Below are 43,781 nucleotides of genomic sequence, written 5' to 3' on the forward strand. Positions count from 1 at the left end.
GTTTCGGAGTTGCCACCTCTTCATAATCAATCATTATGGACTGGATTAAAAACGGTTGTGATGGTCGTAAGTGAAAGACGTTTATGGAATAAAACTACCACAGAAGTTCGGTTTTATTTAAGTAGTTTAGGCAGTAATGCCGAGAAGATTTCTCAAGCAATTCGCAGTCATTGGGGTATTGAAAATAGCTTACATTGGACATTGGATGTTACTTTTTCGCTCAGACAAGAGTCGCATTCGTAAAGAGCATTCTCCTGAAAATTTTGCTCTTCTACGTCGTTTAGCTGTCAATTTACTGAAACAGGAAAAAGGATTTAAAGGAAGTTTAAAAATGAAGCGGTATCTGGCGGGAATGGATAATAATTATTTAGTTCAAATTTTAGACTCTGCCAGCTAACGCTCGAAACTCAAACGGATTCCCGATCTAAATTGATTCAGCTTTGAGACTTCAGAAGTTCTTAAAGCTCGATTTTAACTGGGTTAATTGCATCAGATTTAAGAGTTTTAAGAATGGTTTTTTTAAAAAAAAATTATGCACAAAAATGATTTTCTGTCAACTTAATTTAGATGCGTTTACCCTGGTCATTGAACAACTTGACAAAGGGGAGTTGCCAGGCATCGAATACCGGATACCTGATTAAGTGTCAATGTGGTTTTGCAATGCAATATCCAGAAGAAATAGAGTTATTACTAGCTTCAAGATATAGTGGAATTATACATAGGATGAATAATTTTTAGTTAACAAAAATTGCCTAACAAAATCTTTCTGTTCGATCGCCCCCAATGGCGAGGGTGAAGCATTTGGGCATAAGACAGATTCAGGATGAAGAGAACCCAGGTAAAATAAATAAGATGCCTGACTATATGCACTTAAGAAGCCCCAGACCCTTTGTGTGTCTCTCCTTAACTAACAAAACCCGGATGGTAAGCTGTACTGTATGAATCTGCTGGCGCTTGAGCTAGTCGGGATCGTAAAGTATAATCTGTGTATCAGTGAACTGAGTAAATGGGACAGTTAATGTGACACTCGGAGCAGACACCGGAAAACTACCGTCTTACGATCGGCCACCCGTTATAGAAGTGGCTTGTAGTGTGATGTTTGCATCTCTAGAGGGACTGCTTTCTCCTCATATCGGGTTGTTATGGCAAAGATTTCAGCCTGAATATCCATTTTGTGATGATGTTGTTCCGATCCCACAAAGAGTCGAGATATTTGACGATCGCAATGTTGAGCCACAATTGGAACTCACCAACATTGTGCCGTTACCTAGAGTTTGGTTTATCAGCGAAGATGAGACAAGAATTATTCAGATTCAGCGAGATCGATTTATTCATAATTGGAGAAAGGTTAGCGTAGAAAGCGAATATCCGAGGTATGACAATCTGATTAGTAATTTTCAAGCTCATCTGGCTAGCTTTGATGACTTCTTAGCGGAGGCTGAACTAGGAAACATTCAACCACTCCAATACGAGCTAACTTATGTTAACCAAATTCCACAAGGACAGGCTTGGTTGACAGTTGAAGATATTGGTAATATTTTTCCAGATATTAGCTGGAAAGCAAATTCTCCAAGGTTTCTCGCTCATCCTCAAAGTATTAGCTGGTCTACAGTTTTCGATTTACCTGATGAACTTGGTAGATTGCACACATCAGTCAAGCCAATCATTCTTAATGAAAAGCCAACTCTTTTGTTCGAGCTTACTGTACGAGGCATTGGAAATTACACTTCGCGGGAGAGATTACAAAATTGGTTTGACATAGCACATGAGTGGATCGTATGTGCATTTGCTGATTTGACAGATCGGGAGACTCAAACAAAAATTTGGCAGCGGAAGGGATAAAATTATGGCTACAATTTTGTCACAAGCTGAAACAATTTACCAGGAACAAGAAGAGTTTGCAATTGTTGCAACACCTTTCAAAAAACGACAGGGACAAAAATTTCCCTCTCGTCCTATTGCTCCGGTTTGTTCGGTACATTCGTTACGACCAGCCTCACCTAAAGATATCGATAGTGGTGCTAAGAGCTATTATCTTTCTCCACATCTTACAGGTTGTGTTACCGTATTTTTGAGACCTCAACCATACGAACTTAGAACCATTGATGAGCAATCTGAAGAACTGAGATCTGATGATATAGCTGTACATGACTTGGCTCGAGCTATTGTTGGACAGAATGTTGATTTTGTTAAGAAATTAGCAAGCGCGAGGCGTGGAAAATTTTTAACCCCTTCCACAAATCCCGTGTCAAAAGCAGTTCTACCCTCGCCACCTAAACTTCAAAAGCTTGAAGCAGATGCTGATTTGGAAGCAGATGAAGAAGAACCATTTTGGAGAGGCGTATTTGTTGTACCTCATCAGCATCAAGTTTTATTTCGCAAAGAAATTGAAGTCAAAACAAATAAGCTTTCCACTTGGAAACCTAATATTATAATCGATAGCTACCGACTCGAAGATGATGACGAACAAGCTGTGGTATGAGGCGGTAGAAGCAAGTGTTGAATTAACACAGGGAGACATTATTCTCAATTGTCCTGTGGTTCGTTGGGCTTCTAAACATATTGAGCCAGCAATTAACCCAGAAGTTGAAATACTCAAGTCATTAGTTGAGGCAGATGAGATTGATGCTGTGGTAATGACCCAAGGATGTGATTTAGAAAATAGGAAAGTAGAAAATGTAATCATCTGTCCCCATTTCTCACTAAGTCAGTATAAGGAGGACTGGGAGCAGGCGATGAGAGATGCGAGTCAAAATCCGAATTCCAAAGCCTGGGGAAGATATTGCGAGGATATCAAGAATGGATACATCTGGAATCTGGCAATGCTTAATGAGGGAGAAATTGGGGAACTGAGATTAACTCACCGTATAGTTGATTTTCATGATGTATACACTTTACCGCGTACTTTTATTGAATCTCTATTGCAAAGCAGAGATCAATCTAGGCTTCGTTTACTTCCTCCCTACCGCGAGCATTTATCTCAAGCTTTTGCTAGATTCTTCATGCGAGTCGGCCTGCCTACGGGAATAAAAAAGATTTGGTAATATCTCAATCTCAAATCACTGGATATCTTAAACAGTTCCTACTAAGAAATACGTGGTAACAGAATACCGCGATTCCCTACTTTTTTAAGAAGTCGGGGATCTAGAGCGCCTGATTAGCCGTTTCCCGCCGGTATGCGTACAGTGAAAATAGACCCTTTTCCCTCTTGACTTTCTACCAAAATCTCGCCGCCCATCATGTGACAGTAGTAGCGGCTGAGTGTCAGCCCCAATCCCGCGCCGTCGTAAGGTCGGGTTGACGAACAGTCAGCTTGCACAAAAGCTTCAAACAATTTGTGCTGTTGTTCTTCCGACATTCCAATTCCGGTATCCTGAACAGATAAACAAATCCAATCCGACTCTTCAACATTCAGCAGGGGACAAGCGATCGCCGCAGAAGGATTTTCATCGGCAGGCATTGAATCGTCAATCGCCGATCGCCCTGCATTCAATTTGCCCCTTCCTTCAATGCGCCTGACACTCAATTTCACCCTGCCGTTTTTGGTGAACTTAGCAGCATTACTCAGCAGGTGCATCAAAACCTGGCGCACTTTTTTGAAATCTGCGTGCATGATACCAGCAGTTCGATCGCACTCTATTTCTAAAACATTTCCATTCTTTTCTATGAAAGGTTTCGCAGCGCCCGCAACATTGTCAACCAGGGATTCGATGTCAAACTCATCGATTTGGAGTTTCATCCCCCCGGCTTCAATTTTTGACAAATCGAGGATATCGTTAATCAAAGATAGCAGGTGCGTACCCGCCTTCTGAATCTTGTGCAAGTCGGGTACAAACTCATGAAATCCCGCATCTTGGGCATCTTCTGAAAGTAGTTGACTGTAGCCGATAATCGCATTTAAAGGCGTCCGCAATTCGTGGCTCATGTTTGCTAAAAACTGGCTTTTAGCAGTGTTAGCGGTGACGGCTGCTTCCTTAGCTTGTTTCAATTCTTTTGTATGTTCCGAAACTCGCTCAATCAAGTGATTGAGAGAGACAGCCAGACAGCCTATTTCGCCTTGTGCCGTGACGGGGGCTCGCAAGTCAAAATTAGACTCGGCGGCTACTTGTTGGGCCACCTGAGTGACGCTGATAACAGGTTTGGCGATCGCCCGACTGGTGCGACAAGCCACAATTCCCGCCACCACTACCGACAGCAGCATACTAATAATAATTATGGCTTTTTCCATTCCTTGGGCGTCTTCCATCACTTCACCCCCTTGCCCCTCTTGCTGCTGGGCAATATCGAGGATTTTGCTCAATTCCTCAAGGCTTTTGTTGAGCTGTTTGACACCTTCTCCGCTTTCTCTAGCCAACAATTTTCGGGCAGACTCTATCTCCAGAGGCGACAGTTGGGATTGCTGGATTTGCTGCAAAGTTGACTTGAGAGTATCGGCGTAGGATTCTAAATCTTCCGTGCACTCTTGCAGTAAATTTTTGAGAACTTCCGGCTTGGCTGCCAGCCAAGCGGGTTGGCTGTCAGCAAACTTTTCTATGCGCAAGCGCAGGTTTTTTGCCTTAGTAACGCTTGCGACTAACTGCTCTTTTTGCAGTTGTAGTTGGGCTGAGTTGTCTACAAAAGCATCTAGCTGTGTTCCTTGCAATTGCGCCGCCATCGCTGCATCTTTAAAATTGCTCAACAATTGGGCTTGCAGGTGAGCATCATTGAGTTGGTTTACTCCTTGTCCTTGGTAGTAATCGGCGATTACCAGTCCACTCAGGGAGCCAATAAAACCGATTCCTATTGCCAGCAAATACCCGCCACCAATTTTTTGATGGATAGGCCAACTACCAATTGTAAATGGCCAACTTTTGCTTATTTTTAAGGATAATTTTTGGACAAAATCTCGGCTGAATGTTTTTGGGATTGCGGCTTCTACAGAACTCACTTGTCCCGAAATAAAGAGCGGCATCAGTTTACCTACATTGCTATTTTTTGGGTTAACCTTTGGCGTTCCTACAGGTTTTTCCTGCTGATTAAATGGTGCTAAGTCGGAATTTACTTCGGCTTTGCCTTCGCAAACGGCAACCGATAGACTTGCTGCGTCCCCTGTTTTGTTGAGCAAGTTAATTTTTGACATATGCAATCGCTGTATTCTGTTAAAATTTACCACGCTCTTAAATTCTCCAAACGGAAAAGCTTGTCTATTTTCTAGTAGACATCGGCGAAAAAGTATCTAAAACTCTTGTCGAGTCCGAGGATAAACTTAAATTCGGTTGATGTCTAATAGATAATTAGGCTGTTGATGGCTGTTGCCAAATTACTTTTTCGACTCGTAAAAGTCTGCAGCAGGCAAAATAGATAAAAATTTATCCAGGCAGTGAATTATCCCCGCATGGAACGTTACAGCCAGAAAATTCTGTCTGATGGGTTTTGCCTGTGAGATCCCCCAAGCTGATATTGTCTGTTGACAATGCACCCGATTCCTCAGCTTTGGAGTTTTGCTGCCAGCAATGCGACGATTGCTTGACGGTTTTTGTTGAGCATCCGACGACTTTGTAGCACAGAATGTCACAAATGCAGCAGCAGATCGAAATTTTGCACCCTGGCGATCGACTGTTGGCATCGTTGCCCCGCAAAGACAAGTCTGAGGTCAAGTGTCGTTTATTGAGTATAACTGTAGGGTTTACCAAAATAAACTGGGTTTCTGCCAGTCAACTGTTGGCAATTGCGAGTTCTGGAGTGGCGGCGGTCAATTCGATCGCCAGTGCTAGCTTACCGTCTCTACCCAAAGCTTCATCCGCCAAGTGTACCATCCAGCGATTCGGCTTGGCTTGGGGTCTGGCGGCGAGCACAACTGCCCAAGCTTCCGGTTCTTTGCCGCGACCCAACAGCGCAGCACAAACAATCAAAGCTGTGGCAGTTGAACGGCCGATCCCACTTTGGCAGCAGATTAGCAAACTGCCTCCCTGCGATGACATTTTGAGGGCGAAGTCAATAATTTTCAGCACATCCTCAAGGGTAGGCAAGATTTGATCGGGGTCGTCAACGGGGGTTTCGAGGTCGTTAAACTCCAGGCACATTCGGTTCGGGATTTGATGAAAATTTTTGGGTTTGGGAACACCCGGACTGCCGATCGAGATCAGGTATTCGATCTGGCGCCGCACAGCGCGATCGACAATGTATTCGCTGGCTTCTGCTTCCGAAGCAATCAGGATTTTCGGCAATTTTCGATCCGATAAATCTGCGGCAACTGATGATTGAAAATCAACTGTTTCTGCCTCAGTGCTGACATCCGCCAAGTATTGGGCAGCCAGCGCGCGAACGTCAGCAAATTCGCGGTTTAAAGCTGTTTTCAGAGCCAAAACAGCCGCCGCTGAGCCAATTTGACCGAGGGATTTAATAGCCTTTTGGCGCACTCCAGAGGTTTCGTCCCCCAGCATCTGCACCAAACTTGCTACAGCTTCCTCTGTCGGAATTTGCCCCAAAGCATCAGCAACTCTCCATCGGACATAAGATTCGCTGTCGCCAATCGCGATCGCCAGTCCCGCGACCACCATTTTTTGCAATTTAGCATCTCCCTCGGTATTGATGTTCCCGAGGGCAACCGCAGCCCTGCCGCGCACGAAAATGTCCCGATCCGAGAGCGATCGCATTACCGCCGCCGCCGCCACCTCGCTGCTGATTTCCCCCAAGGCAGAAACTGCACTGCCGCGCACGTCTGAGTCTTCATGGTTGAGGGCTTGTACCAGACCTGCCACAGCCGTTTCCGTGCCGATTTGTCCCAAGGCCTCGGCGGCCCTCAAAGAAACTGCATAGGAGTCTGGATCGTCGTGAAGCAATTCTACTAAGCCGGGTACTGCCTCACAATGGCCGATTTTTCCCAAAGCCGCCGCAGCCCTAGCGCGGACGATGTGATTCGAGTCTCTGAGGGCATTCAGCAGCCCGGGAACTACCTCAGAGACGCCGATTTTCCCGCAGTTGACCGCCGCCCGCCAGCGCACCTCGGAGTCTTGGTGTTTGAGGGCTTTCAGCAGCGCGGGGACTGCTGTTTTCGGTTTAATTTTGCCCAAGGCCCAAACAGCCCGGGCGCGCACCCGGGAGTTTTGGTGTTTGAGGGCTTTCAGCAGTGCTGCGGCGGCTGGTTTCGAGTTAATTTCTCCTAAAGCCCAAGCGGCCCAAGCTTGCATTTGGGAATCTTCGGATTCGAGCGATCGGGCTAATTGAATTACTGCCGCCTCGGAGCCGATTTTCCCGATCGCCCGAATGCCATGAAGGCGGACTGCGCTGTCTTTGTGGTTCAATGCGGCCGCCAAGATCGGAATTGCCCGATCGGAACTTGTTAGGGCCAGCAGTTGAATTTTGAGCAGCGGCGAAGTTGGGATTTTTTCGATTAATTTTATGGTGGCTGTTTGAAATTCTGGCTTTACCGTTCCTGCTAGCTTCGACCCGAGTTTTAAATTTACTTTTAGAGCTAGTTTTACTGCCCGCAAAGCCAGACTTTGCTGTTCTACTTGCGGCAATATAGTCGCCAAGGTTCGCATCCCTTGTTTTTGTTTCAAATATTTTTGATGGAATTGAGCATCGCTGAGCTCGGGTAGCTGTTGGATGAGTGTTGCTGCTGAGTTCACTGATTTATCCTAATATTTTGGCGAGCGCTGGAAATTGCTCTTTTAAACTGTCTTAAAAAAATATGGCGCCTGCAAAACGCTATTTCTCAAAAAAGCTTGCACCACTTCTAAAATATGTCTCATTCCACTATTTTTGCAACTCCCCAATTATTAATTATCGGGTTTCTTTGGGCGATCGGCTTGACAATTAGTAGCGCTTGCTGATTGGCATCGCTGGGTTTTTAGATAGCCTAACTCTGCTATATCATTTTATACTCACATCTTGCACCATTGTCAGCAACAGGCAAGAAGCCGGTGAAGCGAGAAAATTCACTCTTCGCTTCACAGGTATCTTGCGTGTTAATCAAAGCTTGTTGAGAATTGTGCAACATCTTATTTTATACCAACTTGGTTTGAAATAGCGATCGGCTCGGTTGACAATCAAGCATCCAGGATACAAGCCCCCGAATTTATCTCGCGCAAGTCAATGCTTCAATTGTTGAATCTAAAATCTAAAATCTAAAACCTAAAATCGATTGACTGCAGGCAACCGGAAACAGTTTGATTTCGGGATAATTTCTCAACGAGCATAGGGCCCTTTTTTCAAAACCTCAGCCAAAGCGTTACCGTTATCTCGCAAACCTTCGTAAAAAAACATCACTTCTCCCTGAATCCCGCGAGATCGGTTGTAAGCAATTACTTGCAACAACAGTTCGGGAGTTATGCTATATTTGCTGCCTCGATTCGTCAACAAAATCCCGGGCGACACGCACTTTACTTGCTGCCCGCTAAGCTGTCTCTCAATCATTTTATCTACCAATTGTTTGTAAGCGTTAAAATCGCGGCGATAAAACTGCGGGTGAAGCATATCGACCAAATTTTTGTCAACCCAAGCTTTAGAATCTTGCAAATATTCCACCAGTCCCCAGTCATAAGGACTCGGCGACATCGATAGCAACAAATCGGGATTAATAGCTTTCACTTCTCGGTGCAAACGAGCCACAAACTCAGTAATAATATCTGCACGCCACTGCAACCAATGTTGCTCTTTGCAATCCGACGGTGCTTCTCTACCGCACTGTTCTCGATAGCATTTAACGGTTTTTTCGTCGTAACCGCCTTCTACCGGAAACGCAATGCGATCGTCTCCTTGAACGCCGTTTACCGGATAATTCTTAGCAACTTCCAGCATCAATCCCAGCACAAAGTCTTGCACTTCAGGGTCAAGAGAATTCATCCAGTCAAAGTTATTTTTTTTAAGTAAATTGCCGCTGGAATCACGGGCGGCCCACTCAGGTTTTTTCGCCAGCAAATGACCGCCCTTGCTATTGTAAGAACTCACAAATCCGTATTCAAAACAAGGAATCACTTTTAAACCAACTCTTTTTGCCTCAACGCATATTTCTGCTAAGGGGTCGCGACCTTGATAGCGCGAGTCAATTTCCACCCCAAATTTTTCTCGCATAATTTGAGAAGGATAAGCCGTAAAACCCTGGTTCCAAACTATAGGAAAAACGGTATTAAATCCCGTATCGGCTAGAAAGTCCATGGCTTCAGCAATTAGCTCTTTTGATGTGAGAACTTTGCAGTCAGTATTGGGTATCCAAACGCCCCGAATTCCAGCAGCCTTGTCAGCCGGAAACGAACTTGGCAGCGCTGCTGAATTTGGTGCAGAAAATCCAGCCACCAACCGCTGTTGGATCGAAGAGGCAAAACTGCGAATTGCTGATTGAAAAGGTGTGAAAAATCGCATTTATTCTTTTTTTGTTGTAAGGTGGGCGCTGCGCCCGCTACGTTATTAATTGGTAGCACCCGATATTATTTATGGATAAGATGCGCCGAAGAACACCCGATATTATTTATGGATAAGGTGCGCAATGCGCACCCTACCTTGATTCGTAGCACCCGATATTATTTATGGATAAGGTGCGCAGCGCGCACCCCAAAATTGTACTATCCACCGACAGCAGACAACTGCTGGCTCAAAGCTTCTTTCAAGAGTTCGGCCTTATCTGTTTGTTCCCAAGGCAAGTCTAAATCAGTGCGCCCGAAGTGACCGTAAGCCGCCACATCTTGGTAGAAACGGCCGCCTCTTTCAGCAGGCAAATTCTGCAAGTTAAATGCCTGAATGATGCCTGCAGGACGCAGTTCAAAATGCTGCTTCACAACTTCCAAAAGGCGATCGTCATCAACTTTCCCAGTGCCAAAAGTTTCGATCATCATGCTAACAGGCCGGGCAACGCCGATCGCATAACTCAACTGCACTTCGCACTTTTGGGCCAAACCAGCCGCCACGATATTTTTAGCAACGTAGCGACAAGCATAAGCCGCGCTGCGGTCTACCTTGGTGGGGTCTTTCCCAGAAAAAGCGCCGCCGCCGTGACGCGAATAGCCGCCGTAGGTATCTACAATAATTTTGCGGCCCGTCAAACCCGAATCTCCTTGAGGTCCGCCGACCACAAATTTGCCGGTGGGGTTGACAAGAAAGCGAGTTTCTGCATCCGGCTTCACGTTAATATCGGCAAACACGGGTTGGACGACGGCAGTCCAAAGGTCTTCTTTGATCTTGGCTTGAACTGCGGCCGTTTCTGTGATGTCGCCGATCGTTTCGGTGTGCTGCGTAGAAATTAAAATCGTATCTATGCCAACGGGTTTGCCGTCCTCATAGACTACTGTAACTTGGCTTTTGCCGTCGGGACGCAGGTAAGATAACTGACCGGTTTTGCGGACTGCTGCCAGTTGACGGCAAATCCGGTGCGCTAAACTGATCGGCAGAGGCATCAATTCCGGCGTTTCGTTGCAAGCAAAGCCGAACATCAAGCCTTGGTCGCCTGCTCCAATGGCGTCTAATTCCTCTTCACTCGATTGTTCCCGGCTTTCGTGGGCTGCATTCACCCCTTGAGCAATATCGGGAGACTGAGAATCAAGAGCCACCAACACCGAGCAGCTATTGGCAGAAAAGCCGTTGTCAGCGTGGATGTAGCCAATATCGGCTATTTTTTTCCGCGCTAATTCTATGTAATTTACCTGAGCTTTAGTGGTAATTTCGCCCGTCAGCAGCATCAAGCCCGTGTTGACGACAACTTCGGCTGCGACGCGGCTTTTGGGGTCTTCAGTCAGTAAGGCGTCTAAAATCGTATCTGAAATTTGATCGCAGATTTTATCGGGATGGCCTTCAGTGACCGATTCAGAGGTAAACAGGTAGCGGCGTGACAATGATTATTTCTCCTTTGATGGGGGCTTTTCCTGCGCGACATCGACTACCGACGAGTTATTTTTCCGGTAAACGCCAAGAACGATCGGGTCTGGGCTACCGTCGAATTTTTGTCGGTCTGCAGAGCCGTGTTGAAGCAGGTTGTGACATTGGGTAAAGTGACACTACTATAGCAAAGTCAGTTCCGGGAAGTCCCTAAAAACTTAGATTTTGTAGGATTGTCGATCGATTTCGGACACCGCTCGTCTACCTCCTAACCTGACAAAGGTAAGATACAGTCAGGGTATCGCCTTGCGGAACGACTATGGCAGGAGTCCAAAAATCACCAAACTTAATCCAAACAGTTGCCGACCTAGAATTTCCCGGCGGTCCAATACCGCTTGACTCTCCATTTTATATCGATCGCTCGGGGGCCGAAGCCCAGGCCTGTGCAGAAATTAGCAAACCCGGAGGCCTCGTTCGCATTAAAGCTCCCAAAAAAATGGGTAAAAGTTCTCTGATGCTGCGGATAATTCACGGGGCGACAGTGCGGGGATACCCCACTGTCACGGTAGATTTTCAGCAGGCCGATGAAGCAATTTTTGCTGGCTTAGATAAATTTTTGCGCTGGCTTTGTGTCAATGCTGCGAGGCAACTCAAACTAGAACCACATCTCGATGATTTTTGGGATGAAGATATGGGCAGCAAGGTAAGCTGCACTATTTATTTTGAAAACTATTTGCTCGCAAAAATTGATAGTCCTATTCTCTTGGTACTAAATGAAGTAAATCTAGTATTTGAACGCCCCCATATTGCTCAAGAATTCCTGCCGCTCCTGCGTTCTTGGTACGAACAATCTCGACAATTTGAAATTTGGAAAAAACTCCGTATAGCAGTAATTCACTCGACAAGAATCAATATTTCTTTGAGTATCAACCAATCTCCATTCAATGTAGGGCTGCCAATTAAACTGTCAGAGTTTACTCCCGAACAAGTGCAAGAGTTGGCGAGGCGACACGGACTGGAATGGAGCGACAGCTATCCCGTCGGGCAATTAATGAACATGGTAGGGGGACATCCTTATTTAGTTCATTTAGCGCTCTATTACCTGGCAATTTCGCTACAACAAAATTCCCTGCGTGAGAAGGTAAATAATCGAGGTAAGGATTGGGTTCAAGTAGAGTTAAATCAACTGTTAAAAGCGGCTCCTACTCAAACCGGAATTTATAGCGACCACCTAAGAAATCACTCGTTCTTCCTCCAACAGCACCCAAAACTGGCCTCCGCGCTCCAAAAGGTTGTTGCTGCTAAAAATAGCATTCGTCTAGAACCTTTAATCGCATATCAGTTAGACAGTATGGGACTGGTAAAATTAGAGGGAGATAACTGTCGCGTGTCTTGTAAATTATATCGCTTGTATTTTAAATGGCAAAAGTTGTGCGAGGACAATTTATCGGTGGTTGGTTTTGAGGAGTTGCAGCAAGAAAATGAAAGGCTACAAGCTTTGGTGAATGTGGATGAACTTACTCAAATTGGCAATAGACGGTACTTCGACAGTTGTCTGCGAGCTGAATGGAAGCACATGGCTCGCAGGGGTTCTCCTATATCTTTAATTTTGTGCGATATTGATTATTTCAAAATTTACAATGATACCTACGGACATCAACGGGGAGATGATTGTTTGCGATTGGTAGCTCAGGCAATTAGCCGATCGCTCGAGCATCCTGCTGAGATAGCTGCTCGCTACGGGGGCGAGGAGTTTGCTGTGATTTTACCTGAAACTGATGGGTCGGCGGCTCTGGTTGTTGCTGAAAAAATTAGAGCGCAAGTTAAAGCTTTGAATATTGTTTTTAAACCTTCGATAGTTGACTGTTTGCCTAATTCTATGCTGACGATTAGTTTGGGAATTGCTAGTGTCATTCCGGGGCCGGAAAATGATGTGGCAACGCTGGTACTGGCGGCTGATGAGGCTCTTTACTACTCGAAAAAGCAGGGGCGCGATCGGTCTACTCTCAGTACGCTTTTGAATTTTAGATTTGCCCCTGTTAATTACATCGAGGGCGACTTTAAGTCGCTCAGCAACGCGAGCACGCATACAAAATCGGCAGAGGCAGACCGTAGAATACAGGATAGTTGAAAACTGGATTTGGTGTTAATAACGTGGGATAGTTCGATCGACCGCGAGTGAGTAAGCATCGATGCCGCCAACGATATTTTTAACGTTGGTAAATCCTCGCTCGGCTAACCAGTGGCACATTTGAGCCGATCGCACTCCGTGATGGCACAAAACTAGGGTTTCCGTGTCGCGATCGAGTAGGTCGTCAATTTCACCGGACCATTGGGCAAACTCGCTCAGCGGAAAAGCTACAAATCCCGGCAGCGCCGCGAGTTCTATTTCGTATGGTTCCCGCACGTCTACAAGCTGCAATTTCTCAGCATTGGTTTCTGCTAATTGGCGACCTAATTCTTCGACTGTAATTTGAGCAAAAAATTCTGACATTTGATTATAAAAAAGTAGTCATCAGTCAATCGATTTGAGATTTGAGATTTGAGATTTGAGATTTGAGATTGTTAACAGTCAACAGTCAACAGTCAACAGTTAACAGTTAACAGTTAACAGTCAACAGTCAACTGTTAACAGTGATTAATTGAGGGGCGAAGGCGGTGGAATTAGCTCCACAGGAGGGGTAGGTGCAGGACGCCCGTCCAACTGGCTCACGCTGTCTCTCGGGTCAAGACAAGTGGCGATTAACCTGTCAGTGGGAAAGTCGAGCCTGCCGCTCAAACCGACTACGCATTCAGAAAACTGTTGTGGCAATAAACTGCGGCGGCATCCATCGAGCACTACCAGCGGAGCCGCAGGTTGAGTTCGACTTTTGCCGTTAATATTCACTACGCAAGTAGCCAATTCGTTGGGACGCCTCACCCGCCGACAGCTAGAGAGCGCTTCGACACCAGAAATATTGGTTTTGCGGTTGATTTGGAGAGCGCATTTAGATATGTCGCGGGGGCGGAGCGCGTCCGCACAAGCAGCGGCGGCTGTCTCTGCCCCCACTCCCGCTTCGATTAGTTCCAAGGCGCAGACGCGATAGGGATTCCTATTGCGAGGAATTCTAATAGTGATGGCTGAGGCTGGCGAGATTGGCAGTGCTGTGGCTAACAAACCGAGTGCTGCTAGCTGCGTGCCGAAAGCCAAAATCCAGCGCCCGATAGGGCTTGAGCCTGTTGATGCTGGCTTTGGGGAACAAGTGCTCGAAAAATTGCGGTTGTGCATGGCAGATCGAGTAGTGAGTTTTTTTGGGCTGAGTGGGGCGACCGATCGGCTTTTCCTTCAGAATTTACCGCACATTATGGATCGCGCTGCGGTCGATCGTTTTTTTATCGATCTTTGTTGGAATTTTGACCGTTACAAACATATAATATAGAGTCTGCATAAAATTGCATACAGATATTAGAGAGGAAAATAAATGTCTCGATATCGAGGCCCCCGATTGAGAATCGTCCGTCGTCTGAAAGAGTTGCCGGGTCTAACCCGCAAAACTCCCAGACGAGATTATCCGCCCGGACAGCACGGTCAAAACCGCAAAAAGCTCTCTGAGTACGCTGTTCGCTTGCAAGAAAAGCAAAAACTCCGTTTCAATTACGGTGTGACGGAACGCCAACTGCTCCGTTACGTCCGCAAAGCCCGCCGTGTCACGGGCTCCACAGGTCAAGTGTTACTGCAATTTTTGGAAATGCGCTTGGACAATACTGTGTTTCGGATGGGAATGGCTCCAACCATTCCGTCCGCCAGACAATTGGTAAATCACGGTCACATAACTGTCAATGACCGTGAAGTCAATATTGCCAGCTATCAGTGCAAGCCTGGCGATGTGATTGCGGTGAAAAATAGAGAGCGATCGCGCACAATGGTTGAAACGAATCTCAAAGACCCAGGCTTGGCTCACTTGCCCAATCACTTGGAATTTGACAAGCAAAAACTGGTTGGCAAAGTTAATGGCGTTATCGAACGCGAGTGGATTGCTCTACAGATTAACGAACTGCTAGTGGTGGAATACTACTCGCGGCAAGCCTAAGTTATTAATCATCAGTCGTTGGTTATTACTCATCAGTTGGTTGAAGGTGGAGTTATTACAGCGTATTCCAGGTTTATCAAGTAGGGACAAAGGCTTTCGCCGCGTCCCTACGGGGGTTAATCAATTTCTACTGGCACAAAACTGAGGACTGAGGACTGAGGACTCAAAATTAATAATTTTCAAAAATCCCACCCTCTAAAAAGGGATGGGATTTTTTGAAGGTTTCGCTTGTTAACTTCCTTCAGTTGCCATTTGCTCGGACGACACCTGCCTGATGGCATTAAATGATGTCCCAGCCTCAAATTTTTCCCTTAAAATGTTTCTTCTCCGGTTGGTTCGTGGTGGACGAGACCTCGCTTTTGAAGGCGATAATTCGCTACAACGGGGTAAACAACACCGCGTATCCGATTGATCGCACCTACAGGACGATGAACTGCTAAGCCGTTCCAGGGAGAATATCTCAGGTTTTCGTTGAAATCAGATTGTTTTTCACAATCAACAATCTGATGCTTGACGGTGAGACGACCTACTCTCAAGAAGGGCGAATCCTTTTCCTTCCAGACATTGATGCCATCGTCGATCGGCATTTTTAGGCTAGTTTGGAACTGGATGCCAAAAGCCCACCAGTATTGGGCATCAGGTTTCGCCAAGGCTTGAATTAGATCGTCCCGGTAATAATTGTCTGGTTGATTGGGATCTAAACGCAAGGCTTTAGCGCGATCGACAAAGGGAATTTTAGGAATTCCCGGTCGAGATTGTTCTGGAATCATCTCGTGCGGCGGTTTGCTTGAAACCGGAGTAAACCCATACTTAATTACAGCAGGATATTCGACAGGAACTAAACCAGGCCCAGAGGGATCGAAATCGGGATAGAGACCCAAAGCAGAGGGTGAACCGCTCCAATATTTGGCTGTTAGCAAACTCTTCGGAGTCCGGCTACCCGTAAGCGTCGAGACCGCTATAAAGTGTCTGGGATGTCGAATTAGCCACTTTTTCAATGTCTCTGGTGATTCAACCAGAGCAGAAAAAAAGCCGTAGTAGTCTTTGATTGTTTGGCTCACAAATATCTCTGAATTGTGAACAATGATGTCCTGGGTTTTTGACTCGTGGCTTTGCGCCAGCCGTTCCCCTTCCACCCCCATCACTTTCACTGACATTGAGCGGGAATCTTTTTGGTAATCGGGGTATACTTTGGTAGCCCCGTTAGCAAATCGCAACCAAACAGGATATTCTTTGGGTTTTGCTAGCAAACCTTGCTTAAGGGAAATCGCATTGAGTTGCGAAGAAGTTAACGAAGCGCGTTTGCCCAATTCCCGTTTAATCGCTTCCTCATCAAAGTCAAAAATTTCCAGAGTTCCTTTAACGCACGCATGAGTTTTGGCGTGAGTATCTCGCAGCGCCCGATCGGTATTCCCGTAAAGATTATCCATCCGAAGCTTGGCCTGCTCAACCAAAAGATCGTAATATTTGCGTTCGTCCTGTTCGGGATATTCGGTAAATAACTTCTTGTTCATAAATAACCTTTGAAAAGCTGATTAGGGCGATCGGTGTCGAACCATCAGGACACGGCGAGAGCCTAAGTCCCTACAATTAATCGGGGTAGGGACTTAGGCTCTCGCCGTGTCCGAACTATCATGTCGATCGTGCAATCGGAATTGATATCAAGCTTGGTTTGTTGATTGTTGATGGTTCATGGTTAATTGCCTAATTTTTACAATACCATGAACCGTGCAAGGCTCTAAACTGGTTTCCAACCCTCATTATAAAAAGAAACTTTGTACTCTTTACCGCCAGGAACATTACGGTTCAGCACCTGCGAGAGGGTCTTGGTATTCCTAATCTCTTCCCAGCCTACAGGTGAAAAAGTTTCTGGATTGAAGACATTTTCGGCTAATAGAGGATTGGTGAAAGCTTGAGAAAAGGCATCAATTCCTATCAGTCGTCCGACTAAAGGAGGTAAGGCTGAATTTGGCCGCAAATCTTCTGCGTAGAGTCCCACATACAACTCAATGTTGTCTACGTGACCGTACAATCGTTTCAATTCTTTTTGGACATCTTCATCGGCAGTAATTTGATTGAAATCTGTAACCCGCGGATACTTGCACAGTTCGCGGTAATCGTTGTAGGTTCTTAATTTGGCTGCACGACCTGCACGAATACTGGCTGTCTCGGTTGGAATTAGGAACTCAGGCGTATTGAATAAACCCAGTTGCGCTGCTGGTTGGGAACAAGTTTCTTCAAACATAGCTCCCAAACCCTTGTTTATAATCATATCATTGTTCCACATCGACTCGGGCATAGGCATTTCTTTCCCGTTATAAATTAGCCGATCTGGCAGCATACTATGCCAGCGATAAACTAAAGTAAATTCTACCGACATCCAATTGGTGCGATACCATTTTTCATCAATAAATGCTGGGGGATCGACGAAGAATTGGAAGTGATAGGGAGTAATGTGATTGATATAATCCTCAAGCACAATTTTCAGAAACTCCGCCATCACGATATTTCTGGCGGTTTGGAAAAGGCGTTCGTCATCCCAAGTTGGATAATTCTTTGCTAAGAGGTCGCACACGCGATTGTGTTCTCTTAAGCCAAGAACGTTGAGCATTACATAGCCAACTTGCACATTGACACGCTCTAACTCTATCCCCATTACAAATAATTTTTGTCTTTTTTCAGGGGGGATTTTATCGGATTTTTTCTCGTCGTATTCACCGACTATTTGATGGGGAATTCCTTTGAATTCTTCCTTAGGCTGTCCGTTATCATCATAGTAAAAAGGAGGATATTCTTCGCCATTGAGAATTTGGCTTTTTAGCTTGCCTCCTTGATAAGACCTCAGCAGGCGAGTAATATTTGCGTTCAACCCATAGACGTTACACAGATCGATTTGGTGGTTGGAACTATTTCGGCGCTGATCCAGTCGATCGGTTCGCAGGAAACTGTCGGTAAACCATTGCACGAAATAGGGGAACATAAGAGAGGATTTGGGCGAATATTTCGTCTTCCCTTCTTTTTTGCGGTACAAGACTTCCAAATCCTTAATAGGCGGGAGATTCTTTTCAAAATTATCTGTGGGGCTTAAATTAACCCCTATGTAGTTTTTCCCCGGTACTAATGGCTTCCAATCAGTAGGCGGTAGATGAAGTCCCGAATAAGAGCGATCGTTTAATGACTCCCAAGATGTGTAGGGAGACATGGTACTAAACGGATAGGGGCGAGTGGGAATTTTTAATATGGCATTGTTAATCACAGTTTTGTTGACTTTTTTGCTCAGCCCCTCGTTCTTTTGAATCAAGTTCCAAAACGGCTTGAATTTAGTTAAAAGCAAAGTCTCGATTTTGTTTTTCTGCCCGTCTCTTGATGTGTCTCTTTTTGAAGGCATAATTGTTTCTCGTTTGGGTTCTTGTAGATTTGATTGATGGCCGCGGCTCAATTCCGGGCTCTCGATCGAGTGTTCTTTATCCTCTGCAATTGGTTTTAAGGGTTTATGAGATAATAAAAGCGGTTCTAGATTCTTGGGGCGGTACTGAATGTCTAGGCTTTGAAAACGCTCGATCGCGCTTTCATGAAGATCCTCAATGGTCTCCCCCACCTCGCGCAACTTGATTCCTGCCAATTTGAAGAACCCAGGATTGTTTTGAAATGGAACCTTATAATTAGGCTGGATATCTTTAATGGCCTCTGGGTCGAATTCAAGCTTCAATTCCAAGTCACTGATTTGATCCAACATCCACTTCAAGACAGTATCTGATAACCCGCGGTATTCTGGCGTACCGCCGCCGATGCAGCCATGCTCGCCTGGAAACCAAACTTGACGAAGCTTCTGCTTGGGGGCATCAGGATTTTTCTTCATCAGGGTAACATCAAACACTTCGCGAATTTCGTCGATCGCCACGGCGTGCAACGCATTCTCAATATCCTTATTTAAAGTGGTGTCGTGGAATTTGTACCTTTTTTTGAGCGGTTCCTCATACTTCTTCAAGCCGGGTACAAGAGGAATACCAAGGGCTCCAACAGTGTCGAAACAACCAAGCAAGGTAATCGGGACGCGATCGCCCCGATCTTTGCCGTTTTCTTTGCGGAACCTCTTTGCTTCCTCATCATTTGGTTTAATGCCTCGGTTACGGTAAAGCTCGTAAGCTTCTGATGCCTTGGTAACATAACGGCGGGATAGGAGACCGGAGCAATAGATCATCCCCGCTAGACTCCTGACTGTGTAAGCACCGCGACTGAACCCGAATAGATAGATTTCGTCACCGCGATCGTAGTTGAAAGAAAGAAAACGATAGGCATCTTGTATATTTTTATCGATTCCCAGCCCAGTGACTCCGCCCACAATCTTGTTACTGTCTACTCCAATTCCCTCGTCATAAAACACGATCTGCGGAACCCCGTCGCTGGCCGTCCGTTTCACGGCCTGGGCAAGCCTAACCACATTAGTTGGGCACTGAGTATCTAGTTTGTTCCAAGTTCCATCACAGCAAACGATCAGACGTTTCCCTGGTTGCGTCATTTTTATATTCTCTTTTTGAATTTGAGATTTGATGGCGAGCTGTAATTGCTAATCGGTTACTTGAGATTGCTCGTTCCCCTTTTTGGGTCGCCTCTGGCAAGCCCTCCTAATTTCTTGCTCGACGAAATTACGATTTTGTTGGGCAATCTTGAGTTATTTCGATTCTCCGGATATTAGTCTCAAAACAGCATCTAGTCTAGTTGGCTGTATTAAAATGTGAAATTTATTTATATTTCTTAATTGAAAATTTTACAGAGTGAAATAGTAGGTTAGGTTCTGAAAAAATGCTCGATTCTCCTAAAACGTAAAAAATTCAGAGCGTGAAATAGTAGGTTTGGTTCTGGGAAAATGCTTGATTCTCCTAACATGAGTAACGATCGGATGGCATAGCTAACAAACATTTAAACAGATTGACACTCTGTCTGGTCAGTTTTTACAACAGCTATATCTTATCGATTTGTCAGTTAGCTGCAAGATAATGGTGAGGTATTCGCCGAACAGATAGCAGATTTGGACTGTGTTTTGGACTAAAATTTGTTGCAGCCACTCTCAGATTTTCTGCGATGTGCTTGAAGTTTTTAACAATCTGTGGGCTTTTCTGGTTTCTCGATCGGTAAATTTGTGGAAAAATTTTCTAGCTCCGGTTAAATTTGAAGCGTCCAAAAGTAGGGACGATCGACCGCAGCGACTGGCTGCGGGGTTCTCGCACCAAAACCAAAGGCACAAGGCCAATCAGGCGCACAGCAGCCGAGAGGGCAAACAGTGCTCCCAAACTCATGCCGGGAAGTTCGGCAACAAACCCGCCTGCAGTAGTTCCCAAAGCCCCAGCTACTCCCGAAACTGCTGCGGCGATCGCAAAATAAGTCGAAGGTTGCTCGATCGACGCTATCTCCATTTGAATATTGTTAGTACACAAGCCGATCGCCCCTAAAGTCGTTCCCCCCAGCATATGCAGCAGCGGCAGCCACACCCAAACCGCAAACGGGTAATTGCCCGCACCCAACCACAGCAAAGGCGTTATCGCCACCACCAGCCCCACCGCAATTAGCAGGGGGCGATTTCCCAAGCGATCGGCCAACTTGCCCCAAAACATCAGCAGCAGTAGATTTGCCCCGGAACTCAAGCTGCCGTAAATCGTTACCAAACTCACATCCAAGCTTAATTCTTTCAGCAGGTAGATATTAAAAAAAGGCGCGCAGAGATTAACTGCAAATGTCCAGATGCTGAAGTAAAGAATAAACATTAAAAAATTATAATTTTTGAGTACAGAAGGGACAAAATCTGTTACTGGCTTTTCTTTTTTCTCTGTAAGTCGATCGCTCTGTGCATCTTTTTTGTATACCTGCGGATTCACATCAACCATGAACGATTGACACCCCAAACTAATCATTCCCGCCAAAACACCCACCAATAAAACAACACCGTAGCCCAAAATTGGATTTGCGCCCCAAGTTGACACAGACATTCCCATAAGCGGCACTCCCAGCAAACTAATCAAACTCGTAGCACTGTTGCGAAAGCCAAAATAGCGTCCCCGCAAACGGTGAGGAACCACGGCGGCAAGCCAACTAAACCAGTTAGCACTGGCAAAAGCTCCCAACACGCTAGCTGCTAGGACGGTTGCCAGCGTCCACAGCAGCAGTTGGTGGGAGTCTGCGTGCTGGGAACCCCAAACAATTGCCACCGCCAGCACCAGCCACAGCAGCCGAGACACGCCGAATATCCCTAGGTTGTAGCAGTAGCGACTGGTTGTGCGGTCTGCAAAGTAGGCTCCTAATGGTTGCAGGAGATTTACCACCATCGGAATAGCAGAGAATATACCTATTTCCACGCTGCTGGCACCGAGTTGCAGCAAGAAGTTGCTCAGCAGCACGCCGGCGGTCGCCGACTCGAAGACACTGGCAAAAACGCCGTCTAGAGTTGAGGCTTTCAGGGTCGATCGAACGTCTTTTTTGGAAAATTTGAGAGCTATTTTTGGAGAGAGAACGAGCTGAAATATTTTCGGGTCTACTATTTCTGCAGTCTGAAGAGATAGAGGTTGATTTAACTCTGCAACTGGTTCAACCATAGTCATAAAATTTTAGATTTTAGATTGCGAAAGACTGAATTTACTTAGGAATTACCTAGACTTCGATTGGAAACTTAGTTGCTCCGTCTAAGTAGGTAGACACAAATAAATTTGACCGTGTAACAGCCTCTCAAGCTCTCATAACAAGAGCGATTGCTTAGTTTTCTTCGCAATGACATATTTATGTATTTTTTCCGTCTATCTACTTATTTATGGTTGCTCAACTCAGTATTTTTCCTAGAAATCTGGTTTCTAACCTTCATGGAAAAGACTTACTTTACTGATATAGCAACTGCGCCAGACGCTTAGGAATTTCTTAATGTCCCAAACCCATGCGGTCGATTGCTTATATCAACTCCGGTAGCATCGGAATTAATATTACCCACAGCTTTCGAGACGGCACGGCGCCGCCCTCGGTATCATTCCAGTGCCACCGAAAACGATATGATTCCTTCTCTCCTCGATAGCTAAAGCCTTCTTCTTTCTACTAGAAATCAGGAGACTTTAAATCCAGGCAACAAGTCTGTTTGTCTCCACGATGATTCAAATCAGGAGCTTGTATTCCGAGATAGGTTTTGACCGAGAAAAGTTAATCTTTATCAGGGGAATTGCTGAGTTAGCATGGTAAGATAAAGCCAGCCGCGCCTTCAAGATGTTAGGTTGAAAGCTAGACTGGCACTTCCGGGTAATTGTTATCAATATAGACGCCAAGCGATCGCCAGGACATCAACCGCTTGGGAGATATAAATTGACTAATTGTAAAAAAGTATGTTTGAGAGCTTAACAAGGAAGCGATCGCAGCATTTCGCCTGCCAAAAATTGCTCAAATTCCCCATCTAACAAGTCGCCCCAAGGGCCAAAACAAATTTCGCACGAGCGCCTCCACTCGGCTCTCAAACCTTTACGGCTAGCTAAATCTATAGAATGAAGGACGATCGACTTGCCGAGTATAGCTGCTAACTCCAGGCCTCGGGCGAGCGCGGCAATTCCCTCTGGGGCGACAGCATCTACTTGCTGCATATCCACGACAACTCCAAGGGCCGCCCTTTCCAAAGCTTGCTCCAAATTAATTTGGAAATCTACCACAGCGATGCCGCCGAGACAGCCCTTGGGTTGCAAAACAACGGTGTGGGATTCGGTGGTTTCGGGATCGATTTGAGCGGTTGAACCCGAAACAACTGACTGGATGAAGGTAGTGGGGGTCTTCATATTTCTTCCTCCAGGGAGATCCTCACCCTAGCTGTACTCAGTACGGGGTAGATGGGAGGAAAAAGGGTGCAACGTCTGTGGAAGATAGCTATAACCATCTTTTTTTTGAACCTGTTTATAGTATTTGTCTTTAATTCCAGGAATAAGTTCGTCAGTCCAGGACGCACTCCGGATCGAGATTCCGGGTTGTTTGTGGAAATCCCCCGCACGTGCCGTGCCCGTAAGGCTTCGGAGTAGGTTGTTGGCGATTGCACCTTACAAAAAGTGTGGCTGCGATCGGGAACTGCTAGGACAAAATTATTACTTGACAAAAATTACGCTAACTGCTGATAATAGCAAACCCTAAAATTAAGCTTAAATGTTTGAGGGGTATCACTGTTACGGCGTGATGTCGATCGCCGGCAAATTTACGGATCTCTGCATTAGATTGTGACAAAAACTCAACCTTTATCTGGGTATACACTGCCAGTATTTGCCTGTGCGGCAGCACTTGCAGCCTTGAGGTGCTTGCGTGATGGTATTAAATCTCTCGATAGCGTATCAGTAAATTTACTGGAACCGCCAATAACGGCAGAAATTCCGATCGAGCAGGCCTCTGTACTCAAAACTGGTACTGCTTTGGGCGTGACTCGCTCCGATCCGGGGGACAATCTCGATCTGACTCGAAATACCCCCGTTTGGGCAATGGTGGAATTGGGGAGAGGGGAAGAGGGGGAACAAATACAGATTGTTGGCGGCGAGGGAATTGGACATCACAAAGCAGGTGGAGGAGCGGCAATCTATGATTATGCGATGCGACTGCTGCGATCGAATCTGAGCCGAGAACTCGCACCGTCCGAAAAAATTACTGTCACCCTGATTCTGCCGTCAGGGCGCCAACTAGCCACTCGCACTTCTAACGAAGCTTTCGGCGTGGTAGAAGGACTTTCGCTGCTGGGTACAACTGGCATTTCTCAACCGCTGAGCGCCCCGGGACAGTTGGAAGTTTACCGCGAACAACTGCAACAAAAAGCTGAACTGTTTGACACTTTGGTATTCTGCATCGGCGAAAACGGCTTGGATTTGGCGCGACAACTGGGGATTAATCCCGATCGGCTCGTCAAAACCGCTAACTGGCTGGGCCCGCTGCTGGTAGAAGCAGGATGTCAGGGCGTGCGATCGATTTTGCTGTTTGGCTATCACGGAAAACTGATGAAATTGGCGGCGGGAATTTTTCACACTCACCACCACCTCGCTGACGGGCGCAGGGAAATTCTCACAGCTTACTGTGCTAAGGCTGGAATGCCTGCGGATGCGTGTTCCGCAATTTTTGCCGCAGCGACGGCGGAAGATGCTCTCGGGCAACTGCGGGCTTTGGACGCCCAAACTGGCAGCAATTGGGTCGATCGAATTTACGGCGACATCGCGCGACAAATAGACTTGCGGTCATCGGATTGCATTTTTACTCACACTAATCTGCGCATCCCCGTGGGATCGGTGATGTTCGGGCGCGATCGCAAAATTATTGTTAAAAGTGACATAGGAGATACATTTTTGACCCAAATTTGTTAAGGTAGTGTGAATATCCCTGAATTCTGTTTAAAACATCGATCGGGGATAGTATTTAACAAGTAATAATTCTCTGTCCCTAGACCTTAATTATACTAGGTTGCTTCGGGACGCAATTTCTGACGCAAGAGTTCAATTAATTAGGGTAAGGCTCGAAGTAAATCTATGCTTGCCCTATGCCCGATTAATCGACTAAGATCGCTAACAGCAATCTAGTATTGTAAAACTTCGTTTTGTTTATAAGCAATTATAAACAAGAATGGTATCATATCGCTATGAGTGTTGAACAAGAAATACGCACAGCCCAAAGAACGGAAGTCTCAAATGCAGCTAACAGAGAGGCACATCATTAAATCAACGTCACACCGTTTCGCCCAAATTGACGAACTAGCTTTCAAGTCGAAAAACCTCTACAATGCCGCCAATTACGTCATTCGTCAGAGCTTTATTTATGGAGGGGCTTATGTCAGTTATAACGAAATGAACCGATTGATGAAGTCTCATGAAGCCTACAAGGCTTTGCCTGCAAAAGTAAGCCAGCAAATCTTGATGGTGTTAGACAATAATTGGAAATCGTTTTTTAAAGCAGTTAAAGCTTACAAGGCTGATTCTTCAAAATTCACTGGTCGCCCAAAATTACCAAAGTACAAAGACAAAACCAAAGGGCGAAACCTTCTCGTCTACACGATTCAAGCGATTAGTAGTAAACAGTTGAAGAAAGGAATTATTAAACTTTCGGCTACTGAACTTTTAATCAAAACCAAAGTCGCTCCCGATCGGATTTGCCAAATTAGGCTGGTTCCAAAATGTGATTCCTATGTAATTGAGGTAATTTATGATGAACCGGAGCCAACTCTTGGCAACGCAAATTCTGTAGCTAGTATTGATTTAGGACTGGATAATTTAGTGGCGTTAACTTCAAATCAACCGGGATTTATCCCTTTGTTGATTAACGGGCGACCATTGAAATCGATTAACCAGTTCTACAATAAGCGGAAAGCACGATTGCAATCCCAGTTAAAAGGGAATCGCAAAAGTTCGCCCCGCATTCAGCGCTTAACTCGCTGTCGCCATCAAAAAGTTGATAATTACTTACATCATGCTAGCCGTCTAATTATTAACCTTTTGCTCACCAAGCAGATTGGGACGCTAGTAATTGGTAAGAACGCGCAGTGGAAAACAGAAATCGAGTTAGGGAAGCAAACCAATCAAAACTTTGTTAGTATTCCTCACTCTCGATTAATTGAAATGTTGGAGTACAAAGCTCGGTTGGCGGGAATCACAGTAATTGTGCAGGAAGAATCCTACACATCCCGCTCCAGTTTTTTAGGTTTAGACCCAATTCCTGTTTATGGAAAAACCGAAAAAGAGCCTGTGTTTACTGGTAAGCGGATTAAGCGGGGTTTGTACAAAACATCGACTGGTCAGCTAATTAATTCCGATGTGAATGCAGCGTACAATATCCTCAGAAAAGCAATCCCAAATGCGTTCAGCAATGGGATAGGGAGCTGCGTAGTTCAGCCGAGGCGGGTCGATCCGCTCAAAGTGAAAGGGAAGGGGAGGGACTTAACGCCTCCCATGTCATGCAATAAATGACTATACTTTTACCAGCTATAAATAAGATTTATTCCTAGCGACTAATGCTGGCTCGCCTTCCTCAGTCTTGTACTGAAGCAGCGACAGATATCTCCGCTACCTTCGGCCCAATTAGCAATTAGCAATTACGCAATAACCGTGACTACTCAAATAAAAACAGAATCAGTCCTCACAAACTCTTTTCTGGGGCAGATAGATCGCCAGATCATCGTGATTCTAGACTTCGGTTCGCAATATTCCGAACTGATTGCTCGCCGCATTCGCGAAACTCAAGTATATTCAGAAGTTATTTCTTACCGCACTACTGCAGAACAGTTAAAAGCTATCAATCCTAAAGGAATTATTCTTTCAGGAGGCCCGAGTTCTGTATACGATGAAAAAGCTCCCCAATGCGACCCAGAAATTTGGAATTTGGGAATACCGGTGTTGGGAGTTTGTTACGGGATGCAGTTGATGGTAAAGCAGCTTGGAGGTAGGGTTGAGCGGGCTAAGTTAGCCGAATACGGCAAGGCATCGCTATTTATTGACGATCCTACGGACTTGCTGACAAATGTCGAAGAAGGCAGCACGATGTGGATGAGCCACGGAGACTCCTGTTCCGAGTTGCCTTCGGGTTTTGAGATCCTCGCTCACACGGACAATACTCCGTGTGCTGCTGTTGCTAACCACGAGAAAAATTTGTACGGCGTTCAGTTTCACCCAGAAGTGGTTCACTCGATCGGGGGAATAGCTTTAATTCGCAATTTTGTTTACCACATTTGCGAGTGCGAACCGACTTGGACGACTGCTACTTTTGTGGAGGAATCGATTCGCGAAATTCGCGCGCAAGTGGGGGATAAACGAGTTTTGCTGGCTCTATCGGGCGGTGTAGATTCTTCTACTTTGGCTTTCTTGCTGCACAAGGCGATCGGCGACCAACTTACCTGTATGTTTATCGACCAAGGGTTTATGCGGAAGTATGAACCGGAACGGTTGGTAAAATTATTTAAAGAGCAATTCCACATTGACGTTGAGTATGTTAATGCTCGCGAACGCTTTTTAGCTCAACTTGAAGGGATTACCGATCCGGAGGTAAAACGCAAGCGGATCGGTCACGAGTTTATCAACGTATTTGAAGAAGAATCGAAGCGCCTCGGCCCCTTCGACTACCTGGCACAAGGTACTCTTTATCCTGATGTGATTGAGTCGGCAGACACTAATGTAGACCCGAAAAGCGGGGAGCGAGTTGCTGTTAAAATTAAAAGCCACCACAACGTGGGGGGTTTGCCGAAAGATTTGCGATTTAAGCTGATTGAACCGCTGCGAAAACTGTTTAAGGATGAGGTGCGAAAAGTCGGCAGGTCGATCGGGCTACCCGAAGAAATCGTGAACCGACAACCTTTCCCGGGCCCGGGATTGGCGATTCGGATTATAGGAGAAGTTACCGCAGAGAGACTAAATATTTTGCGGGATGCTGACTTCATTGTTCGCCAAGAAATTAACCGCCACGGATTGTACGGCGAACTTTGGCAAGCTTTTGCAGTTTTGCTGCCGATTCGCAGTGTAGGGGTGATGGGGGACAAGCGCACTTATGCTTACCCGATCGTTCTGCGGTTTATTAAGAGTGAAGACGGGATGACGGCTGATTGGGCGCGGGTTCCTTACGATTTGTTGGAACTGATCTCGAACCGGATTGTGAATGAGGTTAAGGGGGTGAACCGGGTGGTTTACGATATTACTTCTAAGCCGCCGGGAACGATCGAGTGGGAGTGATTTGTAGTTAGTCATTAAGTAGGCGGACAGATTTTTTCGTCTGTCTGCTTATTGTGATTTTGGATAAAAGGGCGATTCCCTACCGGATAGCTACGCTTCACGGGCTTGAGGGGATGGGGAGTGCGAAGGGCGATCGCAGTTTCAATTTTTCCTTGAGACGAAGCTGGTAAAAACCAACACTAACTCAGATTTATCTCTTCTTTGTTAATCCACTGTTCTTTTGCGTCTTTAGCTAGGTCATCAATATTTAAGCCTGTATTTTTAGCTTCCTCAAATTTTTCTTTATACTCTTGAATGAGTTTCCACTGAGAACCCACAGTATAGACATTCTTCTTGACAGTTTGTATTATACCTGGCTTCCACATAGGCAACAAATATCTTTGATTGAATTCTTCAGCATCAGGAACTTGCCCTAAAAGTTCCCATTGGCTACCACGGTCCCTCAGACGGCTGTAGATATCGGTATAATGTAATTCCTGATTATCAACAATTTTTATGACTGCCTCAATTAAGGGACTTAAAACTAGAGGGATCACAGGTAAGTCTACCCAATAATCATTTTCAGCAGTAAATCTAACGCATTTCTCAGCATCTTCATTTATGGCTTGAACGTAGTAAAGCCGTGCTATAGCACTAGATAAAGTGGCTGCTAATTGCAAGGCAAAATTAATAACATTATTACCACCAGTAAGATTGATCCATACTTCCTTACCTCGTTTTCCTGGATTGTCAAGCGTCGCTACTACTTTAATAATACGATCGTAAGTTAACTCAGTATTGCGAAGATCGACTTCACACCAGAAGATATCGCCTTCCTTTCTTTTATGCTCTTTACCACGAATATTAGACCAATCTTTTTTGAGTAATTCTTTTAGTTTTGTTTGCATTGGCAGGTATAAATCTTGTTTAGGGTTTCTGGGAACTCTGCCACTTGGATTTTCCACATAATACAAGTCATACTGAGTATCTGAACCCTCTAAAACTTCTTTAGTTGTAAAAATTACAATTCCCTGAATATCACCTTTTTCTTCAGGTTTTTGATCTGCCTCACCCGATCGAGCAAAAAATTCCAAATCTTCTTTGTTACCCCGCTGATAACGATGAGCTAAATAGGAAATAGGCCCGGTAACAGCTCCTGGCGATAAACCCAATCCCATTAAGTGGTAAACTCCCATAAAAACCTCGAAACTAGATTTATTTACAATTAACTTATCGAAACGATTTCTGTTTGACCCATCCCTAAGCGAGTTTTCATCCCCGTACTAGCAAAACTAGCGTAGTGAATGAGAAGGTTAGCAACATTTGCTAGTAAAGGTTCAGTGCGACTCAAAACTTGTAATGTCACATTACCCGTAAATCCATTTACATAACCCTTGGGAAGGCTGAATAAGCGGCTTTGAGTATTGTGATACTTGAGGGCGATCGCCTCACTCAAATATACTAACAGTTCATCGCCACCTAAATACACAGGGGCAAAATGATTCCAACGCTCTAGCCAACTGCGAAACATCAGAATTGGTACAGGCAAAGGTAAATGAGTCCGATGTTGAGCAAACGCTGTAGGAGTTACAAAATTTAGCTTAAATTTTCTGATTGGTTCTGGCTCAGTTGCAATTAGGGTGTGATATAGACTTTCATAGCTGCTAGTTTCATCTTCTCGGTTAAGGACATCAAACTTTGTGCCAAAAAGCTCTATTGAGGAAGATAAGTCTAGCTCTGCAATTGCCTTAGCTGTTTGCTCGTGTAATCCGCATAGCGATAACTTGTACAAACGATCGGGACTGAAAGTTAAAAAATCCTTAGAAGCAGAACAATAGCCAACAATCCCTGAGTAAGTAAGAGTAGGAACGATCTGGTTCCCCATAGTTAAATTCATTTTTTTGTGCAAATTTTTGGCTAATTCTAATCCATAATTTCGAGGTATCGTTGCTGGTTCTGATGTATTTAATATCCAGGTTGAGCGAATTAGCATATAAATTACAAAGGTGTAAGATTAACCCATCCTAAAGGTTTTTTAATTGGATTGTCTCGATCGGGAATCACTGCGGTACGTCTAGACTTTGGAGCTTCAGAGCTACTTGTTTGTTTAGGACAACAAGCATTACGGATAGTAGCTCTAGTTTGTTCTTGAAAGTGCAATCCTACGGTATTTCCTATCATCCCGCTTCCCCAACCTAATCTTAGATTGTGATTGCTAGGTGAGGAATAAAAATCACGAATAGAACTAAAATCAAGTTTTGGTTGAGTATCTGTGATGCTGTTCCAGTATTGTTGCTCGTACTCCCACTGAGCTTGTGCAAATTCATGACAAATTTCTACTATCCCTTCTACAGTTTTCAGTTGAGATGGTAATTGCATACCTTGCTCGTGCTGAAATCTATCCAGCATTTCTGTATCTATACAAAGAGTAAATTCTGTTTGCAGATTCCAAATCATCTCAATATAGTTAGTGGCACGAGATTCTGCTATTCGTCGATCGAGAGTTTCTTTAAAGCTAGACGAAATAACTTCAGCTACAACAGGTAAGTTCACCACATCATCACAATCAGTTAGCAGTGGTGCAGAGTCAGCCACCTTGATTGCTCTCATAAAATCTGTATTTTGAGTATTTGGTTCTCCAAATAGCCTATTTTCAAAACTGAGCTTATAATTAGAGAATAAATAGCTATTCATAGATATATTTTTGTCCTTAGCTATTTTGAGAATTGGATCGTCGTCTAAAAATGTTTTTTGGTCAGACAGTTCCTTGGCTCTGCGTCGTCTTATCTCTTGCTCAATTTCGCTCACTCTTGTTGGTGCTTGGTGCTTAAGTAAGTAGTAGGCGATCGCAGTTCTAATTGCTCCTTTGATTGATGAACCTGGAATATAAATTTCTCCAAACCCATTACGAATCATCGGAGCTACATCCTTGGTAATTAGCTGATTTACCCATTTCTCACTAATACCTGTTTCAGGAAATATTTCCCGCTCGTCTAGCCATCCTGAGCCAAGAGCTTTGTCATAAAGTTGTTTTAGTTGTTTGAGTATATTTCTAATTTGATTAAAGTCACCTTTTGTTTCAATTACTCTGATATACTCTTGGGATAACTTTTCATATTCTTGCAAGTATCCACGATTTGCAGTTTTGGTATTAATCTTTCGCTGTAAAGCTTGAGGTCTTTGAGATTTTCCTGGTTTGTGTAATACCTCTGCTAAAGCTGTTTGATTTGGAAAATAAATTTCACCGTTTTCTTGCACATACTCAAAAATATTTAAAGCCCCTGCTGCTCCTATTCCAATGTGAATAAGAGGGCTAGTTAACCGAACACGTCTACACTTGTAGTTGCACTCTTGATAAGCATTCAGTTGAGCTAAAGCAGGACGAGAGTCATTGCTCATAATGTTTATTCCGATGTGTTGATTGGCAGACTAACACTGACACCACTGCGATAGATTGAGTGATTATTTTTAAAGTCTTTTGGCCTTACATCAGCTAATTCACCTTGGGGTAATATTGGGAAAACAGAGCCTTCAGCAAACATCCGTATAGATTGGCGGCGTAACTGACGACCAGAGAAAGGAGATGCAATCCAACCACCTCGTGCCAGAATTTCGTAACAAGCGGATTTTCTAAGTAGTCCATCTGGAAGAGATTTTTCCCAGTACAAGCTAATTAAGCAGTAATGCGGGTTAATCAGATTAGATGGTTTCAAGATATCTGTCCACAAGTTATCTAATTCTAACCATTCAGCCTCAAATCTTCCAGCACCAGTAGATCTTTCTCCTCCTATCCCTTCCTCTCCCAAAAGATCCAAGGAAATCTTTAGATTTTTTTCTAGCGTCCGATCAAATGAATGGGGAAAAGAGATGAGGAAGTACAAACCTGCGTCTTCATCTTTTTCCGGTTCCCTGTGAAACTTGACAAAACCAGTATGATAAAAATTTGTAGCTCTAGTAATTCGATCGACTGCAACTTTAGGAACTAAGTCGAATTTAAAAAATTTACTGTAGTCAAACGTTCCAGCTTTATACAAATCTCCATTTCTGTCGATGTCTTTTTCATTTCCAGCTTGAGCTTTAGTAATTAACTCCTCGCGATCGTCTTCGGTGAAACCTATCTCAGTTTGATACCAGCGATGCCAAATCTTCAAGGGTAAGTAGTTGAGTTTTTTGTAAACCTTAGCAAATTCTAAATCATCTTCTTCTGAACTACCTGGATATCCCTTTGGAAATACCAATGGTCGAGGCAGGTAATAGGTGTATCGATTGCCTTTTCGCCTATAAATGAAAGTAGAACTAACGCGAAAGGCTAATTCAGGATGCTCTTCGTATCCCTTTAGTAATTGCCCTACTGCTTCTTTGCCAAACAACTTCGCATAAGCACTAATCCAGGCACTAAACAGCGTATCAGATCGTACCCGTTCGCTTGTCTGTTCTAAACCAATGCCTACTTCGCCAAAGTGAGCAAGATTCTGACCAAAATTAAGCCTAACTAATTTCCAACACATTTTACACCTATTCTACTTATTGCTTCCTCGCAACAATTGCTGAACTTTGCTGTTTTTACGGTCAAATAGTCCCAATAGTTCTCTGATATTTTTGGGTGGTTTTTCCATTGAACTGTCAAATTTATGACCACCTCCAGCAATCTTGGAGTAATCGTGATAGCACAGATTGAAATCCTCAAATTTTACTTTGCCGTAGCCTCTCGAACCATGTCCACCAAGAGCATCATCTTCTAAAATGGCTAGAGCGATCGCTAAATTTTCAAAATCTTTGAAAGCTTCTTCCTCATTTTCAACGGTATAAACCATTTCTAACTTAAATCTAGCCCCTTTCGGCACTCGCTCAATCTGTCGGGGGTTGGCTGCTGCTGTTATTCGATCGATTCCATTCTCGAATTTACGCTCAGTCAAAAATAAGCCAGTATCAATTTTTTCAAGTTTTTTCAGAGAGTTTTCCTGTAAATGAGAATCCCGAACAATAAGACGAGCAGGAGCATTTTGCCCTTTAATTTTTTTATATAACTCGCCACTACTATTTTCTTTACCTAAAAGACCCTCTTTAACTAGATTTTTTGTTTCTCCTGCTTCTTGCACTTCAGAAGCTTTTACCCAACAGTCTTTACCAGTTGAACCAAACACGCGAGAAAGTTCGCAAGTAGCAGCACCGTCGTAAAAAATGAACTGTGACGATCGTCCAGAATTCCCTTTAATTTCTGTAAATCCGTTTAACAAGTCATCGCTCTCATAACGCCAAACTCCCCCAGATTCCCGATTTAAAGGTTTGTTTAAAAAACGTTCTAAAATAGAACGCAGTTTACCTTTAAGTGAAGAACCAGGGATATAAGGATATGCAGTAATTGGATCTCGAACCACTAGCTTGTCAATACCACCAATATCTAGATTTCCTTCGACACCGCCAATGTGAAGTCCTGTTTCAACAACTATAGTGCTGCTGATATGCAGTTTACCCAATAAGCGTTTTTGTTCTATTGATGCAGGCATAATCATTCTCCTCCGGCGGCTTTGTGATAGGCAATAATAGATTCAATCAATTGAAAGAAACGTTCAAAATCTTCTAAGTCTTGAACTTTGTCAATGGCAACATCCATGACTTCTTTTAACGGTTTAACAGCATCCTGTCTAGCAGAAGCATAAGCAAGTTTTTGTTTTAGCAGAACTAATTCAGCGTCTATTTTGGGTAACTCTGTCAAACTGATTACTCCGGCATCAGTTGTTTTATTTTTAATTTGTACTTTTATTTCAACCTTGAGGCGATTTACTGTATCCAAAAATTTGCGAATTTGGTTTGTCTTTAATCCCCGACCTTTAATATATTCTCCAAATTGTTCAGCATCTTTAACTAAAGTGCGAATCGGATAGTATTTTAGACCCACTTCTACTTTTATATCGGTTATGGTTTTAACAACTTGTTTGACAATATCTGGTTTGTCGCTATCTCTTTTGTCATTAAGTTTAGGGCGGGGACTATTCATGATAGATTACCTAGAGCGAGTGAGTAGTTCAATCCAAGTAGCGATCGCCCGAAAGTAAGGCGCGTTACGAGGGTTCATCAGAGATTGACGAACGACAATGAAATCTTTGTCATCATGTAATGATTTGGGGAGTCTTGATAAAGCATAGGCTAACTTGGGTAAGTGTAGGTAATAGCGAACACCATTTTTATTTTCCTCTTTTTCTCGATCTTTGTCCATCTGCTTGAGAATTTGTTCTTGGGTTCCAGCCGCATCTAACAGCCTGCGAATGAAACTGCGAGAATAGTCAGAATTAATATCTAGTTTATTAGTCAAGATTTGAACAAAGCTTAAAACATCAGATATTTCAGGTTTTGCTTCTCTAGCAAGATAGCGCTCTTTTTGGTAATCAAAAACTTTTGATTTATTTTCTACCAGAGTGGCTATATTTACCCACTCTTCCCATTTAAACACTTCTCCAAACAATCCCAAACTATCTCGACCGTTTCCCTTAGAAGCTTCCTCAGCATCTCCACAACGATTAGCAGCTTGATACAGAGGATACTTGATATCATTAATACTAATACCTCCAGAAATAGTAATATCTTGATTCCATCCAGTATATTCTCGAAAAGATTGATAAGTGTCAAAAGCAAATTCGACGATTTCATTCCACGCACCGCTGACAAATAGGTCATCGCCTCCGGCGTAGATAAATAGTAAATTTTTGCGTTCTTCTTCGGTTAAATATTTTGCATTTTTTAACGCTTCACCCGTCTTGATTGGGGTGATAAAATTCTTTTGCCGATCCTCTGCCAAACTGTTGAGATAAACTTTGAAAAAATAACTCATTTGGCGAGATAGTCCAGCGAGTCTTGGCAAAGTCTGCTTGTCACCTAACCCATTAGCAAAAATTTTACCTAACTTATCCACATCCATCCTTAAGTAACCAACTCTAGGAATACAACCAGCTTCTTGAGCAAATTGTGCCATTTCACCAGCTCTGATAAAGTGCGCTCCTTCTTCAGTTTTAATGGTCTGACCGTACTTACCCAACAGTAAAGGTACAGTATTATCTTGATAATATCGATCTAACTGCCAATTATTGATTAAAAAAACTATCTCTCCACTCGTAACTGTAACTGCTAGATCGGTTGTTTCAAAGAGATAATAGTATGAGCCAGGAAAAGATAATCTTTCGCCTGTTTTAAATTTTCTGTTTAAACTAGATTTTTTAGAACGAACAACTGCTTTTATATTAGGTAGTTTATCACCTAATGCAAACATTGTACGGCACATCCAACAAGCAGGTGAGGAATCTAACTCTATATGATTTAATGGTTTAAGACTAGGTAAGTCATCTCGATGACAGACTCGACACGGTGGATAACTTAAGTTAGGTGTAAGAAATCGATCTAGTTGGCTATCAAACTTACGATGTTTTTGTTTGAGCAGTATTTGAGGCGTTTGCTTCCAATATTTAGCAAATTCTGATGTGCCTACAACTTCAACAGGTAAAGATAAATAGTCTAGTGCTAAAAACACTTGTCCCTGAAAAGTTATCTTAAGCCAATCATTAAAGCGATCGCGAATTTGAATAATAGTTTTTTCGAGGTTTTTAGATAAGTGAGGTGCTAATAGATATAAGTTTCCTCCACCCGCATAGATAATACTGGTACGCGGTAAATCTAGCCTTTCTAGCAGTTGCTGCACGATTTCTTCGGAAACTAACTCCAGATAAAAACTTCTAGCACGCAGAGATTTCAGCGCTCCATCAGAAGAAATGGTGTAAATAAACTTTTGAATTCCCGATAAATCGCCGGCAATTAAACAAATGTTATCTGCTTCTGGATTGCGAGCGATCGCGCAAGCAACAGCCGCCGTCGATCGCGCCATATCTATCAAAGCAACATCCGACTCGATAAAACTGAGACACGATCCATATTTCTCGGTTATTAACGTAAGGAGAGATAAATTTTCCCAATCTTGCAAATCGATATTTTCTAATTCAGTTTTTATGGTTTGTTTGTACTCGGTTAAATCCGGTGCCTCTTTGACGGGATAGGGAATAGATGGCTCGGAATCTGCGATAGCCTCTACTGGACAATAATTATTGTCCTTTCGTTCTTTACTATCGTCAAACTTAACAGCGTCGAATAACAACTGTAAGTGATTAGGTTCTTGCTCCTGCCATAATAAAATTTTCTTAGCTTTTGTCACTGCTAGATGCTCCTCAGCAGGCTGGCATTCAAAACAGAATTGAGCATCTACCCACTTTCTTAAAACGGAGATTGTTTGCTGCATCACTTGTAAAGCAACTTCTTGTGATGTCATATCTGAAACTTCCTCTATTACCTAGCAAATTATCAATCAACTAAGTCACCGACATTATACTCTGGATTTTGAGTAATTGCAATTACATATTTTCCCAACTTCGGATCGCAAACTTCAATAGCACCGTAAAGGTGAGAAACTTTGTAAACCAAAACACAAGCTAAAAGAAGCTTGGGGCTGCGATTTTTATAAAGAAGCAGCGCTGATGGTACTGCGGTTCGATCGCACTTTTCATCAAAGTTATATGCAAGGAATCAGCATTCACCATACCTGTACCGCCATAGAGTACGATCGCGCTGCCACATTAATCAAACAATATACTCCCAACCCAGAACACCGATCGGCACTTTTACAAATCCTCCAGTCTCGCCCAACCGACGATGCTTACTACCAAGTCACTTACCGAGACACAGACTACTACCCGCTGAGGTGGTTGCGCGCTTTAGGTTCAGAAGTCGAAATTCTGCTACCTTGGGACTTGCGACAGAAAATGGCCGTAGAAATCCAAAAAACTGGCAACTTGTACCAATAGTCTCTTGCCCGATAATTATCAAAGCTATTGTGGAAAACTTGCTGATTTCTGTGGAAAACCCCCCTTTTCCTGTGGAAAACTAGCAATAAATTAAGTGCGATCGCTTTAATTCCTTTGATAACATTTAAAAAATTAGAGGAATTGCGATCGCAAAAACCGCCTTCATCCTTCATCGCTCAACCTGCTGTTTGCTAGAGACACAGCCTACATTTTTCCTCCTTCCCGCTTCCTCTTTCCTTCTTCCTTTTCTTCAGAATCGTAGCTAATTTGGTCGGACTCGTAAGCCGGTGGCTCAACGTGAATTAAGATGCGTACAGGGCTGAAACGTTCTTCCAAACGGGCTTCTACTTCTTCTGTAATCCGGTGAGCTGTTTCTACATCAACAGCATCGACGATCGCGTGCATTTCAATAAACACTTGACGCCCGATCAGGCCGCGGGAGGCGATCGAGTGACAGTTAACAACGCCGGGCACATCCATTGCGATCGCGTGAATAACTTCCGGTGCGATCGCCATTTCATCCACCAACCAAGGCAGATTTTCCCTTAAAACTTTCCAACCGCTGCTAAATACCAAAACAGCCACAGGAAAAGACAAAAACACATCCAAGAATTGTAATTGAGGCATATTCCAAACCTCTCCTTGCCAAACGCCGATCAACCCGCCGATGACCATAATTGTCACCCAAACATCGCTCATCGTGTGCTGAGCGTCAGCCACTAAAATCGCGCTACCGAGACGTTGGCCAACTCTGCGCTCGTAAAAAGTGACAAAAATATTAATCCCCAGTACCAGCAGCAAAATCCACAGTTCATTTGGCGATATTTTGACAACTGTGCCACCTTTGAGCAACCTTTCAACAGCGCCGCTGAGAATTTCAAAACAGGCAATTCCCAGAAAAGCAGCAATTCCCAGAGCTCCGAGAGCGTCAAATTTTTGGTGTCCGTAGGGATGATCGCGATCGGGCTGCGGATTGGCATAATGATTAGTTAGCAATCCTAAAATATTATTAGCGCTGTCCGTGACGCTGTGCAAAGCATCTGCCAGCAAACTGAGGGAACCAGTCAGCCATCCCACGGCTGCTTTAATTGCCATCACCAGCAAATTTAGCAATAAGGTAATTATTAAAACCTTGCGGACTTTGGAACGGTTATCGGCAACCATAAAATCTCCTCGATCGGCCGTCAAGTTTTCTGGTTTCTAGTTTAAAGCTTATCAAGTCATAACAGGTTAAAACTCTTGCGGAATCTAGCTTGCGACTAGATTTACATTCATTAATTTAGCGTCGCTTCTTGAGATAAGTTTTAATTAATAGCAGTCTCGCAGTCCAATTGAGCTGCAATGTACTTCTTTTGGGTTACTATATCTTTTATCATTAACAATTGTATGTTAAATTTCATTGCCCATGTCTCTTTCTGCGCTGACACTGAATTTAGTCGAAGGTTCTGTCTCCTTTAGCTTTTCCCCGCAAGCCGCCCGGGAATTGCAAAACGAAATTGCAGCTTTGATGGAAAGCTTGAAAGCTGTAGCCGCCAAAACCGCTGGCGCTAAAGCTTCTCCCCAAAAACCGATGGAATATCGGTATGCAGGAGATGTATTTTTGGAAGTTTTCTGCAACCCGAATATCTGGCCAACTCCTTTTGCTGCAAAAGTGCTGATTACTGTTCGGGACGATCGCGTGCGCGTGACCACAGAAGCCGAACTCAGCCGCCTGCGCGACGATCTCGCTCAGTATATCGAACAAGTAGGTTGAGATTCTCAACCTCGATCGTTTGTAGTTAATAGGTTGAATCTGAGTTCAGATACCATTCTCGCTTAACAGGCTTTCCGACCTGTTCCACAAACATTAAATTTTATTGTGGGGAGTAGGGGTTGGGCTTCTAGCCCGCCCCTGAAAGGCTGATTGAAAGGGGATAGCTATCTGCAGGCGACGCCGACCATTCCCACATAGAACCAGCATAATTCTTAGCACAAAATCCCACATTTGTCAATACACAAGTCAACCATGCAGAGCGAATTCCCCCACTACAATAACTCACAATTTGAGTTGACTGCGAAACTCCTTTTTGCTGTAAAATAGCGACAATTTCCCCGCGAGACAGCAGTTTTCCCTGTTTGTCCATCAACTGTTTGTAATAGAGGTGAACCGCACCGGGAATGTGGCCGCCCCGCTGTTCTCCGTAAGGCGTTTTACCTGCATATTCTCGCGGCTCTCTGGCGTCAATAATGACTAAATTCTCATTGCCTAAAATTGCTTTCAATTCATCCCGCTGAATTTCCCAATTCGAGAGGCGAGATATTACAAAATCTCCTGTTTTCGGTGGATTGTTTGCAGATTTCACTCGATTAATTCCAGCTTTGATTAAAGCCCGATATCCTCCATCGACAAAAACGGCTTTTTCCTGTCCCAAAGTCTGCAACATCCAAACAATTCGCCCGTCTTCGCCCCACCCTTTCACGGAATCGGCAACCACTATCACAGGTTTGTCTTGACAAATACCAATTGCTTGCAGTTTTTGAGTTAAAACTGTGTTATTTTCGATAATTTTTCCCTTGTGGGGAAACTCGGAACGCGAAAATTCCTGCCAAGTTACGGGAATAGCTGGTGGGAGACGGCAAAACCACTTTAAAATAGGTTGGCGAGCATCTAGTAAAGTAGCTTCTTGTTCCAGCAATTGCTTAGCTAAATCTGCATTTACTATCCAGTTATTTGCTAAATTACCCAGTAAATTAGACATAATTTATTGAGTAACTTTTACTGTATTAGCACCGCAGGCTAAAACCCCTTTGGTATTAGTTGGGTTAGGTGGTTTAGTCTTGCCAGGAGCAGCATTTATACACAAGATTGTTTGGGTCTTGTTTCCCACCAAAAAGACTCCCCCCACAAAACTTTTGAGATTAGCTTGCTTCGAGACTCCGTAGTTAAATACAGAACCTTTTTTCAGCATGCCGATCGAGTAGCTGTAATTGGTCGCGTCAGGTTTAATTTGGAGACCCATATAAACCAATAGATTGGAAACAGAACTTGTAAAACCTGCTTTTTCAGCATAGTAAACTTGCTGGGCTTTATTCATCGAACCCACAAAATTTTTCGCTTGTAATTCCTTAGTTTTAAGCGTTTGTGAAACTTGAGCTTCCGAGACAGAAGTGAAAATAACTGGCAGAGTTAGAGATGCGATCGCAACTTCGATCTGCCAGTAGCTGCTATAAATCCTGCTTAATTTCACAGAGAGCCGGTGGAATGAGCAGTTGAGAAACATATAATTAAACTAATTGTTTTGCCTGAAACTGTTTCAATTCCCCAGGAGCAACCGTGCCGTGTTCTGTGATTATTCCCGATATTAATTCCGCCGGAGTTACGTCAAAAGCGGGATTGTAAAATTCAACTCCCACAGGACAAATTCGCGTAGTTCCAACTTGATACATTTCAACTGGATCGCGTTCTTCAATGGGGATTTTGCTGCCGTCGGAAAGTTCAAAATCTATTGTTGACAGAGGAGCAGCGACAAAGAAAGGAACGTTGTGAGCTTTGGCAACAATTGCTAAACTGTAAGTGCCAATTTTATTGGCGGCGTCGCCGTTAGCAGCGATTCTGTCTGCACCGACAACTACTGCGTGAATCATTCGGAGTTTCATGCAGTGAGCTGCCATATTATCAGCTATTAAAGTGACGGGAATTCCTTCTTGCACGCATTCCCAAGTGGTGAGTTTTGCACCTTGGAGACGGGGCCGAGTTTCGTCTGCAAAAACTCTTCCGAGTCTTCCTTCTCGCCAAGCAGAACGAAATACACCTAAAGCAGTTCCGTAGCCGGCAGTTGCTAATGCACCTGCATTGCAGTGAGTTAGTAAGTTCAATTTTTCGGGTGTAGCTGGCAGAACTTCTAAACCTTTGTCGCCGATATCTTGACAAGTTTGCAAGTCTTCTGCTTGAATGGTTTTGGCCATTTCTAACAAAGTTTTTTGCACTTGTTCGACCGAACCGCTAGTTCTCTCGGCAGTTTTGAGCATTCGCGATATTGCCCAAAACAAATTAACCGCTGTGGGACGAGTCGATCGCAATAACTCGCCAACTTGTTCTAGTTTAGTTAAAAACTCGGTACGATCGCCCGTTTGGATTTCTCGCGCCCCCAAATACATCCCGTAAGCTGCTGCTACCCCGATCGCCGGAGCACCTCGGACTATCATAGTTTTAATCGCCTCAGCCATATCTTCGCAGCGGCTAATTTCGACTACACCGTATTCTTTCGGCAATCGGTTTTGGTCAATTAGCAGAACTCTGTCTTCTATCCAAGTGACGGGGGAAACTGAAGAGTTTTGAGCGGTCATCGATTTCAATTATGTGAGGGACAAGTTTCTATGATGCCATGAAGGCGACTATTCCTCTATGTTATGAGGGACACGCTGAATTTGCCAAAATCCCATTCCTGCGGTTTGAGATTTGAGATTGAAGAATTGCTGGATACTTACCACTCTCTCGGTTTGGAATTTGCCTAGAATAGGATTCTTTTTCACAAAAGTGTACTTAGTAAAAAACATAACATTAAGTTGTGTAAATTATATTTATGTTTTTTGAATGATTTCAGGAATCGGGAACAAGCTAGTTGTACCTGAGGTCTGCTTTTTTTAAGTTGAGAATGAAAAAGTGCGATCGACCCAACATTCCAGCTCCAAGAAGTGTAAAAAAGTCACAAAATTAGATACTTGTCAAGTTTTTACTGATTTGAGAGCAGGCTATGTCGGAGATAAAAACAGTCCTGGACGCATCCGGACAGGTGAAACCGGGTTTTTTACGCCCCTGTGCGGTCTACAACCCGTCTTTTCGTAAAAAAAAGCCGGTTTCTAAACAATCGTGTGTAAGTCATAAAAAAGTTGGGGCGATCGCACGGAAACAACATTTTGAAAACCTAATTAGGTGCATGGGGGAACAGTAATTATGAAAAACCTACAAATAGTCTTCGTAGATTCAGCAGTTGAAGATTGGCAAAGTCTGGCTGCAGGAGTTAAAACGGGTACAGAGGTAATTTTAGTCGATCGCTCCCGGGACGGCATCGAACAAATTGCCGAAGCACTGCAGAGCCGCAAAGGTATAGAAAGCGTTCACATTATTTCTCACGGGGAATCGGGAAGTTTGCAGCTAGGGCAAACTATCCTGAATTCCGACAATTTAGAAACATATCGCGACTGTTTCAAACAGTGGTTTTCGTCATCTGTCAGCTCAATTAAAAATCGATTTGAAATTCTGATATACGGATGTAACGTAGCAGCAGGTGAAAAAGGAGAGGCTTTTGTAAAAAAGCTGAGCAAGTTAACAAAAGCTAATATTGCCGCTTCAGCAGATATTACGGGGAGCGCCAAAAAAGGCGGAAACTGGGTACTTGAATACGCTACTGGAGCGATTAAAACAGGATTGGCGATCGAGCCGGAGGTAATGGCAAATTACGGGCATACCTTGGCGACGTTTGTTGTTACGAATACCAACGATGCCGGGCCGGGTTCGCTGCGAGATGCGATTACTCAAGCAAATGCCACTGCCGCACCGCCGCACAATATTAACTTTGCCATTGGTACAGGCCCGCAGACGATCGCGCCCCTCTCGATCTTGCCACCTATTACCGCTCCCGTAATCATCAACGCTACCTCGCAGACTGGATTTGCAGGCATCCCACTTATCCAGCTATCTGGCAACAATACCGTTGCAAACGGTCTGATCCTTGCTGCCGGTAGCGGTGGCAGCACCGTGCGGGGATTAATAATCAATGGCTTCACCAACGCCGGCATCTCCGTTGAAAGCAATGGGAACACAGTATCTGGCAATTACATCGGTCTTGATGCCACCGGTACTCTGCCCAGGCCCAACGGCGTATTTGGCCTCGTCATTCAGTCCGGTGCTACCGGTAACATAATTGGCGGACTTAACCCGGGCGATCGCAATGTCATTTCCGGCAATACTACTTTCGGTGTCATCATTGCTGGCGGGAGCAACTCTGTACTGGGCAACTTCATAGGCACTAATGCAGCGGGCACGGCTGCAGTAGCCAACATCGGTGCCGGAGTAGTTATCCAAGAGGCAGCTAACAATATAGTTGGGGGCAGCACGGCGGCTGCCCGCAATATTATTTCTGGTAACGGTACTGGCGCAGTCATTGCTGGCACGGCAGCCATCAACAACCAACTCCTAGGCAACTACATCGGTACAGATGTCAGCGGAAATAATGCAGTTGCAAATAGTGTGGGCGTAGCTCTCCAGGGAAGCGCAAACAATAATACGATTGGCGGTAGTGTAACAGGTGCTGGCAACGTCATTTCCGGTAATGCTAACAGCGGCATCAGCATTGTTGACAATAGCAGCAGCAACTCTGTCCAAGCCAATTTCATCGGCCTCAATGCCGCTGGAACAGCCTTGAGCAACGGTGCTGGCGTGGTCATAGACAATGGGCTCAACAATACGATCGGTGGCAATACAGCAGCGGTTCGGAACATTATTTCTGGTAATGTTGGCAGTGCCATCAGCATCTCGGGTGTCGGTGCCACAGGGAACAGTGTGCGGGGCAATTTCATCGGCACCAATATCGCAGGTACGGCAGCCATCGCCAACGGCGGTTTTGGCGTTGCCATCACTGCGAATGCCACCAACAATACAATTGGCGGGGACTCAACGGCAGGCGAGCGCAACGTCATTTCTGGCAATAGCAGTAGCGGTGTCATCATTAATGCCGGGGCTACAGGTAACTTTGTGCGGGGAAACTTCATCGGCGTCGGAACCGACGGCACTACCGCAGTGGCGAATAACGCTCCGGGCGTATTGGTTGACTCTTCCAATAATGCGATCGGGGGCGCAGCACCTGGCCAGGCGAATACTATAGCCAATAACGCTATAGCTGGGGTCACAGTTAATTCCGGTACCGGCAACAGCATCCAAAACAACTCGATCTTCGCCAACACAAGCTTAGGCATCGACCTCGGCAACAACGGCATCACCGCCAATGATGCGGGCGACGCCGACACCGGTGCAAACAACCTCCAAAACACCCCCGTACTCACCACCGCTACCGCCAGTGGTGGCAGCGTCACCGTCGCGGGAACTTACAACAGCACCCCCAATACCAACTTCACCCTGCAATTTTTCGCCAACACTGCCCCCGGCACCCAAGGTCAAACCTTCATCGCTTCTGTCCCGATAACGACGGACGCCACGGGCAACGCTGCTTTCAATCAAACTTTCCCAGCAGCAGTCACCGCAGGGCAATTAATCACTGCCACAGCAACAGACGCCGCTGGCAACACTTCTGAATTTTCCGCACAGCCTGTTCCCGTTGTCGTGCCCCTGAGTACCATCACCGGCATCAAATTCAACGACACTGACGGCAACGGCACTCAAGCTGCCGGAGAACTTGGCGTCGCCGGAGTGA

General features: G+C 44.5%; 33 protein-coding genes and 1 pseudogene. 13 read left to right on the plus strand and 21 right to left on the minus strand.

The genetic code is table 11. From position 1 onward, the window contains the following. From QUA80_RS24225 to QUA80_RS24240, 4 genes are all read left to right on the plus strand, one after another. On the plus strand, window positions 1-243 hold a 243-nt coding region (locus QUA80_RS24225), incomplete at its 5' end, for an ISAs1 family transposase (protein WP_333427563.1). A gap of 777 nt (window positions 244-1,020) precedes the next feature. Beyond that, the gene (locus QUA80_RS24230; RefSeq protein ID WP_333427564.1) at window positions 1,021-1,842 is read left to right on the plus strand and encodes a TIGR04255 family protein; all 822 of its coding nucleotides are present in this window, start codon (window positions 1,021-1,023) and stop codon (window positions 1,840-1,842) included. A 4-nt stretch (window positions 1,843-1,846) separates the two neighbouring features. Then, window positions 1,847-2,482 carry a hypothetical protein gene (locus QUA80_RS24235; RefSeq protein WP_333427565.1) on the plus strand — a complete coding sequence of 212 codons (636 nt, stop codon included), beginning with the start codon at window positions 1,847-1,849 and terminating at the stop codon, window positions 2,480-2,482. Then, complete coding sequence (locus QUA80_RS24240; protein ID WP_333427566.1) at window positions 2,457-3,044, plus strand: hypothetical protein; 588 nt, start codon at window positions 2,457-2,459, stop codon at window positions 3,042-3,044. Before QUA80_RS24235 ends, QUA80_RS24240 begins: the two co-directional genes overlap by 26 nt. 113 nt (window positions 3,045-3,157) lie before the next feature. Here the strand turns inward: QUA80_RS24240 and QUA80_RS24245 are convergent, their stop codons facing one another. The 4 genes from QUA80_RS24245 to metK form a co-directional block, all read right to left on the minus strand. Beyond that, window positions 3,158-5,119 (minus strand): ATP-binding protein, encoded by a 1,962-nt coding sequence (locus QUA80_RS24245; protein WP_333427567.1) that lies wholly within the window; start codon window positions 5,117-5,119, stop codon window positions 3,158-3,160. Between the two features lie 574 nt (window positions 5,120-5,693). Next, a complete protein-coding gene (locus QUA80_RS24250) occupies window positions 5,694-7,610 on the minus strand; it encodes a HEAT repeat domain-containing protein (protein WP_333427568.1) in 1,917 nt (638 codons plus the stop codon). Between the two features lie 559 nt (window positions 7,611-8,169). Then, window positions 8,170-9,342 (minus strand): family 10 glycosylhydrolase, encoded by a 1,173-nt coding sequence (locus QUA80_RS24255; RefSeq protein ID WP_333427569.1) that lies wholly within the window; start codon window positions 9,340-9,342, stop codon window positions 8,170-8,172. A gap of 200 nt (window positions 9,343-9,542) precedes the next feature. Beyond that, window positions 9,543-10,805 (minus strand): methionine adenosyltransferase, encoded by a 1,263-nt coding sequence (gene metK, locus QUA80_RS24260; protein WP_333427570.1) that lies wholly within the window; start codon window positions 10,803-10,805, stop codon window positions 9,543-9,545. A 302-nt stretch (window positions 10,806-11,107) separates the two neighbouring features. On the opposite strand from metK, the gene QUA80_RS24265 reads away from it, so the two are divergent. Further along, window positions 11,108-12,919: an AAA-like domain-containing protein gene (locus QUA80_RS24265; protein ID WP_333427571.1), complete on the plus strand. Its 1,812-nt coding sequence runs from the start codon at window positions 11,108-11,110 to the stop codon at window positions 12,917-12,919. A 15-nt stretch (window positions 12,920-12,934) separates the two neighbouring features. Here the strand turns inward: QUA80_RS24265 and QUA80_RS24270 are convergent, their stop codons facing one another. Next, complete coding sequence (locus QUA80_RS24270) at window positions 12,935-13,282, minus strand: rhodanese-like domain-containing protein (RefSeq protein WP_333427572.1); 348 nt, start codon at window positions 13,280-13,282, stop codon at window positions 12,935-12,937. Between the two features lie 144 nt (window positions 13,283-13,426). Continuing rightward, a complete protein-coding gene (locus tag QUA80_RS24275) occupies window positions 13,427-13,858 on the minus strand; it encodes a hypothetical protein (protein ID WP_333427573.1) in 432 nt (143 codons plus the stop codon). Between the two features lie 46 nt (window positions 13,859-13,904). On the opposite strand from QUA80_RS24275, the gene QUA80_RS24280 reads away from it, so the two are divergent. Both QUA80_RS24280 and rpsD read left to right on the plus strand, forming a co-directional pair. Next, complete coding sequence (locus QUA80_RS24280; protein ID WP_333427574.1) at window positions 13,905-14,207, plus strand: hypothetical protein; 303 nt, start codon at window positions 13,905-13,907, stop codon at window positions 14,205-14,207. Between the two features lie 42 nt (window positions 14,208-14,249). After that, the gene (gene rpsD / locus QUA80_RS24285) at window positions 14,250-14,858 is read left to right on the plus strand and encodes a 30S ribosomal protein S4 (RefSeq protein WP_333427575.1); all 609 of its coding nucleotides are present in this window, start codon (window positions 14,250-14,252) and stop codon (window positions 14,856-14,858) included. A gap of 311 nt (window positions 14,859-15,169) precedes the next feature. Here the strand turns inward: rpsD and QUA80_RS24290 are convergent, their stop codons facing one another. The 4 genes from QUA80_RS24290 to QUA80_RS24305 all read right to left on the minus strand — a co-directional run bounded on the left by QUA80_RS24290 (window position 15,170) and on the right by QUA80_RS24305 (window position 22,654). Beyond that, window positions 15,170-16,372 carry a catalase gene (locus tag QUA80_RS24290; protein ID WP_333427576.1) on the minus strand — a complete coding sequence of 401 codons (1,203 nt, stop codon included), beginning with the start codon at window positions 16,370-16,372 and terminating at the stop codon, window positions 15,170-15,172. A 224-nt stretch (window positions 16,373-16,596) separates the two neighbouring features. Beyond that, complete coding sequence (locus QUA80_RS24295) at window positions 16,597-19,377, minus strand: phospholipase effector Tle1 domain-containing protein (RefSeq protein WP_333427577.1); 2,781 nt, start codon at window positions 19,375-19,377, stop codon at window positions 16,597-16,599. Window positions 19,378-20,011: 634 nt separating this feature from the next. Beyond that, window positions 20,012-21,451 (minus strand): MFS transporter, encoded by a 1,440-nt coding sequence (locus QUA80_RS24300; protein ID WP_333427578.1) that lies wholly within the window; start codon window positions 21,449-21,451, stop codon window positions 20,012-20,014. 774 nt (window positions 21,452-22,225) lie between these two features. Then, the gene (locus tag QUA80_RS24305; RefSeq protein WP_333427579.1) at window positions 22,226-22,654 is read right to left on the minus strand and encodes a hypothetical protein; all 429 of its coding nucleotides are present in this window, start codon (window positions 22,652-22,654) and stop codon (window positions 22,226-22,228) included. Window positions 22,655-23,083: 429 nt separating this feature from the next. Between QUA80_RS24305 and cbiD the strand changes: the two genes are divergently transcribed. The 3 genes and pseudogenes from cbiD to guaA all read left to right on the plus strand — a co-directional run bounded on the left by cbiD (window position 23,084) and on the right by guaA (window position 27,550). Beyond that, window positions 23,084-24,205 carry a cobalt-precorrin-5B (C(1))-methyltransferase CbiD gene (gene cbiD, locus QUA80_RS24310; protein WP_333427580.1) on the plus strand — a complete coding sequence of 374 codons (1,122 nt, stop codon included), beginning with the start codon at window positions 23,084-23,086 and terminating at the stop codon, window positions 24,203-24,205. Between the two features lie 321 nt (window positions 24,206-24,526). Then, window positions 24,527-25,794, plus strand: a pseudogene (locus QUA80_RS24315) (RNA-guided endonuclease InsQ/TnpB family protein). A gap of 154 nt (window positions 25,795-25,948) precedes the next feature. Beyond that, window positions 25,949-27,550 (plus strand): glutamine-hydrolyzing GMP synthase, encoded by a 1,602-nt coding sequence (guaA, locus tag QUA80_RS24320; RefSeq protein WP_445302287.1) that lies wholly within the window; start codon window positions 25,949-25,951, stop codon window positions 27,548-27,550. Window positions 27,551-27,729: 179 nt separating this feature from the next. Here the strand turns inward: guaA and QUA80_RS24325 are convergent, their stop codons facing one another. The 7 genes from QUA80_RS24325 to cas10 form a co-directional block, all read right to left on the minus strand. Next, a complete protein-coding gene (locus QUA80_RS24325) occupies window positions 27,730-28,725 on the minus strand; it encodes a hypothetical protein (protein ID WP_333427583.1) in 996 nt (331 codons plus the stop codon). A gap of 29 nt (window positions 28,726-28,754) precedes the next feature. Then, window positions 28,755-29,426: a CRISPR system precrRNA processing endoribonuclease RAMP protein Cas6 gene (cas6, locus tag QUA80_RS24330; protein ID WP_333427584.1), complete on the minus strand. Its 672-nt coding sequence runs from the start codon at window positions 29,424-29,426 to the stop codon at window positions 28,755-28,757. 101 nt (window positions 29,427-29,527) lie between these two features. After that, window positions 29,528-30,928, minus strand: a complete 1,401-nt coding sequence (csm5, locus tag QUA80_RS24335; RefSeq protein WP_333427585.1) for a type III-A CRISPR-associated RAMP protein Csm5 — start codon at window positions 30,926-30,928, stop codon at window positions 29,528-29,530. 5 nt (window positions 30,929-30,933) lie between these two features. Continuing rightward, window positions 30,934-32,037, minus strand: coding sequence for a type III-A CRISPR-associated RAMP protein Csm4 (gene csm4, locus QUA80_RS24340; protein ID WP_333427586.1), 1,104 nt, complete (start codon window positions 32,035-32,037; stop codon window positions 30,934-30,936). Between the two features lie 12 nt (window positions 32,038-32,049). Further along, on the minus strand, window positions 32,050-33,036 hold the full coding sequence (csm3, locus tag QUA80_RS24345) for a type III-A CRISPR-associated RAMP protein Csm3 (RefSeq protein ID WP_333427587.1): 987 nt from the start codon (window positions 33,034-33,036) through the stop codon (window positions 32,050-32,052). A gap of 2 nt (window positions 33,037-33,038) precedes the next feature. Continuing rightward, window positions 33,039-33,527 (minus strand): type III-A CRISPR-associated protein Csm2, encoded by a 489-nt coding sequence (csm2, locus tag QUA80_RS24350; RefSeq protein ID WP_333427588.1) that lies wholly within the window; start codon window positions 33,525-33,527, stop codon window positions 33,039-33,041. Between the two features lie 6 nt (window positions 33,528-33,533). Further along, on the minus strand, window positions 33,534-35,840 hold the full coding sequence (cas10, locus tag QUA80_RS24355; RefSeq protein WP_333427589.1) for a type III-A CRISPR-associated protein Cas10/Csm1: 2,307 nt from the start codon (window positions 35,838-35,840) through the stop codon (window positions 33,534-33,536). 205 nt (window positions 35,841-36,045) lie between these two features. On the opposite strand from cas10, the gene QUA80_RS24360 reads away from it, so the two are divergent. Then, window positions 36,046-36,372, plus strand: a complete 327-nt coding sequence (locus tag QUA80_RS24360; RefSeq protein ID WP_333427590.1) for a TIGR03985 family CRISPR-associated protein — start codon at window positions 36,046-36,048, stop codon at window positions 36,370-36,372. Between the two features lie 204 nt (window positions 36,373-36,576). On the opposite strand, the gene QUA80_RS24365 is transcribed toward QUA80_RS24360, so the two are convergent. Then, the gene (locus QUA80_RS24365; RefSeq protein ID WP_333427591.1) at window positions 36,577-37,536 is read right to left on the minus strand and encodes a cation diffusion facilitator family transporter; all 960 of its coding nucleotides are present in this window, start codon (window positions 37,534-37,536) and stop codon (window positions 36,577-36,579) included. 241 nt (window positions 37,537-37,777) lie between these two features. Here QUA80_RS24365 and QUA80_RS24370 point away from each other — a divergent pair, with 241 nt between their 5' ends. After that, complete coding sequence (locus tag QUA80_RS24370; RefSeq protein ID WP_333427592.1) at window positions 37,778-38,125, plus strand: hypothetical protein; 348 nt, start codon at window positions 37,778-37,780, stop codon at window positions 38,123-38,125. 127 nt (window positions 38,126-38,252) lie between these two features. Here QUA80_RS24370 and QUA80_RS24375 read toward each other — a convergent pair whose 3' ends face one another. Genes QUA80_RS24375 through mtnA form a run of 3 tightly spaced genes read right to left on the minus strand, consistent with a single transcriptional unit; the run spans window position 38,253 to window position 40,698 of the window. Then, window positions 38,253-39,110 (minus strand): rhodanese-like domain-containing protein, encoded by an 858-nt coding sequence (locus QUA80_RS24375; protein ID WP_333427593.1) that lies wholly within the window; start codon window positions 39,108-39,110, stop codon window positions 38,253-38,255. Window positions 39,111-39,113: 3 nt separating this feature from the next. After that, window positions 39,114-39,599, minus strand: coding sequence for a type IV pilin-like G/H family protein (locus QUA80_RS24380; RefSeq protein WP_333427594.1), 486 nt, complete (start codon window positions 39,597-39,599; stop codon window positions 39,114-39,116). A 37-nt stretch (window positions 39,600-39,636) separates the two neighbouring features. Next, the gene (mtnA, locus tag QUA80_RS24385; protein WP_333427595.1) at window positions 39,637-40,698 is read right to left on the minus strand and encodes an S-methyl-5-thioribose-1-phosphate isomerase; all 1,062 of its coding nucleotides are present in this window, start codon (window positions 40,696-40,698) and stop codon (window positions 39,637-39,639) included. Between the two features lie 607 nt (window positions 40,699-41,305). On the opposite strand from mtnA, the gene QUA80_RS24390 reads away from it, so the two are divergent. Then, the coding region (locus QUA80_RS24390; protein WP_333427596.1) for a DUF4347 domain-containing protein at window positions 41,306-43,781 on the plus strand (2,476 nt) is incomplete at its 3' end.

Origin of the sequence: Microcoleus sp. F4-D5 (assembly GCF_036704885.1) — a bacterium.
Lineage (GTDB): Bacteria > Cyanobacteriota > Cyanobacteriia > Cyanobacteriales > Microcoleaceae > Microcoleus.

Coding starts and splice junctions, on each gene's coding strand:
- QUA80_RS24290 (WP_333427576.1), bottom strand. CDS start 16,372: ATGAACAAGAAGTTATTTACCGAATATCCCGAACAGGACGAACGCAAA.
- csm4 (WP_333427586.1), bottom strand. CDS start 32,037: ATGTGTTGGAAATTAGTTAGGCTTAATTTTGGTCAGAATCTTGCTCAC.
- QUA80_RS24240 (WP_333427566.1), top strand. CDS start 2,457: ATGATGACGAACAAGCTGTGGTATGAGGCGGTAGAAGCAAGTGTTGAA.
- QUA80_RS24295 (WP_333427577.1), bottom strand. CDS start 19,377: ATGACGCAACCAGGGAAACGTCTGATCGTTTGCTGTGATGGAACTTGG.
- QUA80_RS24245 (WP_333427567.1), bottom strand. CDS start 5,119: ATGTCAAAAATTAACTTGCTCAACAAAACAGGGGACGCAGCAAGTCTA.
- QUA80_RS24375 (WP_333427593.1), bottom strand. CDS start 39,110: ATGTCTAATTTACTGGGTAATTTAGCAAATAACTGGATAGTAAATGCA.
- QUA80_RS24265 (WP_333427571.1), top strand. CDS start 11,108: ATGGCAGGAGTCCAAAAATCACCAAACTTAATCCAAACAGTTGCCGAC.
- csm2 (WP_333427588.1), bottom strand. CDS start 33,527: ATGAATAGTCCCCGCCCTAAACTTAATGACAAAAGAGATAGCGACAAA.
- mtnA (WP_333427595.1), bottom strand. CDS start 40,698: ATGACCGCTCAAAACTCTTCAGTTTCCCCCGTCACTTGGATAGAAGAC.
- QUA80_RS24235 (WP_333427565.1), top strand. CDS start 1,847: ATGGCTACAATTTTGTCACAAGCTGAAACAATTTACCAGGAACAAGAA.
- QUA80_RS24325 (WP_333427583.1), bottom strand. CDS start 28,725: ATGGGAGTTTACCACTTAATGGGATTGGGTTTATCGCCAGGAGCTGTT.
- csm5 (WP_333427585.1), bottom strand. CDS start 30,928: ATGAGCAATGACTCTCGTCCTGCTTTAGCTCAACTGAATGCTTATCAA.
- QUA80_RS24300 (WP_333427578.1), bottom strand. CDS start 21,451: ATGACTATGGTTGAACCAGTTGCAGAGTTAAATCAACCTCTATCTCTT.
- QUA80_RS24370 (WP_333427592.1), top strand. CDS start 37,778: ATGTCTCTTTCTGCGCTGACACTGAATTTAGTCGAAGGTTCTGTCTCC.
- cas10 (WP_333427589.1), bottom strand. CDS start 35,840: ATGACATCACAAGAAGTTGCTTTACAAGTGATGCAGCAAACAATCTCC.
- rpsD (WP_333427575.1), top strand. CDS start 14,250: ATGTCTCGATATCGAGGCCCCCGATTGAGAATCGTCCGTCGTCTGAAA.
- cas6 (WP_333427584.1), bottom strand. CDS start 29,426: ATGAATTTAACTATGGGGAACCAGATCGTTCCTACTCTTACTTACTCA.
- csm3 (WP_333427587.1), bottom strand. CDS start 33,036: ATGCCTGCATCAATAGAACAAAAACGCTTATTGGGTAAACTGCATATC.
- QUA80_RS24280 (WP_333427574.1), top strand. CDS start 13,905: ATGGCTGAGGCTGGCGAGATTGGCAGTGCTGTGGCTAACAAACCGAGT.
- QUA80_RS24305 (WP_333427579.1), bottom strand. CDS start 22,654: ATGAAGACCCCCACTACCTTCATCCAGTCAGTTGTTTCGGGTTCAACC.
- QUA80_RS24255 (WP_333427569.1), bottom strand. CDS start 9,342: ATGCGATTTTTCACACCTTTTCAATCAGCAATTCGCAGTTTTGCCTCT.
- QUA80_RS24360 (WP_333427590.1), top strand. CDS start 36,046: ATGGTACTGCGGTTCGATCGCACTTTTCATCAAAGTTATATGCAAGGA.
- QUA80_RS24365 (WP_333427591.1), bottom strand. CDS start 37,536: ATGGTTGCCGATAACCGTTCCAAAGTCCGCAAGGTTTTAATAATTACC.
- QUA80_RS24270 (WP_333427572.1), bottom strand. CDS start 13,282: ATGTCAGAATTTTTTGCTCAAATTACAGTCGAAGAATTAGGTCGCCAA.